Origin of the sequence: Streptosporangium sp. NPDC004379 (assembly GCF_042873875.1) — a bacterium.
Classification (GTDB): Bacteria; Actinomycetota; Actinomycetes; order Streptosporangiales; family Streptosporangiaceae; genus Streptosporangium.
Genome location: NZ_JBIAMC010000013.1, coordinates 111,276 through 168,946 on the forward strand (window position 1 = coordinate 111,276; position 57,671 = coordinate 168,946).

Annotated in this window: 46 protein-coding genes (2 of these 46 cut by a window edge); 22 read left to right on the plus strand and 24 right to left on the minus strand. The window is 72.5% G+C overall.

Features of this window, described 5'->3' with window-relative positions; translation table 11 throughout:
* Positions 1-888 carry the 5' portion of an MFS transporter gene (locus tag ACFYSC_RS26240; RefSeq protein WP_389966769.1) on the minus strand. The gene continues 372 nt to the left of window position 1, outside the view, so the window shows 888 of its 1,260 coding nt (coding positions 1-888); it begins with the start codon at positions 886-888; its stop codon lies off the left edge, out of view.
* Between the two features lie 13 nt (positions 889-901).
* The gene (locus ACFYSC_RS26245) at positions 902-1,519 is read right to left on the minus strand and encodes a DsbA family protein (RefSeq protein WP_389966772.1); all 618 of its coding nucleotides are present in this window, start codon (positions 1,517-1,519) and stop codon (positions 902-904) included.
* 235 nt (positions 1,520-1,754) lie between these two features.
* On the opposite strand from ACFYSC_RS26245, the gene ACFYSC_RS26250 reads away from it, so the two are divergent.
* On the plus strand, positions 1,755-3,317 hold the full coding sequence (locus ACFYSC_RS26250; RefSeq protein WP_389966775.1) for a PLP-dependent aminotransferase family protein: 1,563 nt from the start codon (positions 1,755-1,757) through the stop codon (positions 3,315-3,317).
* Positions 3,318-3,421: 104 nt separating this feature from the next.
* Here ACFYSC_RS26250 and ACFYSC_RS26255 read toward each other — a convergent pair whose 3' ends face one another.
* The 3 genes from ACFYSC_RS26255 to ACFYSC_RS26265 form a co-directional block, all read right to left on the minus strand.
* The gene (locus tag ACFYSC_RS26255) at positions 3,422-4,699 is read right to left on the minus strand and encodes an aminotransferase class I/II-fold pyridoxal phosphate-dependent enzyme (protein ID WP_389966778.1); all 1,278 of its coding nucleotides are present in this window, start codon (positions 4,697-4,699) and stop codon (positions 3,422-3,424) included.
* 145 nt (positions 4,700-4,844) lie between these two features.
* Positions 4,845-5,594 (minus strand): HNH endonuclease family protein, encoded by a 750-nt coding sequence (locus ACFYSC_RS26260; RefSeq protein ID WP_389966781.1) that lies wholly within the window; start codon positions 5,592-5,594, stop codon positions 4,845-4,847.
* A 258-nt stretch (positions 5,595-5,852) separates the two neighbouring features.
* Positions 5,853-6,821, minus strand: a complete 969-nt coding sequence (locus tag ACFYSC_RS26265) for a magnesium transporter CorA family protein (RefSeq protein ID WP_389966784.1) — start codon at positions 6,819-6,821, stop codon at positions 5,853-5,855.
* Between the two features lie 323 nt (positions 6,822-7,144).
* Here ACFYSC_RS26265 and ACFYSC_RS26270 point away from each other — a divergent pair, with 323 nt between their 5' ends.
* Positions 7,145-7,732: a hypothetical protein gene (locus tag ACFYSC_RS26270; RefSeq protein WP_389966787.1), complete on the plus strand. Its 588-nt coding sequence runs from the start codon at positions 7,145-7,147 to the stop codon at positions 7,730-7,732.
* Between the two features lie 118 nt (positions 7,733-7,850).
* Here the strand turns inward: ACFYSC_RS26270 and ACFYSC_RS26275 are convergent, their stop codons facing one another.
* A complete protein-coding gene (locus tag ACFYSC_RS26275; RefSeq protein ID WP_389966790.1) occupies positions 7,851-9,230 on the minus strand; it encodes a benzoate/H(+) symporter BenE family transporter in 1,380 nt (459 codons plus the stop codon).
* Positions 9,231-9,303: 73 nt separating this feature from the next.
* On the opposite strand from ACFYSC_RS26275, the gene ACFYSC_RS26280 reads away from it, so the two are divergent.
* The gene (locus tag ACFYSC_RS26280; protein WP_389966793.1) at positions 9,304-9,930 is read left to right on the plus strand and encodes a helix-turn-helix domain-containing protein; all 627 of its coding nucleotides are present in this window, start codon (positions 9,304-9,306) and stop codon (positions 9,928-9,930) included.
* A gap of 48 nt (positions 9,931-9,978) precedes the next feature.
* Here ACFYSC_RS26280 and ACFYSC_RS26285 read toward each other — a convergent pair whose 3' ends face one another.
* Together ACFYSC_RS26285 and ACFYSC_RS26290 are read right to left on the minus strand one after the other, a co-directional pair.
* Positions 9,979-10,722, minus strand: a complete 744-nt coding sequence (locus ACFYSC_RS26285) for an MBL fold metallo-hydrolase (protein WP_389966796.1) — start codon at positions 10,720-10,722, stop codon at positions 9,979-9,981.
* Between the two features lie 111 nt (positions 10,723-10,833).
* On the minus strand, positions 10,834-11,130 hold the full coding sequence (locus ACFYSC_RS26290; RefSeq protein WP_389966799.1) for a DUF1778 domain-containing protein: 297 nt from the start codon (positions 11,128-11,130) through the stop codon (positions 10,834-10,836).
* Positions 11,131-11,442: 312 nt separating this feature from the next.
* On the opposite strand from ACFYSC_RS26290, the gene ACFYSC_RS26295 reads away from it, so the two are divergent.
* Both ACFYSC_RS26295 and ACFYSC_RS26300 read left to right on the plus strand, forming a co-directional pair.
* Positions 11,443-12,291, plus strand: coding sequence for a putative RNA methyltransferase (locus tag ACFYSC_RS26295; RefSeq protein ID WP_389966802.1), 849 nt, complete (start codon positions 11,443-11,445; stop codon positions 12,289-12,291).
* Positions 12,292-12,464: 173 nt separating this feature from the next.
* Complete coding sequence (locus ACFYSC_RS26300; protein WP_389966805.1) at positions 12,465-14,231, plus strand: S9 family peptidase; 1,767 nt, start codon at positions 12,465-12,467, stop codon at positions 14,229-14,231.
* Positions 14,232-14,280: 49 nt separating this feature from the next.
* Here the strand turns inward: ACFYSC_RS26300 and ACFYSC_RS26305 are convergent, their stop codons facing one another.
* A complete protein-coding gene (locus ACFYSC_RS26305; RefSeq protein ID WP_362946510.1) occupies positions 14,281-15,822 on the minus strand; it encodes a SpoIIE family protein phosphatase in 1,542 nt (513 codons plus the stop codon).
* 121 nt (positions 15,823-15,943) lie between these two features.
* Here ACFYSC_RS26305 and ACFYSC_RS26310 point away from each other — a divergent pair, with 121 nt between their 5' ends.
* Complete coding sequence (locus tag ACFYSC_RS26310; protein WP_389966809.1) at positions 15,944-20,140, plus strand: HAMP domain-containing protein; 4,197 nt, start codon at positions 15,944-15,946, stop codon at positions 20,138-20,140.
* A gap of 3 nt (positions 20,141-20,143) precedes the next feature.
* Positions 20,144-20,776 (plus strand): two-component system response regulator, encoded by a 633-nt coding sequence (locus ACFYSC_RS26315; RefSeq protein WP_389966812.1) that lies wholly within the window; start codon positions 20,144-20,146, stop codon positions 20,774-20,776.
* A gap of 571 nt (positions 20,777-21,347) precedes the next feature.
* On the opposite strand, the gene ACFYSC_RS26320 is transcribed toward ACFYSC_RS26315, so the two are convergent.
* From ACFYSC_RS26320 to ACFYSC_RS26330, 3 genes are all read right to left on the minus strand, one after another.
* Positions 21,348-22,124: a MerR family transcriptional regulator gene (locus tag ACFYSC_RS26320; RefSeq protein WP_389966816.1), complete on the minus strand. Its 777-nt coding sequence runs from the start codon at positions 22,122-22,124 to the stop codon at positions 21,348-21,350.
* Between the two features lie 692 nt (positions 22,125-22,816).
* Positions 22,817-24,526, minus strand: coding sequence for an NYN domain-containing protein (locus ACFYSC_RS26325; RefSeq protein ID WP_389966819.1), 1,710 nt, complete (start codon positions 24,524-24,526; stop codon positions 22,817-22,819).
* A gap of 259 nt (positions 24,527-24,785) precedes the next feature.
* Entirely contained in the window at positions 24,786-25,835 is a 1,050-nt protein-coding gene (locus tag ACFYSC_RS26330; RefSeq protein WP_389966822.1) for a sigma factor, read from the minus strand.
* Between the two features lie 232 nt (positions 25,836-26,067).
* Here ACFYSC_RS26330 and pyrE point away from each other — a divergent pair, with 232 nt between their 5' ends.
* Positions 26,068-26,610, plus strand: a complete 543-nt coding sequence (gene pyrE / locus ACFYSC_RS26335) for an orotate phosphoribosyltransferase (RefSeq protein WP_362939894.1) — start codon at positions 26,068-26,070, stop codon at positions 26,608-26,610.
* Between the two features lie 46 nt (positions 26,611-26,656).
* Here pyrE and ACFYSC_RS26340 read toward each other — a convergent pair whose 3' ends face one another.
* Positions 26,657-27,502 carry a VTT domain-containing protein gene (locus ACFYSC_RS26340; protein ID WP_389966826.1) on the minus strand — a complete coding sequence of 282 codons (846 nt, stop codon included), beginning with the start codon at positions 27,500-27,502 and terminating at the stop codon, positions 26,657-26,659.
* 169 nt (positions 27,503-27,671) lie between these two features.
* Between ACFYSC_RS26340 and fbaA the strand changes: the two genes are divergently transcribed.
* From fbaA to ACFYSC_RS26360, 4 genes are all read left to right on the plus strand, one after another.
* Positions 27,672-28,694, plus strand: a complete 1,023-nt coding sequence (gene fbaA / locus ACFYSC_RS26345; RefSeq protein WP_389966829.1) for a class II fructose-bisphosphate aldolase — start codon at positions 27,672-27,674, stop codon at positions 28,692-28,694.
* 185 nt (positions 28,695-28,879) lie between these two features.
* Positions 28,880-29,299: a DUF3151 domain-containing protein gene (locus ACFYSC_RS26350; protein ID WP_389966832.1), complete on the plus strand. Its 420-nt coding sequence runs from the start codon at positions 28,880-28,882 to the stop codon at positions 29,297-29,299.
* A gap of 127 nt (positions 29,300-29,426) precedes the next feature.
* On the plus strand, positions 29,427-30,710 hold the full coding sequence (locus ACFYSC_RS26355) for an adenylosuccinate synthase (protein ID WP_389966835.1): 1,284 nt from the start codon (positions 29,427-29,429) through the stop codon (positions 30,708-30,710).
* 98 nt (positions 30,711-30,808) lie between these two features.
* Positions 30,809-31,747, plus strand: a complete 939-nt coding sequence (locus ACFYSC_RS26360) for a glycerophosphodiester phosphodiesterase family protein (protein WP_389966840.1) — start codon at positions 30,809-30,811, stop codon at positions 31,745-31,747.
* Positions 31,748-31,899: 152 nt separating this feature from the next.
* Here ACFYSC_RS26360 and ACFYSC_RS26365 read toward each other — a convergent pair whose 3' ends face one another.
* Complete coding sequence (locus ACFYSC_RS26365) at positions 31,900-32,868, minus strand: NAD(P)-dependent alcohol dehydrogenase (RefSeq protein WP_389966843.1); 969 nt, start codon at positions 32,866-32,868, stop codon at positions 31,900-31,902.
* Positions 32,869-32,927: 59 nt separating this feature from the next.
* Between ACFYSC_RS26365 and ACFYSC_RS26370 the strand changes: the two genes are divergently transcribed.
* Entirely contained in the window at positions 32,928-33,584 is a 657-nt protein-coding gene (locus ACFYSC_RS26370; protein WP_389966846.1) for a TetR/AcrR family transcriptional regulator, read from the plus strand.
* On the opposite strand, the gene ACFYSC_RS26375 is transcribed toward ACFYSC_RS26370, so the two are convergent.
* From ACFYSC_RS26375 to corA, 4 genes are all read right to left on the minus strand, one after another.
* Complete coding sequence (locus ACFYSC_RS26375) at positions 33,581-34,336, minus strand: hypothetical protein (protein WP_389966849.1); 756 nt, start codon at positions 34,334-34,336, stop codon at positions 33,581-33,583. The two genes, ACFYSC_RS26370 and ACFYSC_RS26375, sit on opposite strands and share 4 nt — an antisense overlap.
* Before the next feature lie 98 nt (positions 34,337-34,434).
* Positions 34,435-35,127, minus strand: coding sequence for a response regulator (locus ACFYSC_RS26380; protein WP_389966853.1), 693 nt, complete (start codon positions 35,125-35,127; stop codon positions 34,435-34,437).
* Positions 35,124-36,251: a sensor histidine kinase gene (locus tag ACFYSC_RS26385; protein ID WP_389966856.1), complete on the minus strand. Its 1,128-nt coding sequence runs from the start codon at positions 36,249-36,251 to the stop codon at positions 35,124-35,126. Before ACFYSC_RS26385 ends, ACFYSC_RS26380 begins: the two co-directional genes overlap by 4 nt.
* A 66-nt stretch (positions 36,252-36,317) precedes the next feature.
* On the minus strand, positions 36,318-37,439 hold the full coding sequence (gene corA, locus ACFYSC_RS26390; RefSeq protein ID WP_389966859.1) for a magnesium/cobalt transporter CorA: 1,122 nt from the start codon (positions 37,437-37,439) through the stop codon (positions 36,318-36,320).
* Between the two features lie 364 nt (positions 37,440-37,803).
* Between corA and purD the strand changes: the two genes are divergently transcribed.
* From purD to ACFYSC_RS26415, 5 genes are all read left to right on the plus strand, one after another.
* Positions 37,804-39,036, plus strand: coding sequence for a phosphoribosylamine--glycine ligase (gene purD / locus ACFYSC_RS26395; RefSeq protein ID WP_389966861.1), 1,233 nt, complete (start codon positions 37,804-37,806; stop codon positions 39,034-39,036).
* Between the two features lie 198 nt (positions 39,037-39,234).
* Complete coding sequence (locus ACFYSC_RS26400; protein WP_389966864.1) at positions 39,235-40,272, plus strand: hypothetical protein; 1,038 nt, start codon at positions 39,235-39,237, stop codon at positions 40,270-40,272.
* A gap of 207 nt (positions 40,273-40,479) precedes the next feature.
* Positions 40,480-41,748: a UDP-N-acetylglucosamine 1-carboxyvinyltransferase gene (gene murA / locus ACFYSC_RS26405; RefSeq protein WP_362939853.1), complete on the plus strand. Its 1,269-nt coding sequence runs from the start codon at positions 40,480-40,482 to the stop codon at positions 41,746-41,748.
* A 225-nt stretch (positions 41,749-41,973) separates the two neighbouring features.
* Positions 41,974-43,263 carry a GTP cyclohydrolase IIa gene (locus tag ACFYSC_RS26410; RefSeq protein WP_389966868.1) on the plus strand — a complete coding sequence of 430 codons (1,290 nt, stop codon included), beginning with the start codon at positions 41,974-41,976 and terminating at the stop codon, positions 43,261-43,263.
* 533 nt (positions 43,264-43,796) lie between these two features.
* Positions 43,797-44,738 (plus strand): EamA family transporter, encoded by a 942-nt coding sequence (locus tag ACFYSC_RS26415; RefSeq protein ID WP_389966871.1) that lies wholly within the window; start codon positions 43,797-43,799, stop codon positions 44,736-44,738.
* 80 nt (positions 44,739-44,818) lie between these two features.
* Here ACFYSC_RS26415 and hisC read toward each other — a convergent pair whose 3' ends face one another.
* Positions 44,819-45,880, minus strand: coding sequence for a histidinol-phosphate transaminase (gene hisC / locus ACFYSC_RS26420; RefSeq protein WP_389966874.1), 1,062 nt, complete (start codon positions 45,878-45,880; stop codon positions 44,819-44,821).
* 102 nt (positions 45,881-45,982) lie between these two features.
* Between hisC and ACFYSC_RS26425 the strand changes: the two genes are divergently transcribed.
* The gene (locus ACFYSC_RS26425) at positions 45,983-46,609 is read left to right on the plus strand and encodes a Uma2 family endonuclease (protein ID WP_389966877.1); all 627 of its coding nucleotides are present in this window, start codon (positions 45,983-45,985) and stop codon (positions 46,607-46,609) included.
* A 44-nt stretch (positions 46,610-46,653) separates the two neighbouring features.
* Here ACFYSC_RS26425 and ACFYSC_RS26430 read toward each other — a convergent pair whose 3' ends face one another.
* From ACFYSC_RS26430 to ACFYSC_RS26450, 5 genes are all read right to left on the minus strand, one after another.
* Positions 46,654-47,319, minus strand: coding sequence for an NUDIX domain-containing protein (locus ACFYSC_RS26430; protein WP_362939838.1), 666 nt, complete (start codon positions 47,317-47,319; stop codon positions 46,654-46,656).
* Positions 47,320-47,338: 19 nt separating this feature from the next.
* Positions 47,339-49,189, minus strand: coding sequence for a DUF4434 domain-containing protein (locus ACFYSC_RS26435; RefSeq protein WP_389966881.1), 1,851 nt, complete (start codon positions 49,187-49,189; stop codon positions 47,339-47,341).
* A gap of 69 nt (positions 49,190-49,258) precedes the next feature.
* Positions 49,259-50,347, minus strand: a complete 1,089-nt coding sequence (locus tag ACFYSC_RS26440; protein WP_362939832.1) for a glycosyltransferase — start codon at positions 50,345-50,347, stop codon at positions 49,259-49,261.
* A gap of 18 nt (positions 50,348-50,365) precedes the next feature.
* Complete coding sequence (locus ACFYSC_RS26445) at positions 50,366-51,583, minus strand: nucleotide sugar dehydrogenase (protein ID WP_389967141.1); 1,218 nt, start codon at positions 51,581-51,583, stop codon at positions 50,366-50,368.
* A gap of 240 nt (positions 51,584-51,823) precedes the next feature.
* Positions 51,824-53,497 (minus strand): glycosyltransferase family 4 protein, encoded by a 1,674-nt coding sequence (locus ACFYSC_RS26450; RefSeq protein WP_389966884.1) that lies wholly within the window; start codon positions 53,495-53,497, stop codon positions 51,824-51,826.
* Positions 53,498-53,553: 56 nt separating this feature from the next.
* Here ACFYSC_RS26450 and wecB point away from each other — a divergent pair, with 56 nt between their 5' ends.
* The 3 genes from wecB to ACFYSC_RS26465 form a co-directional block, all read left to right on the plus strand.
* Positions 53,554-54,723 (plus strand): non-hydrolyzing UDP-N-acetylglucosamine 2-epimerase, encoded by a 1,170-nt coding sequence (gene wecB, locus ACFYSC_RS26455; RefSeq protein ID WP_362939826.1) that lies wholly within the window; start codon positions 53,554-53,556, stop codon positions 54,721-54,723.
* Between the two features lie 166 nt (positions 54,724-54,889).
* Positions 54,890-56,947 (plus strand): glycosyltransferase, encoded by a 2,058-nt coding sequence (locus ACFYSC_RS26460; RefSeq protein ID WP_389966889.1) that lies wholly within the window; start codon positions 54,890-54,892, stop codon positions 56,945-56,947.
* 206 nt (positions 56,948-57,153) lie between these two features.
* Positions 57,154-57,671: the 5' portion of a type IV toxin-antitoxin system AbiEi family antitoxin domain-containing protein gene (locus tag ACFYSC_RS26465; protein WP_389966892.1), read on the plus strand. 97 nt of this gene lie beyond the right edge of the window; 518 of the gene's 615 nt are visible here — the first part of the coding sequence; the start codon lies at positions 57,154-57,156; its stop codon lies off the right edge, out of view.

Here is a 57,671-nt window from a genome sequence, read left to right on the forward strand (position 1 = left end):
CAGCGCGAACACCGCGCACGAGGCGAGCATCGTCGCGCCGGCCCGCCGTACCGAGCGGGCGGCGGAGGCGAGGCCGGTCACCCGGCGGGCCGTCCGCACCTGGAACAGCACCACGCCCGTCGTGTTCAGCACCAGCAGCGCCGAGACCGTCCAGCCCGGCGCCCGGGTGTGCTGGGCGATCCACAGCGGGACGACCAGGCTGAGCATCGGCATGTACAGCAGCATGACCGTGTTCAGCAGGGTCACCAGGGCGTACGGCCGGTCACGCAGTACGGCCAGCGCGGGCTCTCCGGGCGGGGCGGGCGGCGCGGGCGGCACGGCGGGGAGGCGGAGCAGCACCAGCGCCGCCACCAGGAAGCTCGCCGCGTCCATCGCGAACACCGCCAGGTACGCCTCGCGCGTCCCCGCGTACAGGGCCAGCCCGCCCAGCGCCGCGCCGACCGCCAGCCCGGCGTTCACCGTGGCCTGGAGGTACGCGCGGACCCTCGTCCGCTCCCCGGGTCCCACCAGCGCGGCGAGCAGGGCCTGCCGGGCGGCGGCGAGGCCGCACTGGCAGCACCCGTACAGGCAGGCCGCCACCACGAAGGCGCCGAACGAGCCGGCGAGGAGGAACCCGGCGACCGCCGCGCCGGTCGCCACGGCCAGCAGTACGGCGACCCCCCGGGGCCCCCGGCGGTCGGCCAGGTGCCCGAGCGGGACCCCCGCGGCGAACCCGGCGGCCCAGCCGAGGGTCAGGCCGAACCCGACCTGCTCGGGGGAGAGCCCGGCGACGCGGGTGAAGTACAGCGCCGAGCACACGTAGTACGCGCCGTCGCCGAAGGAGTTGGCGAGCTGCGCCAGCGCCAGGACGCGCGGCGTCCCGGGAGGCGGGATGATCCGGCCGGCCATGTCCGCCTCCCGCTCAGCGGGTGACCGGCGGGCGCGTGCGGCTCCGCTTCAGCTCGAAGAACCCGTCGGCGGAGGTGACGAGCAGGACGCCGTCCCAGAGGCGCCCCGCGTCCTCACCGCGCGGGATCGGGCTCACCACCGGCCCGAAGAAGGCGTTGACCGTGCCGTCCGGGCCGTGCACGTGGATCGCGGGGGTGCCGAAGTCCTCGCCGACCGGCCCGAGGGCTGCGCGGTTGGCGGCCTCCAGCTCCCCGTCCAGGTCGTCCGTGCCGGCGGCGTCGGCGAGTTCGGCGGGCAGGCCGGCCTCGGCCAGCGCGGCGAGGTAGAGGTCGCGGCCGGGCGGCGTCCTGTCGTGGTGGAGGCGGGTGCCGAGCGCGGTGTAGAGGTCACGGGTGGCGGCGGCGCCGTACTTCCGCTCGGCCGCGAGCGCCACCCGCGCCGGGCCCCACGCCTGGGCGAGCCACCCGACGTACCACTCCTCCAGCCCCTCGCGACCCTCGTTCAGCACCGCCAGGCTCATCACGCGGAAGCGGACCTCCACCTCGCGGACCCGCTCGACCTCCAGCAGCCACCGGGAGGCGATCCAGGCCCAGGGGCACTTCGGGTCGAACCACATGTCGACCGTCGTCATCTCGTCTTCCTCCTCATCGGGCACGCGCACAGGGCACGCGCATCGGGCACGCGGGGAGCCCGGCGGACGCCGGACCGGCGGCAGGGGACATCGGGGGGCGTCAGGGGGACACGTGCGGCCCGGTCGCGGTGCCGATCACGTTCGGCACCCACGTTACGGAGCCGATTGGCTCATCGTAAGATCCAATATCCGGCGAACCGGCCATGCCAATCCGAGGAGATCGAGGAGGGGGCGGATGGACGTCCATGTGAGCCTGACCGGCCGCGGCGACCTGTCCGCGCGCATCTACCGGCAGCTCCGCGAGGCCGTCCTGGACGGCCGGCTCCGGCCGGGCGAGCGGCTGCCGCCCACGCGCGAGCTGGCCCGGCGGCTGGAGGTCTCCCGCAACACGGTGTCGATCGCCTACGACCGGCTGACCGCGGAGGGCTTCCTCGTCGGCCGGGTCGGCGCGGGCACCTTCGTGTGCGACGAACCGCCCGGCCGGACGCTCCCGAGGAGCGCGCCGGCGGGCGGCGACGTACTCCCCCGGGCCTTCTGGCGCTTCGCCGCGCCGGAACCGCGGACCGGGACGGCGGCCCTTCCGGAACCGGAAGCCAGGACGGCGGCCCTCCGGGAACCGCGGACCGGGGCGACGGCCCTCCGAGAGCCGGAAACCGGGGCGGCGGCCCTCCGGGATCCGGGGACCGGCGCGGCCGTCCCGCCGCCCTACGACTTCCGGGTGGGCGTCCCCGACCCGGAGCTGTTCCCGCTGGAGACCTGGCGCCGCCTCCTGGCCCGCGAGCTCCGCGCCGCCCTCGTCCGGCCCGCCGGGTACGCCGACCCGGCCGGGCATCCCGGGCTGCGCGAGGCGATCGCCCGGTACGCGGGGGTGTCCCGTTCGGTGCGGGCCGGTGCCGCCGACGTGCTGGTCACCGCCGGCGCGCAGCAGGCGCTGGACCTCGTCGGGCGGGTGCTGATCGAACCCGGCGACCTGGTCGCGGTCGAGGAGCCGGGCTACCCGCCGGCGCGGACGCTGCTGCGGTCACTGGGCGCCCGCGTCACCGGCGTGCCGGTCGACGCCGAGGGGCTGGTCGTCTCCGCCCTCCCCGACGCCGCCCGCCTGGTCTACGTGACGCCCTCCCACCAGTTCCCGCTCGGCACGCCGATGTCCCTGAACCGCCGCGCCGCGCTTCTGGAGTGGGCCGTACGGCGGGGCGCGGTGGTCGTCGAGGACGACTACGACAGCGAGTTCCGGTTCGAGGACCGCCCGCTGGAGCCGCTGCAGAGCCTCGACCGGGACGGCCACGTCGTCTACGTCGGGTCCTTCTCCAAGACGCTGCTGCCCGCGCTGCGCCTCGGCTTCCTGGTGGCCCCGGCCTCGCTGCTGCCCGCGCTGCGCGCCGCCCGGCTGCTCACCGACCGGCACGGCGAGCCGTCCGCGCAGGCGGCGCTGGCGAGGTTCCTCGACGAGGGACTGATGGGACGGCACATCCGCCGGGCGACGCGCGAGTACGCTGCCCGCCGGGAGCGGATCGCCGCCGCGCTCCGGCGGGACTTCGCCGGACTGCTCGACCCGGTGCCCTCCGCGGCGGGCCTGCACCTGTGCGCCCGGGTCTCCTCCGGCGTCCGGCTGGACCCGGGCGAGGTGGTCTCGCGCGCCCGGACGGCCGGGGTCGCGGTGGAGGCGCTGGCCGCCTACTGCGCCGAGCCGCCCGCCCAGGCGGGGCTGGTGATCGGCTACGGGGCGATCACGCCGGAACGGATCGCGCCCGGGATGCGGCGGCTCGCGGAGATCGTCCGGGCCGCCGCCCGGGGCTGACGACGGGCGGGTCCCCGGGTCGCGCGGGAGGTCACCGCACCACCCGGGAGACCTCCCGGAGTCCGATCCTCCGCCTGGCCCCGTGGAACCCCTGACCCGGATCCCTATCCGGCCCGCTCCAGCAGCTTCTCGGTGGCGACCAGCCGCACGCAGACGGTCAGCCCGGTGATCGCGAGCTCCAGTTCCGCCGGGTCAGGGTAGGTCGGCGCGATCCGGATCGTGCTGTCGTGGGGGTCGTCCCCGTACGGGTGGGTGGCGCCCGCGGGGGTCAGCGCGATGCCCGCCTCGCCCGCCCGGCGCACGACCTCGCGCGCGCAGCCCGGAAGGACGTCGAGCGTGACGAAGTAGCCGCCCGCCGGGGTGGTCCAGGAGGCCAGGCCGGTGCCGCCGAGCTCCTTGGCGAGGACCGTCTCCACCAGGTCGAACTTCGGCCGGAGCAGCTCGGCGTGGCGGCGCATGTGCGCGAGGACGCCGTCGGTCTCGCCGAAGAACTCCACGTGGCGGAGGTGGTTCAGCTTGTCGGGGCCGATGGTGCGCTTGGCGGTGTTCTTCAGCATCCAGGCGACGTTCGCCTCGGACGAGCCGAAGAAGGCGACGCCACCGCCGCTGAAGGTGACCTTCGAGGTGGAGCCGAAGACGAAGGCGCGGTCGGGGTGACCGTGCTCGGCGCAGAGCGCCAGGACGTCGGCGATCTCCACCGGCGTGTCCGTGAGGTGGTGGACGGCGTAGGCGTTGTCCCAGAAGATCCGGAAGTCGGGTGCCGCCGCGGACATCGCCGCCAGGCGCCGCACCGTCTCGTCGGAGTAGGAGACGCCACTGGGGTTGCTGTACTTCGGTATGCACCAGATGCCCTTGATCTGGGCGTCCTCGCTCACCAGGCGTTCCACGACGTCCATGTCGGGGCCGTCTGCGGTCATCGGAACGGAGATCATCTCGATGCCGAAGCGCTCGCACAGGGCGAAGTGGCGGTCGTAACCGGGAACCGGGCACAGGAAGGCGATCCGCGGCTCGTCGACCCAGCGGCGGTCGGCGCCGGGAATCCGGTCGAGCAGGGCGTGCACGATGGAGTCGTGCATCAGCGCGAGGCTGGAGTTGCCGGCCGCGACGAGCTGACCGGCCGGGACCTGCAGCGGTCCGCTGAAGATCTCCCGGAGCTCGGGGAGCCCCTGGAGGCCGCCGTAGTTGCGGCAGTCGGCCCCGTCGGCGGCGGTGTGGCCGCCGGGCAGGGTGAGCATCCGGTCGGCGAGGTCGAGCTGGCGTGCCGACGGCTTGCCCCTCGTGAGATCGAGGGAGAGCGCGCGCGCCTTGAGCGCCTCGTAGTCGCGCAGGGCGCTGTCGTGCCGGGCGGCGAGCTCGCCGGGGTCCGAAGCGGGAATCGTCACGGGGTTCCTCCGCCTGACGGTCGCGGGTGGGGCTTCGCACGAAAGGATAGGAGATCGCCACGGCCGGATCGCGGCATTGACCGCTGATCCGGGAATCCCGCAGCGTCCCGGGAGGCCGTACGGCGTCCCCGGGCGTCCCCGGGGCTCAGCGGCACTGGGCCAGCATGACCTTCTTGTCGCTCCGTCTGACCGGGAGACCGTACTTCAGCGCGACCTGCGCGAAGCGGACGACGTAGGCGCAGCGGATCCGGCGCGACGGCGGCAGCCAGGTGGCCGGTCCCGCGCCGCCCTTGGCCTGGTTGGCGGCGCCGTGCACCGGCATGAGGTTGAGCGGGTCGTTGGCGATGCGGATCCGCTTGGACAGCGGCCACCGGGAGGCGCCCATCCGCCACTCGTAGGACAGCGGTATCACGTGGTCGACCTGGACCGCGCCGGCCCGCTCCCTGCGCCACCGGATCGTCCTGCCGGTGTACGGGTCGCGCAGCCGCATCGCCACGACGACGCAGCGCGACCCCTTCCGGCGCGTGACGCCGTCGCCGTCGCGGGCGAGGACGTCGTCGCGGGTCCGGCAGCCGTTGCGCGCGTACGGCACGCCCCTGGCCCGGTCGCTCCAGTTCTCGCCGAACCTCGTCCGGCTGTACCCCTTCACCGGCCCCACCCGGCCGACCCGCACCCTGGCGATCAGCCTGCGAGCCACCGCCCGGTCCCGCGTGGACAGGACCGGCGCCAGCCCCGGCCGCACGCCCCGGGGGTTGTCGAGCGGGACGGCCCTCGCCCGGGTGCCGCTCCGCGCCGACGCCGCGGTGTCGCTGTCCGCCCGGGTGCCGGACTGCCCTGTCAGCGAGAACATCACGGCCGCGCCGAGCACGGCGGCGACCACCCCCCGTGCGCCCAATCGTGCCTCCGGAACGAGTGACAGGCCCAGAAGCTCTGGGGCTACCCGCGCATGTACGGATCACACGAACCGTTTCATCACTTCTGGCGCACCCGGAGGTGAGTCGTCCGGAACACCTGGTCAACCGCGGATGTCCCGTGGGCCGGGAGTGCCCGGTGAGCGGGATGAGCCGCGGGGCGGCGCGGCCGGAACCCGTTCCCCGAGTCCCGGCACGGCGCGGAACCCGCGGGACGGAACCCACGGGACCCGCGCGGAACGTCAGAGCCAGCCCTTCTTCTTGAAGACCACGTACAGGGCGGCCGAGGCCACGAGGATGGCCGCGGTGGAGGTCCAGAAGCCGCCCGGATGGCCGTAGCCGGGATACGGCACGTTCTGGCCGTAGTAACCGGTGATCATCGTGGGCACCGCGACGATGGCCGCCCAGCTCGTGATCTTCTTCATGATGTCGTTGAGCCGGAACCCCTGCTGGTTCATGTGGGCCTCGCGCACGTTGCCCACCAGCTCGCGCAGCGAGTCCGTCCACTCGGCGACGCGCAGCGAGTGGTCGTGGACGTCCTGGTAGTAGGGGGTCAGCACGGGGTCGAGGGTCTCCACGTTCCGGCGCAGCAGGCTGCCCACGACCTCCCGCGTCGGGACCGCCATCCGCCGGAACCGCACCAGCTCCCTGCGCATCTCGTAGGTCTGGCGCTGGATGTGCGCGCGGTCGCCGGGCTGCTCGTCGAAGAGCTCGTCCTCCAGGTCCTCGACCCGGTCGTCCAGCTCCTGGAGGACCTGGAAGTAGCCGTCCACGACGTGGTCGAGCAGGCCGTGCAGCAGGTACTGCACGCCGTACTTGGCCATCGCGCCGTTGGCGTCCCAGCGCCTGACGACGTCGGCGATGTCGAACTCCGCGCTCTCCCTGACGGTGACCAGGGCGTTCTTCGTGACGAAGACCGACAGTTCGATGAGGCCGAGCCGCCCGCCCGCGGACTTCGCCCCGTAGACCGTGAGGAACAGGTGGCTGTCGTAGATGTCCAGCTTGGGACGCTGGTGGCTGTGCAGGGCGTCCTCGACGGCCAGCTCGTGCAGGCCGAGCTCCTCGCTGATCTTCGCCAGGTCGGCGGGGGTGGGGGAACAGAGGTCGAACCACACCACGGCGGACGGATCAGAGACGTGGTCGGAGACCTCGTCCACGGGGAAGCCCTCCGCTTCCAGGACGCCGTCGCGGTACAGGCGGGTACGGTTCATGGCCGTCAACGGTAGCCCGCGCCCCGGCGAGGCGGCATCGCCCCCCGGGCACGGCTCCGGCACCCCGGGCACGGCTCCGGCACCCCGGCGACCGGTTCGTCCGCTCCGGCTCCGCGCGTCCCTGCGCCACCGCCCCGGCGGATCCCGGCCCCCGGCGTCGTTCCCTTCCTGACGACTCCCGTCCGCGCTCCCGCCCAGGTGAGCCCGTGAAACCCCGGCCGCGCCGCCGTTCCCGCGGCTTCCGGTGTCCGGGCCGCGCGCATAATCCCATCTCTCCGGGGCAGAGGCGGGGGCACCACAGACGCAGCCCGAAGTGAGGTCAAATGATAGTTCTGGGACTCCTCATGATCGTACTCGCGGGCGCTGCCGTGATCGCGGTCTCCTGGGACGAGACCGCCACGGCGACCACCCCCGCGTCGTTCACGGTCTTCGACCAGACGATCCAGCTCTCCCAGCTGGAGTTCTTCTTCGCCGGCGCCATCACCGGCGCCGTGTTCCTGCTCGGCCTTTCGATGATCTTCAGCGGGATGCGTCGCGCCTCCGAGAAGCGCCGCCGTTTCCGCGAGACCAAGCTGGAGACGCGTGAGCGCGTCGCCCGCCTGGAGGCCGAGAAGCGGGAGCTGGAGCGCAAGCTGGAAGAGACCCCCGACACCGTGACCACCGCTCACGTGCCCGAGCGCCGGACCCCGGTGTCCGACCGCGACGGCGACGGCGTCGCCGACCGCGCCCCGGTGTCCGGCCTGGACCGCCACGGTGTCGCCGGCCGCGCCCCGGCGCTCGACCGGGACCGCGACGGCATCGACGACCGGAACGAGACGACCGCTCCGCACCCCCGGGTCGACGTGCCCCAGCAGTCCAGCGCCGACCGCCTGGTGGCCGGCCGCCACGGACGCCACGAGACCACCCGGTGACCACGCTCCAGCCTGGTTCACCACGACTTCCTCGCCGGTACGGCCCGCGGGCCGTACCGGCGAGGAGGCGTCCCGGCAGGGGCGCAGGCGGCCCGCTCGCCCGGCGATAGCTCGGCTGTCACCGCTGGGCGAGCCGGGCCTCCTCCCTGGACGCACCGGCCTCCTTCCCGGGGAGCCCAGATCCCCCGGGAGCGCCGGCGCCCTCGGCTCCCTCCCCGGAAGCGCCGATGCCCTCGGCGCCCCCTCCGGCGCCACCTGCGCCCTCGGCGTTCCCCCTGGCACCACCTGCGCCCTCACCGCTCTCACCGGGGTCTCCGTCCTCCTGGACGTTCTCCCCCGGCACGGCCCGGTCCTTCCTCCGGCGGTGCAGGAGCGTCATCGCCCCGCCCGCGACCAGCCCCCAGAAGGCCGCCCCCACCCCGAACAGCGTGAACCCCGAGGCGGTGACCACGAACGTCGCCACCGCCGCCTCCCGGCGCGCCGGGTCCGCCACGGCCGCGGTGACCGCCGAGGCCAGCGCGCCGAGCAGCGCCAGGCCCGCGACGGCCTCGATCAGCACCGGAGGCGAGAGCAGCACCAGCGCCGTGGCCAGACCGGAGCCGAGACCGAGGACGATCATCGATCCCCCGGCGGTGACCGAGGCGATCCACCGGCGTCCGGGATCGGGGCCGGCGTCGGGACCGGCGGCGAGCGCGGCGGTGATGGCCGCCAGGTTCACCGCGTGGCCGCCCAGGGGCGCCCCGGCCGCGGTCGCCAGGCCGGTGCCGACGAGGATGCCGCCCAGCCGCGGGCGGTAGCCGTACCCGGCGAGCACGGCCATGCCCGGCACGTTCTGCGAGGCCATGGTGACCAGGAACAGCGGGAGCGCGATGCTCACCATGGCCTGCGCGCCGAAGGACGGCACGGTCGGCACGACCACCGGGCGCACGTCCACCGCGCCGAGGCCGGGGCCGGTGAGCGCGATCGCCGCGACCGCGACCAGCAGTGCCCCCGGGACCGCCCACGTGCGGGCGAACCTGCTCAGCAACGCCCAGGTCAGCACGACCGGTACGGCCATCGCCGGGATCTCCGCGAGCGCGCGGACCGGTGCGACGCACAGGCCGAGCAGCACTCCGGCGAGCATGGCACTGGCGATGGGGGCGGGGATGGCCGCGATCCAGCGCCCCAGCACGGGGAAGAGCCCGGCGGCCACGACCAGCAGCCCGCACACCGCGAACGCGCCGACCGCGGCGGGGAAGCCGCCCTGCGCCGCACCGGTCGCGACCAGCAGCGCCGCGCCCGGAGTGGACCACGCGATGGTGATCGGCATCCGATGCCGCAGGCCCAGCCAGATCGCCACCACGCCGTTGGCCAGGCAGAGCGCGAGCAGCCCCGACGCCGCCTGCCGCTCGTCGGCGCCCACCGCCCGCAGACCGGCCAGGACGACGGTGAAGGAGCTGGCGAAGCCGACGACCCCGGTGACGAGACCGGCCAGCACCGGTTGCAGAAGACGTGTCATCCTGTGCTCCTCTCCGGGGGTCGCGTACGCTCGTTCCGTAAACGGAACGGCGGCGTGTTGCACGATAGCCCTCATGAAGCCCGGCACACCAGTCCCCCGCCCGGCGCTCGACACGGGCGCCCAAGCCGTCGGACCACGGATCCGCAGGCTGCGCGAGGAGCGCGGCGTCTCCCTGTCCGAGCTGGCCCGGCGCGCCGGCGTGGGCAAGGCGACGCTCTCCGGACTGGAGAACGGCACCCGCAATCCGACCCTGGAGACGCTCTGGGCCGTCACCGCCGAGCTGGGCGTGCCGCTGGCGCTGGCCCTGGGCGCGGACGAGGCCCGGCATGGTCGGCACGGCACCGGGGAGACGGGGACCGCCGGCGCGGCGGGGGCGGTCGTCCACGGCGCCGCCGTACAGGCCGCGTTGCTGGAGGTCTTCCAGGACGAGGCGGTCACCTACGAGCTCTACCGGCTGACGGTCCGGGCGGGGACCGTCCAGACCTCCCCCGCCCACCACGCGGGCGTCACCGAGCACGTCACCGTGTTCGGCGGGACCCTCCGCGCGGGCCCGGCCGACGCGCCCCTGACCGCCGGGCCGGGCGAGCACGTGAGCTGGACGTCCGACGTCCCGCACACCTACGCGGCGGCCGGCGACGAGGACGTCCGCGCGAGCCTGCTCATCCGCTACCCGCGCCGTCCGCCGGCCCCCGGGCGGTGACCCCCGTACGGCCGCCGCCGGACGGGGCTCGTCAGCGGACGGGGCTCGTCAGCGGACGGGGGTGAAGGGCTCGGCGAAGTGGGCGGTGGCGATCAGCCCGTTCTCCGCCCTGACCCGCTCCAGCAGCTCGGTCCGCGTCGCCGCGGCCAGATCGGGGTCGGCGTCGTAGAGGTAGGGCACCTTCGGGTCGGCGAGCTGCACCGGGTGCAGCACCACGTCACCGGTCAGCGTCAGCTCCCCCACCCGGACGACCTGGTGGCCCGGGGTGTGCCCCGGCGCATGGAGCAGCCGGATGCCGGGCAGCACCTCGGTGTCCCCGTCCACCACCCGCACCCGCTCGCCCAGCGGCCGGACCACGTGGTCGAGGACCGCCTCGGCGGCGGTGTCGATCTCCGCCCGCTGCAGGAGGTGGTCGGCGTTGGAGAAGACGGGCACGCCGCCGATCACCGCTCCGCTCGCGTGGTCGCTGTGCAGGTGCGTGATCACCACCGCGTCCACCTCCTCGGGGGCCACCCCCACCCGCGCCAGCTCCGCGCCGAGCGCTCCGGGCGCCGGCGCCCAACTCGCCGCGGGGGAGTCCTCGGGTCCGACCCCGGTGTCCACCAGCACGGTACGGCCGGCCGCGTCGCGCAGCAGGTAGCAGTGGAAGTGCAGGATCCACTCGGCGTCCTCCTGGACGCCGCCGGGGAACAGCTCCGGCAGCGGACGCCGGACATTGCCGCCCATGGGCCCCACGGCGTCGCACAGCGGGAACACCTCGACCCCCGCGACGGTCCTCGGCTCGTGCCGCATCCGGCCCTCCTGCTCACCCGTTCCACCGGATTCCCAGTGATACCGGACATCCACCCCGCCCACCAGCCCCGACGGGGGTTCAGAGCCGCCGGCCCAGGAACCCGTCGCAGATCATCGATCGGAGGCGCAGGACGGGGACGGGACCACATCGAGAACCGTGGGGGCGTCGAGAAGTTCGCGAAGCCTCGGAAGATCCCTCGCAGGCCGGTCCGACAACGCGTCGAAGGCCGCCCACTGCTCCTCGCTCAGCCTGAAGACGGTCCGGTCGGCCAGAGCATGCTCCGCCGCGACGGTCGCCGCGTCCAGGACGAACTCCGGGACGGATCTTCCCTCGGCCGCACTCGCCGCCTCGAACAGCCGCTTCCGCCCGGCGCCGGTCGGGAGACCGATGCCTTCCTCCTTCGCCATGGCAGCAGGGTACGCATGTCGCACACGCATGAGGCGCGGATTCCGGATCAGCCCTCGCCGGACTCCGGCGGGGCCGCCGAGGCCATGCGGCGATGGTCTCGGCTCTGGCGGGGTCGACGTGGCAGCGGGAGGGCATGCGTCTGGCGTCGAGGAGGCAGACCCGCACGTCCACCCGGGTGATCTCACCGTCCGGCAACGGCCGAAGGGGGCGCCCGCCCGTCAGGTGGTGCTCGGGCGTCCGGCTGTTTCCCGGACGGGGGTGTCCTGCGACTACGCTGCGCCGGTAAGGCCGTCCTCGTCGATTGGTTTCCGGTGAGCCTCACAGACGTCGTCGAACACCTCATCTGCCCGGTCTGCGGGGACGGGCTCGGCCTCGGCGACCGGGTGCTCCGCTGCCCGCGCGGGCACGCCTTCGACGTCGCCCGGCAGGGGTACGTCAGCCTGCTGACCGGCTCCCAGGCGCCCGGCACGGCCGACAGCGCCGCCATGGTGGCGGCCAGGGACTCCTTCCTCGGCGCCGGGCACTTCGCGCCGCTGGTGGAGGCCGTCGCCGCGGCCTGCCGTACCGGCAGGGAGGCGGCGGACGTGCGGGTGGTGGCGGACGCGGGCGCGGGGACGGGCCACTACCTCGCCGGGGCGCTCGACCGGCTGCCCGGGGCGGTAGGCATCGCGCTGGACGTCTCCAAGAACGCGATCAGGCGGGCGGCGCGGGCGCATCCCCGGCTGGGGGCGGTGGTGGCCGACGTGTGGCGGCCGCTGCCCGTCCGCGACGGCGCGGCGGACGTGATCCTCAACGTGTTCGCGCCCCGCAACGGGCCGGAGTTCGCCCGGGTGCTCGGGCCCGGCGGGACGCTGGTCGTGGTCACCCCCACGCCGCGGCACCTGCGGCCGCTGGTGGGACGGCTGGGCCTGCTGTCTGTGGACGAGGACAAGGAGCGGCGGGTGGCCGCGAGCCTGGGCGACCGGTTCACCGAGGCGGAGCGGAGCGTCCACGAGTTCGAGATGGCGCTCGGCCGCGCGGCGGTGGAGGCCGTCGTGGGCATGGGGCCGAGCGCCTGGCACACCGATCCGGAGAATATGCACCATGAAATTGCAAAACTTCCGGAAACGAACTATGTGACGGCTTCTTTTCGCATGTCTATCTTTCAGCGGAGCCCGTGAGCAAGGGCCCGGCTTGACAGCGGCCTATGGGGCGCATGTTACTCAAGTGACATATAGTCCGAAATTGCCACACATTAGCCGCGCGAAACACGGGGCGAACCGACATACTGGACGGCAATCCGGCGATCCCCACGCCTGGATCACAGCCATGCCGTGACGGAGGGAAGCGCCGTATGCAGGCCGAGGAACGCTGGCGGACCAGGTTCCGGGCGCCGCGCGCGACGCTGCCCGTGTGGGCGCCCCAGGCCCCCGCGCGGGCGGTCTACCGCAGCAACGCCTCGGGCACCTGGGAGGTCTACGCCTGGGACCGTTCGACGGGCTCCGTCCGCCAGGCGACCTCCCGCCCCAAGGGCACCTCGCACGGCGTGATCGACCCCTCCGGCCGGTGGATCTGGTGGTTCGCCGACACCGACGGCGACGAATGGGGCCGGTGGATGCGCCAGCCCTTCGGCGGCGGCCCCGACGAGCCGGTCGATCTCCCGCCCGGCGCCCCGGCCGGCCTCGCCCTGTCCGCGACGGGCGAGGCGGCGGTCGGCATGGCCCGGCCCGGCGAGGGCTTCACGATCCACCTCGTCCGGCCCGGCCACCCCGCGCGAGTGATCTACGAGCACGCCGAGGCCGCCTCCGTCGCCGCCATGTCGCTGGACGGCTCGCTGATCGCGATCAGCCACAGCGAGCACGGCGACTCCCGCCACCCGGCGCTGCGCGTGCTGCGCCCGAACGGCGAGACCGTCGGCGAACTGCACGACGGCCCCGGCCGGGGCGTCCTCGGCCTGCGCTTCGCCCCGCTCCACGGCGACCGCAGACTGCTCGCCCTGCACGAGCGCAGGGGACGCCGCGAGCCGCTGGTCTGGGACCCCGAGAGCGACGAGCAGCGTGAGATCTGGCTGCGCGACCCCGGTGAGATCACCGCCGAATGGTACGGCGACGCCCGCTCCCTGCTCATCGTCCGCGCCAACCGCGGCCGCACCTACCTGCACCGCTACGACCTGGCGGGCGGCCGCCTCTTCCCCGTCGAGACCAGGCTCGGCGTGATCGACGCCGCCGTCCCGCGGCCCGACGGCTCGGTGGAGTACTCCTGGTCCAGCGGAGCCCACCCGCCGGTGATCCGCTCCAGCAACGGCAACGTGGTGATCAGCCACGGCGGGCCGACCCCGCCCCCGTCCGTCCCGGTCCAGGATCTCGACGTCCTGGGTCCCGGCGGGCGCGTCCACGCCCTGGTGTCCCGCCCCGAGCACGGCTCGGGGCCGCTTCCGGCGGTCTTCCTGCTGCACGGCGGGCCGGGCAAGCACGACGACGACTCGTTCCTGCCGCAGGTGGCCGCGTGGGTCGACCTCGGCCTCGCGGTCGTCCGGGTCAACTACCGGGGCTCCACCGGGTACGGCTCCGCCTGGCGGGACGCCCTGGTCGGCGACGTCGGCCACATCGAGCTGTCCGACGTCGCGACCGTCCGGGACGCGCTGGTGGCGCAGGGGGCCGTCGACCCCGGACGTCTGGTGCTGGCCGGCGCCTCCTGGGGCGGATATCTCACGCTGCTCGGCCTCGGCACCCAGCCCGGGATGTGGGCGGCGGGCGTCGCGGCGGTGCCGCTCACCGACCACACGGCCGCCTACGCGTCCGAGCCGGAGGCGCTGCGGGCCTACCACCGCGCGCTGTTCGGCGGCCCGCCCGGCGAACACCCCGAGCGCTACGCCGCCAGCTCCCCGATCACCTACGCCGACCGGGTCGAGGCGCCGTTGCTGATCCTGGCCGGGGAGAACGACCCGCGCTGCCCCATCGGCCAGGTCGAGAGCTACGTCGCCCGGCTGGCCGGGCGCGGCCACGAACACGAGGTCTACCGGTACGACGCGGGCCACGGCTCGCTGGTCGTCGCCGAGCGGATCACGCAGATGGCGATCCAGCTCGAGTTCATCCGGAAACACGTCAAGCTGGACGACTGACGCGCCGCTCCGCCGTACCGGCGGGCGCACCCGGCCGCGGGATCGGTGCTCAGCGGGCGCGCAGGACCACGATCGCCATGTCGTCGGCGCTCGGGTCGGGCGCGAAGTCCTGTACGGCGCGGCGGATCCGCTCGGCGACCGCCCGCGCCGACAACCCCACGCACTCGGCGAACAGCTTGGCCAGCCCGCCGTCGTCGTCGAGCAGCCTGCCGTCACGGCGACGCTCGGTGACCCCGTCGGTCACCGCAAGCAGGACGTCACCCGGGTCGAGGTGGACCGTCTCGGCCTTGAACTCCGCCTCGGGGAAGACGCCCAGCAGCGTCTGGGAGGTCACCACCGTCTCCACCAGACCGCTCGGCCGCAGCCGCAGCGCCTCCGGGTGACCGGCCGAGACCAGCGACGCGTCGAATCCGGACGCGGCGGGCACGAGCTCCCCGTGCAGCAGGGTCAGGAAGCGCGCCCGGTCGCCCTCGTCCAGGATCGCCTGGTTGAGCCGGTCGAGGACGGCGGCTATGCCGTACCCCTCGCGGGCGAGCAGGCGCAGGGTGTGCCGGGCCAGGCCGGTGACCGCGGCGGCCTCGGGACCGGTGCCGCAGACGTCGCCGACCGCGAAACGCCAGGCGCCGTCACGGGCCGCGAACAGGTCGTAGAAGTCGCCGCCGACCTCGTTGGTCTCGCCGGCGGGCTCGTAGACCACCGCGGGGTCGAGGCCGGGGATCTCACCGGGCTCGCCCGGCGGGAGCAGGCTGCGCTGGAGCGCGCGGTTGGCCGCCGCCTGCGTGGCGTAGAGGCGGGCGTTGTCCAGCGCCAGGGCCGCACGGCGGCCGATGTCCTCGGCGTACTGGAAGGCGTCCTCGGCGAAGCGGTCGGGCCGGCCCAGGCACATCACGCCCAGGGCGCGCCCCCGGGCCAGGAGCGGGATCACCAGCATCTGGGAGTCGCCGACCTGGAGGACGCCGCCGGACTGCGGGATCTGCACCGTGTCCAGCTCGTCGCGCAGCGCGTCGATGCGCCGTTCGTCGGCGTGCCACACGTACGCCGGGCGCTGCGGGCCGCCGCCCTCGTCGGCCCAGGTGTAGACGGCGCACCAGCTGGCCAGCCGGGGCACCACGATCTGCGAGATGATCGCCGGCACCATGTCCGGGTCGAGGGTGCCGGCCAGCAGGTCGCTGGCGTTGGCCAGGAAGCCCATCCACAGCGGGCCCCTGCCCGACTCCGCGATCTCCCACTCACCGGTCGCCGGGCCGCCCGCCTCGGGCAGCCGCAGCCGCGCCCAGTGGATACGGGCCTGACCTGCGAAGGTGACTCCCCACTCCTCCACAGGTACGGTGGGAGGAGCAGGGGTCTTCTCAGGAACACCCCGCTGGCGGACCTCGATCTGGACGCTGTCTCCCAGGTGGCTCCAGACGACCTCGAACGGCTCGTCGACCACCTGCGAGGAGAGTTCTCCCGCCAGATGTTCGGCCGACGCCGTCACGGACACGGCCGCCCAGGCGGTCATCACCTCCGTGGTGAACCGTCTGGCGGCGAGGACGGCCGTGTCTGCTGGGGCGAAAGCCGCAGCCAGGACGGCTCGGGGAGCGTTAGTCATTGCCTCGTGCCTATCACACTTGACGGCGGCATGGGGTAATTCGAAGGCAGGACTCCGGGTTGCGCACCGTGACAGACTGGGATGACTCACGGACGCGCCCCCCGGGAGTCAAGGAGGTCTCATGACCACGGCCGACACCGTGTCCCACGCCGAGGAGCGGCGATACAGCGAATCGGACCTCAGGCCGATCCTGCAGACACTCATCACCTGGCGCGACGGCGACTTCCGCCGCCGCGTCCCGCACGCTCCCCCCGGGATCCTGAGTGAGATCCGCCTCCTGCTGAACGAGGTCGCCGACCGCCGTGAGCACCTGGCCAACGAGCTGCACCGCGTCCGCCGCGAGGTGGTGCGGGAGGGCCGGTTCGGCGAGCGCCTCACCCCCGGCCCCGGCGTCGGTTCCTGGGCGGAGAGCGTCGACTCGGTGAACCTGCTGATCGACGCCCTCGTGGGGCCGGTCACCGGCGCGGCCGACGTGATCGACGCGGTCGCCAAGGGCGATCTGTCCCGCCGGATCGACCTCAGCCGGGGCACCCGGGGCGAGGTGCGCCGCCTCGGCAAGGCCATCAACGGCATGGTCGACCAGCTCTCCCTGTTCACCTCCGAGGTGACGCGCGTCGCCCGCGAGGTCGGCACCGAGGGCCGCCTGGGCGGACGGGCCAACGTGCGGGGCATGTCGGGGAGCTGGCGCGACCTCACCGAGGCCGTGAACACGATGTCCAGCCGCGTCTCCGCGCAGGTCCGCGACATCGCGCTGGTCACCACCGCGGTCGCCAAGGGCGACCTGAGCCGTACGGTCACCGTCGACGCGGTCGGCGAGATGTTCGAGCTGAAGAACACCGTCAACACCATGGTCGACCAGCTCTCGGCCTTCGCCGAGGAGGTCACCCGCGTCGCCCGCGAGGTCGGCACCGAAGGCCAGCTCGGCGGCCAGGCCCGGGTGCGCGGCGTGTCGGGCGTGTGGAAGGACCTCACCGACAACGTCAACGTCATGGCGAGCAACCTCACCACGCAGGTGCGCGCCATCGCCGACGTGTCCACCGCGGTGGCGCGGGGCGACCTGTCGAAGAAGATCACCGCGGACGCGCAGGGTGAGATCCTTCAGCTCAAGGACACCCTGAACACCATGGTCGACCAGCTGTCGATGTTCGCCGACGAGGTCACCCGCGTCGCCCGCGAGGTCGGCACCGAAGGCCAGCTCGGCGGCCAGGCCCGGGTGCGCGGCGTGTCGGGCGTGTGGAAGGACCTCACCGACAACGTCAACTCCATGGCCAACAACCTGACCTACCAGGTGCGCAACATCGCCGAGGTCACCACCGCCGTCGCCAACGGGGACCTGACGCGCAAGATCGACGTGGACGCGCAGGGTGAGATCCTCGCCCTGAAGACCACCATCAACACCATGGTCGACCAGCTGTCCTCCTTCGCCTCCGAGGTCAGCCGCGTCGCCCGCGAGGTCGGCTCCGAGGGACAGCTCGGCGGCCAGGCGCAGGTGCACGGCGTGTCGGGAGTCTGGAAGGACCTCACCGACAACGTCAACGTCATGGCCAACAACCTCACCACCCAGGTGCGGCAGATCGCGGCCGTCTCCACCGCGGTGGCCCAGGGCAACCTGTCGAAGAAGATCACCGCGGACGCCGCGGGTGAGATCCTTCAGCTCAAGGACACCCTGAACACCATGGTCGACCAGCTGTCGATGTTCGCCGACGAGGTCACCCGCGTCGCCCGCGAGGTCGGCACCGAAGGCCAGCTCGGCGGCCAGGCCCGCGTCCGCGGCGTGTCGGGCGTCTGGCAGGACCTCACCGACAACGTCAACTCCATGGCCAACAACCTGACCTACCAGGTGCGCAACATCGCCGAGGTCACCACCGCCGTCGCCAGCGGCAACCTCACCCGGAAGATCGACGTGAACGCCCAGGGTGAGATCCTCGCCCTGAAGACCACCATCAACACCATGGTCGACCAGCTGTCCTCCTTCGCCTCCGAGGTCAGCCGCGTCGCCCGCGAGGTCGGCTCCGAGGGCAAGCTCGGCGGTCAGGCCCGCGTCGAGGGCGCCGAGGGCATCTGGAAGCGGCTCACCGCGAACGTCAACGAGCTGGCCGGCCGCCTGACCACCCAGGTCCGCGCGATCGCCGAGGTCACCACCGCCGTCGCCCGCGGCGACCTGACCCGCTCCATCACCGTCGACGCCGAGGGCGAGATCGGCGAGCTGAAGGACAACATCAACACGATGGTGTCGGTGCTGCGCGACACCACCACCGCCAACCAGGAACAGGACTGGCTCAAGTCCAACCTGGCCCGCATCTCCCGCCTCATGCAGGGCCACCGCGACCTGATGGAGGTCGCCAGGCTCATCATGGGCGAGCTGACCCCGCTGGTCTCCGCCCGCTACGGCGCCTTCTACCTCGCCGACGCCTCCGGCGACCTCCATCTGATCGCCGGGTACGGCACGCGCCCCGGCTCCGGCGCCCGGGAGCACTTCCCGGTCGGCCAGGGCATCGTGGGGCAGGCCGCCCAGGAGGGCAGGCGGATCGTCCTGGACGACGTGCCCGCGAAGTACCTCACCGTGGACACCGGCCTCAGCTCCTCCTCCCCCGCCCAGATCGTCGTGCTGCCCATCCTGTTCGAGACGCAGGTCCTCGGCGTGCTGGAGCTGGCCTCGTTCCGCCAGTTCGGCGAGGTCCACCATGACTTCATGACCCAGCTCGTCGAGACCATCGGCGTCACGATGAACACGATCATGGCGAACTCCCGCACCGAGGACCTGCTGACCGAGTCGCAGCGCCTCACCACCGAGCTGCAGGAGCGCTCCGACGAACTCCAGAGGCAGCAGGAGGAGCTGCGCCGCTCCAACGCCGAACTGGAGGAGAAGGCCGCGCTGCTGGCCAAGCAGAACCGCGCCATCGAGATCCAGAACTTCCAGATCGAGCAGGCCCGCCGGACGCTGGAGGAGCGCGCCGAGCAGCTCGCGGTCTCCTCGCGCTACAAGTCCGAGTTCCTCGCCAACATGTCGCACGAGCTGCGCACCCCGCTGAACAGCCTGCTGGTGCTGGCCAAGCTGCTCACCGAGAACACCGAGGGCAACCTCACCGTCCAGCAGGTCGAGTTCGCCCGGACCATCCACGGCGCGGGCTCGGCCCTGCTCCAGCTCATCAACGACATCCTCGACCTGTCCAAGGTCGAGGCCGGGCGGATGGACATCCACCCCCAGCAGATCTCCCTGCCCAAGCTCGTCGACTACTTCGAGGCCACCTTCGCCCCCGTGGCGCATGACAAGGGCCTGTCGTTCGCGGTCGAGGCCGACCCTTCGGTCCCGCAGGAGATCCGTACCGACGAGCAGCGCCTCCAGCAGGTGCTGCGCAACCTGCTGTCCAACGCGATGAAGTTCACCCCCAACGGTGAGGTGCGGCTGCGCGTGAGCCACGCGCAGCCCGGCGTGACCTTCGTGGACGACACCCTGCGCGGCGCCGCCGGCATCCTCGCCTTCGAGGTCGTGGACACCGGCATCGGCATCGCCGCCGACAAGCAGGAGGTCATCTTCGAGGCGTTCCGCCAGGCCGACGGCACCACCAGCCGCAAGTACGGCGGGACGGGCCTGGGCCTGTCCATCTGCCGGGAGATCGCCCGCCTGCTCGGCGGTGAGATCCACGTGATCAGCGAGGTCGGGAAGGGAAGCACCTTCACCCTCTACCTCCCGCCGGTCTACAGCGGCCCGCTGTCGTCGCGCGACGGCGGAGCCGCCGTGCCGTCCGTCTCCGCCCCGCCCCACGACGAGACGCCCGTCCTCGTGCCGGACGAGACGCCGGTGGAGCCGCCGATCCAGCTGCCCGAGCTGGAGGCGATGCTGCCGGGGAGCCTGCCGGCCCCGAACCCCTGGCAGAGCGAGACGAAGCCCTGGAAGGGCGACGACCCGCTCACCGGCGCCAAAATCCTGATCGTGGACGACGACATCCGCAACGTCTTCGCGCTGACCAGCGTGCTCGAACGGTACGGTTCCACGGTCATCTACGCCGAGAACGGGCGTGAGGGCATCGAACAGCTCGAACGCAACGAGGACGTGGCGCTCGTGCTGATGGACATCATGATGCCCGAGATGGACGGTTGGGCCACCACATCCGCGATACGCCAGATGCCGCAGTTCGCCGATCTGCCGATTATCGCGCTAACCGCTAAGGTCATGCACGGCGATCGGGAGAAGAGCATCGCGTCCGGCGCCTCCGACTACGTGCCGAAGCCCGTGGACGTCGACCGCCTGCTGGAACGCCTGCGCGGCTGGCTGAGCCGCGGCAAGGCGGCCGACGACTCCCACGAAGGGGCCTGATCGATGTCCGACCGAGCGAAGATCCTCCTGGTTGACGACCGGGAAGAGAACCTGATCGCGCTCGAGGCCATCCTCAGCTCACTCGACCTCGTCCCCGTGCGGGCGAGGTCGGGCGAGGAGGCGCTGAAGGCTCTGCTCAACACGGAGTTCGCGCTCATCCTCCTGGACGTCCGCATGCCCGGCATGGACGGGTTCGAGACCGCCGCCCACATCAAGCGGCGCGAACGCACCCGCAACATCCCGATCATCTTCCTGACCGTCGTCGACAGCGCCCCCGACTACGCCTTCCGCAGCTACTCCGCCGGCGCCGTCGACTACCTCACCAAGCCGTTCGACCCGTGGGTGCTGCGGGCGAAGGTCGCGGTGTTCGTCGAGCTCTACAACATGAACCGCCGCCTGACCGAGCAGGCGTCCATGCTCCGCGACCGGCTCGCCGGCGAACTGCCCCCGGGCGACGCCTCCGACCAGGGGGCCGTGCTCCCGGAGCTGTCGAGGCGCCTGGCCGCGGTGGAGGACGAGTTCATCCGGGTCGGCGAGCTGGCCCGCAAAACCGGCGACCCCAGCCTCACCGGCGCCCTGGCCGACCTCTCCCACCGCCTCGACCACCTCCGCGCCGGCCTCGACGCCCTCTCCTGAACACGTCCCGGCTCTGAGGCTTTTCCCGCTCGGGATGTTTCCCTGTGGCTTGGGCGGGTCGGTGGTTGCCGGGTCGGGCGATGGCGCGTGCTCTCAGGTTGGGGCGTTTCCTGCCCGGTGGCATTTCTGTGGGTTTGGGCGGGGCGCTGCTTGCCGTGTTGGTCGGTGGCGCGTGCTTTTAGGTTGGGGCGTTTCCTGCCCGGTGGCATTTCTGTGGGTTTGGGCGGGGCGCTGCTTGCCGTGTTGGTCGGTGGTGCGCGCTGCGGTGGGTGGGTGTTCCGGCCGGCGTTGTGGCTGGGCTCTGGTGCCGACCGGCCTTCGGCCTTGGTGTCGGGCGCGGTGGTTTCTGGCGTTTTGAAGCCGGCCGGAACACCCACCCACCTCCGCGCCATGCCTGCCCCGGCCGTACGGATGACCCGCCGTAGCGTCTCCCTTTCCGCGGGCCGACGGTTCCCGCCGATGCTGAAGCGACCTGTTGCTCCCCGCTCGGAGCGGGTCACCGTAGCCTTGCGGCCACACTGACGGGGGAGAGCGCAGGGCCGGGCGCCGTAGCCCCTCCCTTACGGACCGCTCAGTGAGCGGTGGTCCGCGCGCGTTCCAGGTATGCCAGGAGTTCGACCATCTTCTCGGTCGGCCAGGGCAGGCGGGCGCTGAGCTGGTCGCTGCGCTCCTGCCACATCCGCCGGGCCGCCGCCCTGGTCTGTTCTCCCCTGGCCTCTTCGGCGTGGAAGGGGGTGGCCAGTTCGTCCCAGCGCCGGACGAGTTCCTGTACCTGCGGGTCGTCGACAGGGGTGCCGTCCTGCACATGCCCCAGGAGTCGCCCGACCAGCTCGACGAAGCGGGCCTTGGCCTCCTCGACGGCCTCGGCACCCAGCTCGCCGCGGCGGCGGGCGAGTTCCTCGCGTTGCTCCCGTGTGAAGTAGGCGTCCAGCATCGAGATCATCTCCAGGGTCGTCATGAACTGGTCCGGATCGGGCATCGACGCCTCGTCGAGCTGTCGCAGCAGCCCGTGGATCTGTTCGATCAGCTGTCGGATCCGTTCCGCCTGGAACGTCAGCTGCCGCAGCTGGGTCATCAGGAGAGTCCGCATCGCCGCCGGATCTTCCGACGAAGGCGTGAGCACCTCCTTGATCTCATCCAGCGACATGCCCAGCGCCCGCAGCGTCCGCACCCGATACAGCCGCCGTAGGTCAGCCGCGGTGTACCGGCGATGACCCGACGCTGTGCGTTCGCCGGATCGCAGTACGCCGATCTCGTCATAGTGCCGCAGCGTGCGCACCGTGACACCACTGGCCTGAGCCAGTTCACCGATGCTCCACCGGCGTGCGGTGGCGTCTTCCCCGATCACGTCAGTAACGCTAAGACCTCACGCGACGAGAGGTTCAAGCCCCACCTTCCTCCCTCGGATTGCTCTTTCGGCCCCCGCTCTCTTGTCTCCGGAGCGAGATGGCTTCTCCGAGGCGGGGCCGTGGGAGGCCCGTGTTCCTGCCCCGGAGGTGAACCATGGGAGACCAGCGCTTCTGCTCCCCGGACCGGAGCCGTGGATGACCGGGAAGAGCGAATGAGCAGGAAGTGAGCAGGAAGGCGGGGGCGGGGGCCGTGGGCGGTCCGTAAGGGAGGGGCTACGGCGCCCGGCCCTGCGCTCTCCCCCGTCAGTGTGGCCGCAAGGCTACGGTGACCCGCTCCGAGCGGGGAGCAACAGGTCGCTTCAGCATCGGCGGGAACCGTCGGCCCGCGGAAAGGGAGACGCTACGGCGGGTCATCCGTACGGCCGGGGCAGGCATGGCGCGGAGGTGGGTGGGTGTTCCGGCCGGCTTCAAAACGCCAGAAACCACCGCGCCCGACACCAAGGCCGAAGGCCGGTCGGCACCAGAGCCCAGCCACAACGCCGGCCGGAACACCCACCCACCGCAGCGCGCACCACCGACCAACACGGCAAGCAGCGCCCCGCCCGAATACACGGGAAACGCCCCGAAGCGGGAAAGCCCCCGCCTGACCGGCCGTACGGGGCGGGTCTCGGGACACGGCCCGCCGTGGCCGTCAGCGGCGGGCGCGTTCGAGGGCGTCCCAGAAGCCGCGGCGGAGGGCGTGACGGACCTCGTCGTGGAGGAGGAAGTCGATCGGCAGAGAGGAACCCTGGAGGAGACGGGCCTCGAGGTCGGAGGGCATCCGGGGTTTGCGGGCCAGCACGGCCTCCAGCCACAGGGCGGGAGCGTCCTTGGCGACGGACTCGCCGAAGTCGTAGCCCTCCTTGTGCGCGGCCTTGACCGCGTCGGCGAGCGTGGTGGCGACGCCTGGAGGCGTGCCCTGGAGCGGCACCGGTGCCGCATGGGGGCCGGTGTAGGAGGACTGGTAGCCGGACATGCCCCCGGCCCCGTTCGACGTGTACGGCGAGGCGGAGGGCAGCGGGCCGGTCGGCCCGTTGGGGGTCGAGGGCGCCGGAGACGAGGGCGGTGAGATCGGGGCGGGAAGCTGCGGCGTCGTGGCGGGCGGGAGGGACGAGGACGGGTCCTGGGTGTAGCCGGAGTAGGAGGACGGCGCGGGCTGGGAGGTCTGGGCGTGGCTGGCCCGGCTCCTCCTCTGCGGCAGAGGGGCGGGGGCCGGAGCGCCACCCGTGCCGGTGTTCAGGCCGTCGCCCGTGGCGCCGCCACCCTGGCCGCCACCTGATGCGGTGCCGATGCCCTGGCCGCCCGTCGCACCGTTGCCCGGCGCACCACCGCTCAGACCGCCGCCCGCCGTGACGCCGCCCTGCGCACCGCTGTTCGGGCCGCTGCCCGGACCGCCGCCCGCCGTACCGGAACCCGGGCCGGTGCCGAGACCGCCCGCGGTGCCGGGGTTCATGCCGCTGCTCGGGGTGGGGTCGTCCAGGCTGCCCAAGCCGCCGCCCGGCGTACCGGAGCCCGGCCCGCCCGTGCCCCCCGGACCGGCCGTACCGCCGCTGCCGCCCAGGCCGTTCGAACCGCCCACCGGCGCACCGGAGCCCAGGCCACCGCCCGTGCCGTTTCCGGCGAGGTCGCCGCCCAGACCCCCGCCCAGGCCGCCCGCACCGCTCATGGAGCCGTTCCGGCCGGCCGCGCCACCGCCCAGGCCGGCGCTCATGCCTGCTTCGAGGCCACCCGCGCCGCCGCTCGGCGATCCGCCGGTCAGGGGTGGGATGACCTGGCCGTTTCCGGCGGCGTGATGTCCGTTGCCGCGGGCGGGCGAGTCGGCCGCGGCGCCGCTCAGGGTGACGTAGGGCCGTAGATGACCGCCGCCGATCTCGATGAGGTCGTCGCACTCCTGGCGGAGCGAGCGGGACACCGCCCAGCTCCCGTCGGCGCCGATGTGCACGACAGTGACGCGGACGCCGAGGTCCTGGGCGTCGCAGACGACCTGGGCGAGGTCCTCGTCGCCGCTGACCACGACGGCGTCGCAGACCGCGTTGTTGCGGGCGAGCGTCATCAGGTCGCGGTGGACCTGCGCGTCGACACCCTCCCGGCGGCCGGGGCGGATGCGCGACAGCCTCAGTTTGAGGCCGGGGATGTCGGCCAGCGTGTCGTGCTCGGGCGTGCGGCGGCCCTCGACGGTCGCCTCGTACCAGTAGCAGCGCAGCACAGGAAGCCCGGTCCGCTCCCGGCACAGGGTGTTGAGGAGCTTCAGCAGGCCCGGGTAGTCCCAGGTGACGGCCTCGCGATGGCGGGTCCCATGCGCGGCCATAGCGCCGTCGGCCAGCAGATAGCCAGCGTCCACGAACAGCGCGCAGCGATCCACGCGACACCGCCCTTCCTACGTGGCCCGCCTTCGGCCCGAGAAAGCCAGAAAGCACCTCTGAGGGATCAGGCAGGCGGCCCTTCCTCAGGGTAATCAAGCAACTGATCGTCTGAGGCTGAATCCCGGCGATTCGACCCGCGCCTGACCATACGCCAGTGTGTCCACGCAGACCGTACCAGTTTGTCCTGTTATTGAGGTCTTCCGTAACCGGCGGATTCACCCGGCCGGTTCCACCGGTGTCCGGGTCCTCCGGGGCGGATCACGGCCGGGAAGGACCGCTCCCCGCTCCCGGCGTCCGGGCGGGCGGGCCCGTAGCGCACCGGTCCGCCGGGGACGCCGGAGACGCCGGAGACGGCGCGCCAGGCGACGGGAACGGCTCGCCGGGCGGCGGAGAACCGGACGGCGAGACCGGCGGGCCGCCGGCGGACGCCACCGTGAGCGCGGCGGCCAGGGTCGCCGTGGCGGTCAGCGCGACGACCGCCGCGACGGCCGCGAGGGGACGCCACCATGAGCCGGGCACCCGCCACCGGCGGAGCCGCCCGCGCACGCCCCTCGCCCGTTCCAGCCCGGCGAGGTAGGCGGGGAACGCCGGGCCCGCGACGAGGGGGCCGACGGCCCGGCGCAGCGCCCGGCCGACGTCGACCAGCTCCAGGAAGACGGCGTGGCAGCCGGCGCAGCCGTCCATGTGCGCCTCCAGGGCCGTCGCGGCGCGCCGTTCGAGGTCCCCCCGCAGGTGAGCGGGCATCTTCCGGAGGGCGGGACGGCAGCCGATCCGCAGGTCCCCGCCCAGGCGGGTCCGGATGTACGCCTGGCGCAGCCCCTCCCGCGCGGTGCGGGCGAGCGCCGCCGCGCCGTCGGGGGCCAGGCCCAGCAGGGGCGCGACCTCGGCCGGTCCGGCCCGCTCGGCTCCCGTGTGCCACAGGACGAGCCGCCAGCGTTCCGGCAGCGAGAAGAAGACGCGCGCCATCGGCGCGCGTTCCGGACCGGTCGGGGCCGGGTCCGCCGGAGGCGTCCCCCGGCCGGGCCCGCGCCTCCCCCGTCCGCGGTCGCGGACCGTGCGGCGGAGCGCGGCGAGCAGCCAGGGCCGGAACGCCTCCCGTGGGCCGCCGCCGTCCCTGACCAGCAGCAGGAGCGCGGTGAAGGTCTCCGCGACGGCGGTCTCGGCCTCGACGGGGTCGCGGACGAGGCGGCGCGCGAGTATCCGGGCGGCCGGGGCGTGCCGTTCGTACAGCGCGCCGTAGGCCGCGGCGTTCCCCCTCCGCGTCGCGGCCAGCAGGTCGGCGTCTCCTTGAAGCCCTACCGCACCCATCGCGAACTCCTCGTTACTCTGCGTAGCAGTATCGGTGATTCCGCATCCGGGGTGATGGCTAAACCAGGATCACGCCTTTGCCTGGGTCACGGCCCGGGTGAAGCGGCCTCCCGGGAGCCGGGGAGAGCGGGTACGGCGCGACCCGCGAGGCGGGAACGGCGGCGCGGGCGGGGACGGAGCGGTGAGCGGGGCGGAGGCGGCGTGCCGGGGAGGCCGCCCTAACCTTGTTGCCATGAGCGATCGTGAGAGCCTGCTGGCCGAGATCAAGAGCAAGGGCGTCGTACAGGGCAAGGTGGTGCTGTCCTCCGGCAAGGAGGCGGACTTCTACGTGGACATGCGGAAGGTGACCCTCGACGGGCAGGCGGCGCCGCTGGTGGGCCGGGTCATGCTGGACCTGACCGAGGACCTCGACTACGACGCGGTGGGCGGCCTCACCCTGGGAGCCGACCCGGTCGCGACGGCCATGCTGCACGCGGCGGCGGCCCGGGGCCGCAGGCTCGACGCGTTCGTGGTGCGCAAGGCGCAGAAGGTCCACGGGTTGCAGCGCAGGATCGAGGGCCCGGACGTCGCGGGGCGGCGGGTGCTGGCGGTGGAGGATACCTCGACGACGGGCGGGTCCGCGCTGACCGCGGTGGAGGCGCTGCGCGAGGCCGGCGCCGAGGTGGTGGCCGTGGCCGTGGTCGTGGACCGGGGCGCGGCGGCGACGGGGGCGGTGGCCGAGGCGGGCCTGCCGTACCGGAGCGCCTACGGCCTGGAGGACCTCGGCCTGGCCTGAGATCGATCCGGCCCGGGGCGGCGCGGGGCCCGGCGGTGACGCGGGGTCACCATTGGTCGTCGCCCCACGGGGAGGACGCGTCGCGGTGGTGCCTGCCCCGGGGGCGGGCCACGCCGGCCTCGCCCTGCGAGCCCGGGGCGCCCGGAACGCCCGGGGCGCCGGGGACTCCTGGGACACCGTGAGGTCCGGAGGCGACCGGCCCGCCGGGAACGTCGGAGATGCCGGGGACGCCGGGGGCGTCGGTGACGCCGCCCCTGCGGCCCTTCACGATCTCAATGATGATCGGGATGACCGAGAGCAGGATGACGACCATCGCGCCCGGCAGGATGTACTTGTCGATGTCGGGCACGGCCGAGCCGACCAACCGGCCGAAGAGCAGCATGCCGTCGGTCCAGACGACGCCGCCGATGCAGTTCCACAGGAAGAACCGCCTGCGGTCCATGCCGAGCATGCCGGCGACCGGGTTGAGGAACGTCCGGACGATGGGGATGAACCGGGCGAGCACCACCGCCTTGGCCGGGCCGAACTTCTGGAAGTAGTGCTCGGCCTTGTCGACGTACTCCTTCTTGAAGAGCCTGGAGTCGGGGCGGTCGAACATCCTGCGGCCGTAGGTGGCGCCGAGGTGGTGCCCGAGCTGGGCGCCGGCGATGGCGCACAGGGGCGCCAGGATCAGCAGCAGCGGGAACGACAGCGGCGCGAGCCCCGGGATGGCGGAGGCGGCCTCGGCCGTGCTGAAGATGCCCGCGGCGACCAGCAGCGAGTCTCCGGGCAGGAAGAAGCCGAGCAGCAGCCCGGTCTCGGCGAAGATGATGCCGAGCACGCCGGCCGTGGCGAACGGGCCCAGCAGGCCGAGCCACCACTTGGGGTCGAGGAGGTTGTGCAGGAGGTCCATCAGCGTGAAGCCTACCCCGCCGGGGATTATCGGCGAGGTCGTCTGGGCATGCGAAGGGGCGGTGGCGGAACTATCGGGCCGGACCCTGACCCTGGATACTGGCCAAGGGCGCGGTCCGCGCCGGACCCCGCGCCAGCCGCCTTAAGCCGTCTCGTAGGGAGATGACACCATGCCCATCGCGACCCCAGAGGTATACGCCGAGATGCTGGACCGGGCGAAGGCGAACGAGTTCGCCTACCCGGCCATCAATGTGACGTCGTCCCAGACCCTGAACGCAGCGCTCCGCGGCTTCGCCGAGGCGGAGAGCGACGGGATCGTCCAGGTGTCCACCGGTGGCGCCGAGTTCCTGTCGGGTGCGACCGTGAAGGACATGGTGACGGGCGCCAGGGCGTTCGCGGAGTACGCCCGCGTCGTGGCGGAGAAGTACCCGGTGACGGTCGCGCTGCACACCGACCACTGTCCCAAGAACAAGCTGGACACGTTCGTCCGGCCGTTGCTGGACATCTCCCTGGAGCGGGTGTCGCGGGGCGAGGACCCGCTGTTCCAGTCGCACATGTGGGACGGCTCGGCCGTGCCGCTGGACGAGAACCTCCAGATCGCGCAGGAGCTCCTGGAGAAGGCGGCCCGCGCGAAGATCGTGCTGGAGGCGGAGATCGGCGTCGTCGGCGGCGAGGAGGACGGCGTCGTCGGCGAGATGAACGAGAAGCTCTACACGACGGTCGGGGACGCCATGGCCACGGCCGAGGCGATGGGCCTGGGCGAGCGTGGCCGCTACATGCTCGCCGCGACCTTCGGCAACGTGCACGGCGTCTACAAGCCGGGTCACGTCAAGCTCCGGCCGAGCGTGCTGAAGGACATCCAGGAGGCCGTGGGCGCCAAGTACGGCCAGGAGAAGCCGTTCAGCCTCGTCTTCCACGGCGGCTCCGGCTCCGCCCTGGAGGAGATCCAGGAGGCGATCTCCTACGGCGTGGTCAAGATGAACATCGACACCGACACCCAGTACGCCTACACCCGGCCCATCGCCGACCACATGTTCCGCAACTATGAGGGCGTGCTGAAGGTGGACGGCGACGTCGGCGACAAGAAGACCTACGACCCCCGCTCGTACGGCAAGGCCGCCGAGGCCGGCATGGCGGCCCGCGTGGTCGAGGCCTGCCGGCACCTGAGGTCCGCGGGCACGAAGATCTCCTGATCCGCGGCGCCGGGGCGGTTCCCCGGCGACGCGCGACGTGATGGCGCCGGAAGCGACTCCCGGACGGCGCCCGGCGGCCGGGGAGCCGCTCCGGACGCCCGGCGCGGCGCCTCCGCGACTCCCCGCTCGCGGACAACCGGGGGTCGTTCTCCGCCAGGACCGACGGAAGAGGTAGGACTGTCCCCATGGAAACGCACGAGAACCTTCTCGCCGGCCCGCCGCCGACCCGGCTGCCGGACCTGCCCGAAGCCAGGGAGGCGCTGGAATCCGGCGTCCAGGCATCCGACGTCGCCGCGCGCTTCCCCGCCTACCCGGCGGCCTGGGCCACGCTCGCGGACGAGTACTTCACGAGCGGCCACGCGGTGACGTCGTACGCGTTCGCGCGCACCGGCTACCACCGCGGCCTCGACCAGCTGCGCCGCGCGGGGTGGAAGGGCCACGGGCCCGTCCCCTGGGAGCACGAGCCCAACCGCGGCTTCCTGCGCTGCCTGCACGCGCTGTGCCGGGCGGCCACGGCCATCGGGGAGAAGGACGAGGCCGAGCGCTGCATGCAGTTCCTGAAGGACGCGAGCCCCGAGGCGGCCGAGGTTCTCGGCTCCCGCTGACACCGGTGGATCTCCCGCCGGGAGGGCGGGAGATCCCCATACCGGATCCGTTCGGGTATTCTCACCACGCAAGAGCCCCAGTCGCGATTGCGTCCGGGGTTTTCGTTTTTGTGGTGGGAGAAAAGCGATGCCGGCAGTCGTTCTCGTGGGTGCCCAGTGGGGCGATGAGGGCAAGGGTAAGGCGACCGACCTCCTCGGCGACCGGGTGGACTACGTCGTCAGATACCAGGGCGGGAACAACGCCGGTCACACGGTGGTCATCGGCGACCAGAAGTACGCCCTGCACCTGTTGCCCACCGGTGTGCTCTCGCCGAACGTGGTGCCGGTCATCGGCAACGGCGTGGTCATCGACCCGGGCGTGCTGCTGAGCGAGATCGACGGTCTCAGCGAGCGGGGCGTCTCCTCGGAGCGGCTGCTGATCTCCGCGGACGCGCATTTGATCATGCCGCACCACAAGGCCATCGACAAGGTGTCCGAGCGCTTCCTCGGCAAGGCCAAGATCGGCACCACCGGCCGGGGCATCGGCCCGGCCTACGGCGACAAGGTCTACCGGATGGGCGTGCGGGTCCAGGACCTCCTCGACCCGGGCATCCTGCGGAAGAAGATCGAGGTCGCCCTGCAGGAGAAGAACCAGATTCTCACCAAGCTCTACAACCGCCGGGCGATCGAGGCCGACAAGGTCCTGGAGGAGTACCTCGGCTACGCCGAGCGTCTCAGCCCGCACATCGCCGACACCTCGCTGATCCTGAACAGGGCGCTGGACGAGGGGAAGACCGTGCTGCTGGAGGGCGGTCAGGGCACGCTGCTCGACATCGACCACGGCACGTACCCGTTCGTCACCTCCTCCTCCCCGACGAGCGGCGGCGCCTGCGCCGGCTCGGGTATCCCGCCGACCCGGCTCACCCGCGTGATCGCCATCCTGAAGGCGTACACCACCCGCGTCGGCTCCGGCCCGTTCCCCACGGAGCTGACCGACGAGATGGGCGAGTGGCTGCGCACCACCGGCGGCGAGTACGGCGTCACCACCGGCCGCAACCGCCGCTGCGGCTGGTTCGACGCGGTGATCGCCCGTTACGCCAGCCGCGTCAACGGTGTCACCGACTTCTTCCTCACCAAGCTCGACGTGCTGTCGGGCCTGGAGCGGATCCCGGTCTGCGTGGCCTACGAGGTGGACGGTGTCCGCCACGACGAGATCCCGATGACCCAGACCGACTTCCACCACGCCAAGCCGGTGTACGAGGAGTTCCCGGGCTGGCAGGAGGACATCTCCGGGGCCACGTCGTTCGACGAGCTGCCGCCCAACGCCCAGGCGTACGTCAGGGCGCTGGAGGAGATGAGCGGCGCCCGGATCTCCGCGATCGGCGTCGGGCCGGGCCGTACCCAGACGCTCCAGCTCCACTCGCTGATCTGATCTCCTTGACCTGAGGTTCACCCCCGCGACACGTGCCCGTTGTACGGCGGGCGCGTGTCGTACGGGCGTTCGGCACGGGAGATCGGTAAGGTCCCCCCGTGCATGTCGAGATTCACGGCCACAGGGGGGCTCGCGGGCTCCGTCCGGAGAACACGCTCCCCGGTCTGGCTCACGCCCTGGAGCTGGGAGTCGACGCGCTGGAGTTCGACGTCGTGATGACGGCCGACCGGTGCCTGGTGCTCAGTCACGACCTGACCGTCTCCCCGGTTACCAGCGCCGACCGCGGGCCGGCCTTCCCCGGCGACCCGCTCTTCCCCTACGTCGGCAGGCCCGTCGGCGCACTGACGCTGGCGCAGCTGCGCACCCTCGACTGCGGGGTCCGGCGCCCCCGCGCCGGGACCGACCGGTTCGCCGCGACGCAGGTGCCGGTGCCCGACACCCGGATGCCGACGCTCGGCGCCGTGCTGGGCCTGGTGGACGCCTACGGCGCGGACGGCGTGCGGGTGCACGTGGAGCTGAAGTCCGACCCGTCCAGGCCCGACCTCACCGCCGATCCCGCGGAGTTCACCGAGGCGGTGGCGGCCGAGCTGGCCCGCCACCGCAGGCTCGACGGGGCGGCGATCCTCAGCTTCGACTGGCGGATCCTGGACGTGGCCCGTTCGCTCGTCCCCGACGTCCCCCGGTACGCGCTGATCGAGCAGGCCACGATGGACGCCGTCTGGCTCGCGGGCCTGAGCCTCGACGACTTCGGCGGCGACGTGCCGGCCGCCGCGGCGGCGGCCGGGGGCACCGTGCTGTCGCCCGCGCACGTCCTGGTCGACGTGGAGCTGGCGAGGCAGGCGGAGAAGTACGAGTTGCCGGTGGTGCCCTGGACGGTCAACGACCCGGGCCGGGCCGCCGAGCTGCTCGACCTCGGGGTGGCCGGGATCGTGACCGACTACCCCGACCGGATGCGCGCGCTGTGGGCGGAGCGGGGCCTGCCGGTCCCTCCGCCCGTCGCCCTCCGGCCCCCCACTCGGGTCCCGGTCCCCGCCTAGGTTCTGTACGGAGTCGAGATCAGAGGGATCGCCTGCGGTATGGCCGGTGGCCCTGGTGGGCCGAACTCCGTACAGGCTCCAGCCGTCCTCGTTCCCGATGGCGGCGCCGCGGTGGACGTTCGGCGTGTCCGGCGACGCGCGCCGTAGCGTTCTCAGGCGATCCGTACGACGACCTTGCCGCGTACGCCGCCCTGCTCCAGTGTCCGGTGTGCCTGGGCGATGTCTTCGAAGGGGAAGACCGTGTCCACGACCGGGCGGATGGCACCGCTGTCCACGTACCGGGCGAGGTCGGTGAAGAGCCGGGTGGTGGGGTTGCCGCTGAAGAAGCGCACCCGCCGCCGCCCGTGAACGGCCGAGGCGGCGATGTACGCCAGGGACGCCGCGATCCTGCGCGGGTCGAAGGCGATCGCCACCATTCGGCCGGACGGCGTCAGCAGGCGGCGGAAGGCGGCGTGCTCGGTGCCGGCGGTGTCCAGGATCACGTCGAACCCGCCCAGGTCCGCCGGGGCGACGGCGGCGTAGTCGTACGCCTCGTGCGCGCCGAGGTCACGGACGAGGTCGAGGCTGCGCGCCCCGGCGAGGGCGGTGACGTGGGCGCCGAGCGCCCGGCCGAGCTGTACCGCGATGACGCCCACGCCGCCGCTGCCACCCCGGACGAGCAGGCGTTCGCCCGGCCTGAGCGCGGCCAGGTCGCGCAGCGCCGTGATGGCCGTCGTGCCCACCGGGAGCGCCGCAGCCGTCACCAGGTCGAGTCCCGCCGGAGCCGGGGACAGACGGCGGGGGCGGATCGCCACGTACTCGGCGGCGCTCCCGAACGTGCGCCCCAGCATGCCCCACACCCGGTCGCCCGCCTTCGGGCCGGTCACCCCGGGGCCGAGGGCGACGATCTCGCCGGTGAGGTCGACCCCGACCCGTTTCGGGAAGCCCCGCTGCATCAGCCCGGTCACCAGGCGCAGCCGGCCCGTCCGGCCGTGCACCTCGCCGCCGTTCACGCTGACGGCGTGTACCCGCACCAGCACCTGTCCGGGGGCGGGGACCGGCTTCGGCACCGTGCCCACGTACAGCTCCTCCGGCGGTCCGTACCGGTCGAACAGGGCCGCACGCATCTGATTCGTCTCCATACGGGAGACGCTAGCTCGCTAACCGGACGAGCCCGTCCACTTACGCTAATGTGAGAAATATGGCTGATCATCCCTCTCAGTTGGCGTCGGCCAAGGAACTGCGGGCGGACGCGCGGCACAACCGGGTGCGCATCCTCGACGCGGCGCGGGAGACGTTCGCCGCACGCGGTCTGGACGCGCCGATGGCGGCCATCGCCCGGCGCGCCGGGGTCGGGGTGGCCACCCTCTACCGGCGGTTCCCGTCCCGCGAGTCCCTGATCACGGAGGTGTTCAAGGACGAGCTGGCGGCGTGCGCGTCGGTCGTGGACGACGCCCTGGCCGACCCGGATCCGTGGCGGGGGTTTCGCGGGGCGATCGAGAAGGTGTGCGCGATGCAGGTCGCCGACCGGGGGTTCACCGACGCCTTCCTCACCGTGTTCCCGGACTCGATCGACTACGAGCGCACGCGGTTGCGGGCCGAGCGGGGCTTCGCCGAGATGGTACGGCGGGCCAAGGCCACGGGCCGGCTGCGGGCCGACTTCGACGTCGCGGACCTGGTGCTGCTGTTCAGGGCCAACTGCGGCCTCCTCGCCGGTGCGGGAGAGGGGGTGGAGGCGGCGTCGCGGCGGTTGGTGGCGTACCTGCTGCAGTCCTTCGGCACCGGGCACGCCGAACCGCTGCCGCCACCACCGCCGCTCACGCTCGGCCACATGATCCGGACTCTGAGCAGCTCCTAGGACACCGGCTCCCCGTCCCGGACCGGGGCCGGGGAGAGGCCGGCGGAGGCCGTGCCGCGGGACCGCCGCCACATCGAGACGCCGACGAACAGGCTCCACAGCTGCACGACGATGGACACCAGCAGGCCGTAGACCAGGAATCCGGGAAACAGGTCCTCGCGCATGAGCAGCGCCACGGAGGAGACCACCGTCGTCGCGCCGATCACCAGACCGGCGCGGCCGAGCCAGACCGGGTGGCCCTCCAGCGTCAGGGCGCGGCCGTACAGCATGGGGGCCAGCCCCCACAGCAGGATGATCGCGATCAGGGACGGGCCGCGCAGCATCTGGAACGCGGTGTGGGCGGCCAGGTCCAGGTTCGCCTGCCCGGCGGGCGCCGCCCCTGCCCACATCCCCGCCAGGCTCTGCCCGGTGACGCCGTCGATGGAGTGCTCGGTGCCGTAGATCGCCGCGCCTGCCAGCACGCCGGCCGCGCCCATCCTGCCCAGTACCCTGCCGAGCGGGTGCGTGAGCGTGCTCGCGAGGGTGACGAATCCCGCGGTCCAGGTCAGCACGCCGAGGATCGCGCCGATGTGGACCCCGGCGTAGAACGGGTGGGCGCTGATGAACCCCAGCGCGGCGTGCGCGTCGGCCGCCGGGAGGTCTCCGTGGTTGAGGCGGAAGCCGGCGACGGCGACGCTGCCGGCGACGGCGCACGCGCCGCCCAGCCGCAGGGCCGTACGGCGGGCGGTGGACGGTGTCTCTTCCTGACGCATGGATCTTCTCCCGTGGGGGGTGGAGGAGGGACACCCGCAATGGTCGTCACCCGGCGGGCGGCACGCGTCCGCCCCGCGAAGACACCCTCCGGCCGCGCCTACCGCGGCGGTGTACCACGAGGGGAGTACGCCGCGGGCGTGACCAGACCGCTCTCGTAGGCGAACACCACCAGCTGCGCCCTGTCCCGGGCGCCCACCTTGACCATCGCCCGCGACACGTGGGTCTTGGCGGTCAGCGGGCTCACCACGAGCAGCGTCGCGATCTCGTCGTTGCTCGACCCGGCCGCGACGAGCCGGACGACCTCGCGTTCCCTGGCGGTCAGCACGGCCAGCTCCGGCGACTCCCGCCGCGGCCCGGCGGGTCTCGCGCCGACGGAACGGGCGATCACCGCCCGGGTGACGCTGGGCGACAGCAGCGCGTCGCCCCGCGACACGACGCGCACCGCCTGGAGCAGCTCTTCGGGTTCGATGTCCTTCACCAGGAACCCGCTCGCCCCGGACCGCAGCGCCGCGAAGACGTTCTCCTCCTCGGCGAAGGTGGTGAGCACGACCACCCGCACCCCCGACAGGCGCTCGTCGTCGGTGATCCGGCGGGTGGCCGTCACCCCGTCCACGCCGGGCATCCGGATGTCCATCAGCACCACGTCCGGAAGCAGCTCACGGGCCAGCGCGACCGCCCGGCCGCCGTCGCCGGCCTCGCCGACCACCTCGACGTCGGCGGCGCTGTCCAGGAGGGACCGGAACCCGGCCCGCACCAGTGCCTGGTCGTCGGCGAGCAGCACCCGGATCACGCCGCCTCCAGCGGCAGGCGCGCCCTCACCCGGAAACCCCCGCCGGGCCTGGCCCCGGCCTCGAACCCGCCGCCCAGCCCTTCGGCGCGCTCACGCATCCCCGCCAGCCCGTGACCGCCGCTCCTCGCTTCGGGGCCGGCGCCGACGCCGTCGTCGTCGACCTCGATGACGAGCCATTCCGGCTCGGAGAGCAGGCGGACCCGCGCCCGCGCCGCCAGCCCGGCGTGGCGCAGCACGTTCGTCAGCGACTCCTGGAGGATCCGGTACGCCGCGTGGTCGACCGGTGCGGCCGGTCGCCGGTCCCCCATGCCGCCGTCGAAGGTGAGCTCCAGGCCGGCGGCCCGCACCGCGGCCAGCAGGTCGGGCAACCGGTCGAGGCCGGCGTCCCGATCGGCGGCCGCGGGCTCACCGTCGGCCCGCAGCATGTCCAGGGTGGCCCGCATCTCGGCGAGCGCCGCCTTCCCGGTCTGCCGGATCGCCGTCAGCGCCTCCCGGGCGCGGTCCGGTTCGCGGTCGACCAGGTGCAGCGCGACGCCCGACTGGACGGTGATGGTGGTGATCGCGTGTGCCACCGTGTCGTGCAGTTCCCGGGCGATGCGCAGCCGTTCCTGGATGACCCGCCGCTCGCCGTCGCGTTCCCGCTCCTCCTCGGCCATCCGCAGTCTCCGGCGCGCCTCCTCGGCGTGCGCCCGCCGGCTGCGCACCAGCGCGCCCAGCAGCATGGCCACCGCCGTCACCGCGGTCTGCGGCAGGAACGCCGAGACCACGTCGAGCGGCGGCATCCCCCGGCGCAGCGCGGTGATGTGCCCGAGGACCAGGAACACCACCGGCACCGGCAGTGCCCGCCACGGGCGTCCCGCCCGCACCGCGTCGTACAGCGGTACGGCGAGCACCAGCGCCGGGGGGAAACCCGGATAACCCAGCGCGTAGAACAGCATCAGCGCCGCCGAGACGAGGTACAGCGCGCCGACCGGGAACCGCCGCCGCAGCAGCACGGGGGCCGCCATCGCCACGCCGAGCGCGTACGCCAGCGGATCACGCGAGATCGAGTCCGTTTCGCGACCGGTCACGATCGCGATCTCCGCCGCCGCCAGCACCGCGCCGGCCAGACCGACGTCGGTCAACCATCGCCGTAGCACGCGCTCACCGTACACACCGGGACGCCCCCGCCTCCACAGGTCCGGCGGGCGCTACATCCAGCCGTTGCGGCGGAAGCCCCGGTAGAGCAGCGAGCAGGCGACGACCATCACGGCGAGCACCAGCGGGTAGCCGAAGACGGAGTTGATCTCCGGCATGTGGGTGAAGTTCATGCCGTAGATGCCGGCGATCATCGTCGGGACCGCCATGATCGCCACCCACGCGGAGATCTTCCGCATGTCCTCGTTGGCGAGGGCGTTCGAGCGGGCCAGGGCCGCCTGGAGGATCGAGTTGCACAGTTCGTTGGACGACTCGACCTGCTCGCAGACGCGGGCCAGGTGGTCGACGACGTCGCGGAAGTACTCCCGCATCTCCGAGGGGATCATGCGGCGCTGGGCCAGTGACGACATGGGCGACTGGAGCGGGGTGACGGACCGCTTCATCTCGATCATCTCGCGCTTGAGGTTGTAGATGCGGCCGATGTCGCGGGCGCTGACGTCGGCGAAGACCATGGCCTCGACGTCCTCCAGCTCGGCCTGCATCAGGTCCGCCACGGTGAGGTACTTGTCCACGACGTGGTCGGCGATCGCGTGCAGCACGCCGGTCGGGCCGCGGTCGAGGAGCCGGGGGTCGCCCTCCAGGCGCTCGCGGACCACCGACAGCGGGCAGAGCCCGCCGTGCCGTACGGTCACCACGAAGTCGGGCCCGACGAACATCATGATCTCGCCGGTCTCGATGATCTCGCTGGTGGCGGTGAGCACGTCGTGGTCGAGGTAGGCGACGGTCTTCAGGACCATGAACAGCGAGTCGCCGTACCGCTCGACCTTGGGGCGCTGGTGGGCCTTGACGGCGTCCTCGACGGCGAGCGGGTGCAGGGCGAAGACCTCCGCCAGCCACTCGACCTCGGGGGCGTCGGGCTCGTGCAGTCCCACCCAGACGAACGCGTTGCCGTTCTCCGCGGACGCGTTGTGCCGGCGGACGATCTCCAGGGCGTCGGGGATGCCCAGCGCGTGGATCTTCTCGCCGTCGATGTAGGCGGCGTACTCGACCAGCGAGTCGCTGGGCGGGACGCACCGGCCGACGGTCCTGACGCGGGAGGAGGCTCCGGCGGAGGCGTGCGGCACCCGTACGACGCGGGCGTGCTTGATCCGGGGAAAGAGAAGCGAGGAGCGCATGGCAGGCCTTCCCGCCCGGCCCGGGCCGTTCGCGCGCGACGCGATGTCACCTCGGTTCCAGGAGACTCGCTTCCGAGAGACCCTCTTCCAGGAGGGTTCAGGGCTCGGTTCTAAGAGAGAGGCGCGCGGTGCCCGCCGGGCAATGATGCGGAGTGGTCGAGGGTGCGCACCGAAGCCGTGCGCGTGCACGTACTGCTGGGATCGCCAGAGGACATCCCCAACCACCTCCAATCACCCTGAGAGAGGCAAAGCCGCCCAAACCTAGCACAGAAGTCGGATGCCCTCCAGGATACTCCCGGCCGCGACGGCCGTCCGCCGAACCGGGAGGACCGCCGCCCCGCGGGGGACCGATAGGCTCTCGCACGTGCGCGTTCTTGTGATTGGTTCCGGCGGGCGCGAGCACGCCCTGTGCCGGGCGCTGGCGGCGGATCCCGAGGTAACCGAGGTCCACTGCGCTCCCGGAAACGCGGGCATCGCGCGGGTGGCGACCCTCCACGCGGTGGCCCCGGCCGACCCGGAGCGGGTCGCCGGGCTGGCCGTGGAGCTGGAGGCCGACCTGGTGGTGGTGGGCCCGGAGGCGCCGCTGGTCGCCGGGGTGGCCGACGCGGTCCGGGCTGCGGGTGTCCCCTGCTTCGGCCCGTCGGCCCAGGCGGCCAGGATCGAGGGGTCCAAGGCGTTCGCCAAGGAGGTCATGGCCGCGGCGGGCGTGCCCACCGCACGCTCGCGCACCTGCGTCACGCCGGAGGAGACCGCCGCGGCGCTCGACGAGTTCGGCGCGCCGTACGTGGTCAAGGACGACGGGCTCGCGGCGGGCAAGGGCGTGGTCGTCACCGGCGACCGCGACGAGGCGCTGCGGCACGCCGCCGCCTGCGGACGGGTCGTCGTCGAGGAGTTCCTCGACGGCCCCGAGGTGTCGCTGTTCGCCCTGTGCGACGGCTCCACGGCCGTGCCGCTCCAGCCCGCCCAGGACCACAAGCGCGCCTACGACGGCGACGAGGGGCCCAACACCGGCGGCATGGGCGCCTACACGCCGCTGCCGTGGGCGCCCGCGGACCTCGCGGAGCGGGTGATGGCCGAGACCGTCGTCCCGACGGTCGCCGAGCTGGCCCGGCGCGGCACGCCGTACACCGGGGTGCTGTTCGTGGGCCTCGCCCTCACCGCCGGCGGGCCGAAGGTCATCGAGTTCAACGCGCGGTTCGGCGACCCGGAGACCCAGGTGGTGCTCGACCGGCTCGCCACGCCGCTGGGCCGGCTGCTGCTGGCCTGCGCGAACGGCACGCTGGACGGCTTCGGGCCGCTGTCGTGGCGCGGGGGCGCCGCGGTGACCGTGGTCGTCGCGGCGGAGAACTACCCCGGCGACCCGGTGAGGGGCGACGTGATCGAGGGGCTCGCCGACGTCGGCGGGGACGCCTACGTGCTGCACTCCGGGACGGCCGCCGACGGCGACCGCGTCGTCTCCAGCGGCGGGCGGGTGCTCAGCGTGGTCGGCACCGGTCCCGACGTGGCGGCGGCGCGCGCGGCGGCCTACGAGGCGGTCGGCCGCGTCCGGATGCGCGGCTCGCACCACCGCACCGACATCGCGTCGCGCGCCCTCTGATCCGCGGGCGCGGCGCCCCGGGCCCGTCCCGCGGCTCCGCTCCCCGTACGGCCGGCACGGACGTCCGCGGGACACGCCGGAGGTGCCGCGACGGGGCCGCGGGGGCGCGGGAGACGTAGCGTGGAGGAGGCATGCCCCGATGAGCAGGGGGCAGGTGCCGCCCGTCCCGCCGTGTCCCTTCCGCCCCCCGGAGGAACGATGACGCTCGACTCCCCGGTGTCGCTCGAACGGATCGGCGACACCGGCGTGCTGCGATGGCCGGGCACCTGGCGGGTGTACGTCGCCACGCGCAGCGAGGAGATCAGGGCCGACGCCGAGCGCGCCCTGACCCTGCGCGACGAGGCGGGCCAGCTCGTCTCGGTCGGCGAGGGCATCGGCACCCACCTGGCCCGCGCGGAGACCTACGCCCGCAGCAGGCACGGGCTGCGGCGCTGGCTGACCGGCCAGGCCATCGAGGGCGCCTGGTCCAACATCAACAGCGCGACCGTCATGCTGTACGGCGTGCTGCCCACGGTGGAGCTGTGCGGCAGGTGCCCGGAGGTGGTGGCGATCGGCCGGGCCTACCTCCCCGCCGACGACCCCCGCCTCGTGCACCTGCAGGCCAGGCTCGCCGCCGGCGACCTGGGCGAGGACGACAGGCCGCTGATGCAGTCGGTGCTGCGCGCCGCCTACACCGCGCAGGCCATGGAGACCGGGCGGGTCCGCAGCTTCCGCAACCTGCTGCTCGCCGGGGTGGTGATGCTCTCCCTGCTCGTGCTGGGACTGGTGGCCGTCGGCGCGATCTGGCCCGACGTCGTCCCGATGTGCGGGAACCAGGCGGTGATCCAGGCGCAGGGGCTGATGCCCGCGCAGATCTGCCCGACCGGCGGGCGCAGTCCGGGCCACGGCGACGTCCCCCTCGTCGCCCTGGTCGGGATGCTGGGCGCGGCGCTGGCCACCGCGGCCTCGCTGTCCACCCGGTCGGAGCAGTCCACCCGTTACTCGCTGGCCGTGGTGCAGAACCTCCTCAAGGCGCCGGCCGGGGTCGCCACCGCCGTGCTCGGCCTGCTGATCCTGAACTCCGGCTTCGTCCCCGGTTTCGCCGGGCTCGGCTCACAGCCGGCGATCCTGGTGTGGGCCATGGCGTTCGGGTACGGCCAGCAGATCGTCACCCGTTTCGTCGACCAGCGCGCCGACACCCTGCTGTCCGCCGCCTCCCCGCTGACCCCCGCGGCGCGGGGGACACGGGCCGGATGAATAAAATCGTTCCCCCCGGGACCGCCCGGCGGACGCGTGACCGCCACCCCGGTCCGCGCCTTCCGACTGTTCGGCCGTTCGAGGGGTAGTTCCCGCACGAAGCGGCCTGTTCAGGGACATCCAGCGGCTACTGTTGGCCGGTAGCCGCCCCGGCTGTCGCGCTTCGCCGTAGACGTACAACCGCCCCACTTGCAAGGAGCATTACGAATGGTCCGTTACCGCGTGCGCGGTGGCAATCCCCTCCGTGGAACCGCCTTCATCCAGGGTGCCAAGAACGCCGTCCTCCCCATGATCGGCGCCGCGCTCCTGGCGGCCAAGGGCCGGACCGTTCTGCGCAACGTGCCGATCATCGAGGACGTCCGCCGCGCGGTCGAACTGGCCGAGGCGATCGGCGCCAAGGTCGAGCTCCACGAGGCGGAGCGGACGCTCGTCATCGACGCCTCCACGCTGAAGAGCCCGGTGCTGCCCGCGGAGATCGCCCGCCGCTTCCGCGGCTCGGTGCTGTTCGTGCCCGCGCTGCTGCACCGCCTCGGCGAGGCGATCATCGAGGGCGTCGGCGGGTGCAACCTCGGCAGCCGCAACCTCGACTTCCACTACCTGGGCTACAAGCGCCTCGGCGCGGTGGTGGACGAGGGCGACGCCGTCATCCACGTCAAGGCCGCCGGCTTCACCGGCGCCACCCTCTACCTCGACACCCCCTCGCACACCGGCACCGAGAACCTCATCATGGCGGGCGTCCTCGGGCGCGGCACCACCGTGATCGAGAACGCGGCGCTGGAGCCCGAGGTCCTCGACGTGATCGACATGCTGACCCGGATGGGCGCGAAGATCAGCGGCGGCGGGACCGGCTTCATCACCGTCGAGGGCGTGGAGGAGCTGCAGGCCGTCGAGCACACCGTGATGCCCGACCGTCTCGACGCGGGCGTGTTCGCCATGGCGGCGGCCATCACGGGCGGCGAGGTCAACCTGGTCGGCGCCGACCTCGACCACCTCGGCGTGGTCCGCTACAAGCTGGAGCAGATGGGGGTGGAGTTCGCCGACCACGGCGCCGTCCTCCACGTGCGCCGGGACCGCCCGCTGCGCCCGATCAACGTCATCACCGACACCTATCCCGGCTTCGCCACCGACCTCCAGTCGCCGATCATGACGGTCGCCTGTCTCGCCGACGGCGCCAGCTACATTCACGAGCGCATTTTCGACGGCCGGTTCGCGCTCGCCTCCGAACTGAACAAGATGGGCGCCGACATCGAGGTCAAGGAGAACAGCGCGGTCGTCCGCGGCGCCACTCCGCTGACCGGAACGTCGGTGACGGCACACGACCTCCGTTCGGGAATCGCCCTCGTGCTCGCCGGTCTGGCCGCCGAAGGAGAGACCGTCATCGAATCGGGATATCTCATCGACCGCGGCCACTCATATCTCGCCGACCGTATGCAGGCCCTGGGCGGCGATGTGACCCGGGAGATTTCTCCCGCGTAATCGCCGGGTTCGCACCTCCCCTGAAGCCAGGATGACCTGTGTAAACGGCGGAAGTAAGGGGTTTAGCCCCGAACTTGCCTCCAGAATTGACATCAAATCAGGCGTGACATTACGGCCTTCACAAGCGATCGTTCCAAAAGAGAGCCGAAACAAACGGATGGCATGATGGGACGAACATTGGTCGAGCGGGCTGAAGAAGCTCCACGAGTGTCACGCCCGGGTGCCATGACACCGGACCTAACTATCGGTGTCGTGGGACCCCATGACCTCGTCGAGCGAGTGATGTTGATGGGACACGCGGCGGCCCCGCTGCCCTGTCGCCTGGTAGCCGCTGCGTACCGGGACGAGCAGGAGGCCTCCGACAAGGTCAATCGCCTGGGGGCGGGGGTGGACGCCTGCCTGTTCGCCAGCCCCGTCCCCTACGACCTGGCCCGGCGTTCGGGGGTGCTGACGATGCCCGCGACGTACGTGCAGCTCGGCGGCGCCGCCCTGATCGCCGCGCTGGCGAGGGCGGCGCTGGACGAGCGGATCGACCCGCGGCGGGTCAGTGTGGACGTGTTGGGCCGCGCCGACGTCGAGGAGGCCTACGCCGACCTGGGCCTGCCCGCCGGCGAGGTGCACAGCCGTGACGAGCCCGGGGCCACCGGGACGATCACGGCCTTCCACGAGCGCCTCGTCCGCCAGGGCCTCAGCAGCGGCGCGCTGACGTGCCTGCCCGCGGTGGCCGACCGCCTGCAGGCGGTCGGGGTGCCGGCGATAAGGATCCGCCCGACCTCCGCGGCGATCCGTACGGCGCTGCACACCGCGACCCTGCTGGGCGCCCACCACCGGCTGGAGGAGTCGCAGCTCACCGTGATCCTGGTGGAGGTGCCCACGCTGCGTGAGCCGGTCCGCCGGGCCGCGCCGCGCCACTGGCGGGACGAGCTGCGGCTGTCGCTGCACCGGTTGCTGGTGCAGGAGGCCAACCGGATCAACGCCGCGGTGACCCCGGTCGACGACCACAGCTACATGGTGACCGCGACACGGGGTTCGGTGGCCACGGCCACCGAGGGGTTCCGGGTCCTGCCGTTCGCGGCGCGGGTCCGGGAGGAGCTGGGTCTGGCGGTGGAGGTGGGGGTCGGCATGGGCCGTACCGCCCACGACGCCGAGTCCCATGCCCGCGCGGCCATGGCGCGCACGCAGGCGGGCAAGCAGGCGCAGGGCTTCGCGGTGGACCGCGAGGGCCGGGCGCTGGTCCCGGCGCCGAGGATGCCTCCCCAGGGCGGCGGGCAGCTCAAGCCGAAGGGCGTGGAGGTGCTGGCCAGGCTGGCGGCCAAGCTGGAGGGCGGGGACACGGTGGTGGACGCCGAGAGCGCGGGCAAGATGCTCGGCGTCACCCCGAGGACGGCACGGCGGTTGCTGCGCACGCTGGTGGACGAGGGACTCGCGTGGCCGCTTCCGCCGAACCGCACCCCCCAGCCGGGCCGGCCCCGCCAGCTGTACCGGCTGATCGTGGAGAAGCTCGGCGGCCACTGAGGCGGCCACTGAGGTGGCCACCGGCACGGCCACCGATCGACCGCCGTGCGGTTCGCCGAGCGGCCACCGAGGCGTCCGCCGACCGGCCGCTGCCCGGTCAGCGAGCGATCACCGAGGCGACCGTGGAACGGCCGCCGTGCGGTCACCGAGCCCCTCGCGGCCTTCCGCGGCCGGGTGGCCCCGCCCTCGTACGGCGGGGCCCCCGGGCTCCGCGGTTCACCCCCCAGGCCGGCGGCTCCCTTCCGCGCCCGGCGGCTTCCCGGGCTCCGGTGGTCCTGCCCGGCGCTCCCGTCCGGCGGCCCTGCCCGGCGCTCCCGCCCGGTTTCCGGGCTTCCCCGGATCCGGCGCTCCCGCCCCCTGCTCCCGTCCGGTGGTCCCGGAGCCGGTGGCTCCCTTCCCGGCTTCCCCGGATCCGGCGGTTCACTCCCGACCCGATGGCTCACCCCCCGCCCGGCTCGGTGTCCGAAACATATGACATGAATGTCTGAAATATGCGATGTGACGATCGGCCACAGAGGCTATTGTCATGAGTCATGAGCCGTGACACTGCTGTCAGCCCCCGGCCGCTCCTCGTGTGGGGAGCGCTGGCGATCGTGTACGTCGTGTGGGGCTCCACCTACCTGGGGATCAGGTTCGCGATCGAGACGATCCCACCGCTCAGCAGCGGCGCGATGCGCTTCCTGCTCGCCTCCCCGATCCTGGCCCTCGCGGTGCTCGCCCTGCGGGGACGGCGGGCCTTCCGGATGACCGCCAAGGAGGCCGGTGGGGCCGCGCTGGTGGGGCTGCTGCTGCTGAACGGCGGCAACGGCATGGTCGCCGTCGCCGAGCAGCACATCTCCAGCGGGCTGGCCGCGCTGCTGGTCGCCTCGGTGCCGCTGTGGCTGGTCGTCCTGCGGCTCGTCGCCAGGGACCGGCCGCGGGCGCTGACGCTCGCCGGGGTGCTGCTGGGGTTCGCCGGGGTGGCCGGGCTGTCGCTGACCGGCGGGGGCGGCCACAGCGACGGCACGGGGATCGCCGTCATCCTGCTGGCGTCGCTGTCGTGGTCGATCGGCTCGTTCCTGTCGGCCAGGATCCCGATGCCCGCCGACCCCTTCGCCGCGAGCGCGGTCGAGATGGCCGCGGGCGGCACCGGGCTGGTGCTGACCGCCCTCGCCGTCGGCGAGCGCGTGGACTTCGGGGCCGTCTCCGGGACGTCCTGGGCGGGGCTGGCCTACCTGGTCGCGATGGGCTCCCTGGTGGGCTTCACGGCCTACGTCTGGCTGCTGGGCAACGCCCCGATCTCACTGGTCTCCACCTACGCCTACGTCAACCCGGCGGTGGCGGTCGCCCTGGGCGCGATCATCGTGGGAGAGGTGGTCACCGTCCCGATGCTCGTGGCGGGCCTGGTGATCGTCCTGGGCGTGGCCCTGGTGGTCTCCACCGAGCGCCGCGGCCGGACGCCGGCGGCCGTCGAGGAGGAACCGGCGGCCGTGTAGGTGAACCCGGCGGCACGCCGGGGCGGGGCCGTACCCGCGGACCCGTCGCGGGCCCGGCGGCGCGGGCCCGCGGCGGGCCGTCAGGCGCTCCGGAACGCCTCGGCGGCGGCGAGGAAGGTGTCGTTGGCGTCGGGGGAGCCGATGGAGATCCGCGCCCCCTCCCCGGCGAACGGGCGCACCGCCACGCCCTCGGCCGCGCAGGCCTCGGCGAAGGCCGTGGTGCGCTCGCCCAGGCGGAGCCAGACGAAGTTGGCCTCGGTGACGGGCACCTCCCAGCCCTGGCCGATCAGGCTCTCGCGGACCCGGGTGCGCTCCTTGACCACGGCGTCCACCCGCTCCAGCAGCTCGTCCTCGGCCGCGAGCGAGGCGACCGCGGCGGCCTGCGCGAGATGGCTGACCGCGAAGGGCACCATCGTCTTGCGCACGGCGGAGGCCACCGGCTCGTCGGCGATGAGGTAGCCCACCCGGAGCCCGGCCAGGCCGTACGCCTTGGAGAACGTGCGCAGCACGGCGACGTTGGGCCGGGAGCGGTAGTAGGAGAGGCCGTCTGGCACGTCGGCGTCCCTGACGTACTCGCGGTACGCCTCGTCGAGGATGACCAGCACGTCCTCGGGGACGCGTTCCAGGAACGCCTCCAGCTCGGCCGAGTGGACGACCGTGCCGGTGGGGTTGTTGGGGTTGCAGACGAGCACCATGCGGGTCCGCGGGGTGATCGCCTCGGCCAGGGCGTCCAGGTCGTGCGTCTCACCCGCCAGCGGGACCCGCACCGAGGTCGTCCCGGCGAGGTCGGCCAGCAGCGGGTACGCCTCGAACGACCGCCAGGCGTAGACCACCTCGGCGCCCGGCTCGCCCACGGTCTCGAAGAGCTGCTGGGCCACCGCCACCGAGCCGCCGCCGAGCGCGACGTGCTCCGGCGGCACGCCGTACCGCTCGGCCAGGGCGCCGGTCAGGCCGGCGGCGGCCGGGTCGGGGTAGCGGTGGATCTCCGTGGCCGCCTTGGCGATGGCCTCGACCACCGAGGGCAGCGGCTCGTAGGGGGATTCGTTCGAGGACAGCTTGTAGGACCGGCCGTCGGGTGACACGACGGCCTTGCCCGCCTTGTAGGCGGGCATGGTGTCCAGGATGGCGCGGAAACGAGGCATGCTCTTACTTTAGGAGGATCGCCCGGACGGGAGAACGGCGGGCGCACGGGGCATGATCCTGGAACACTGGAGGTGAGAGGCTTGCCCGACCGGGAGGACGACATGAGCATCGCACCGCCGCACGTGGCCGAGACCTCCGATGCCGACGTATCCGAAACGGAGCCCCTGCCCTCCTGGGTGATCCCGCCCACGGGGGGCTTCACCGCCGATGACCTGGACCGGCTCAGGGGAATCCCCCCGCACACCGAGCTGATCGATGGCACTCTCGTCTTCGTGAGCCCCCAGACCCGCTTCCACGCCGTCATGATCTTCGCTCTGCAGAAGGAGCTGGATCAGGCGGCTCCCGACCACCTCCGGGTGGAGAGGGAGATGACGTTGAAGCTGGGCGAGCGCCAGCGGCCCGAGCCCGACATCGTGGTGCTCCACGCGCACGCGGCCTCCGACATGATGCGGACCTTCTACGAGGCGTCGGACGTGCTCCTGGCCGTCGAAGTGGTCTCGGCGGAGTCTGCGGAGCGGGACCGCAACAGGAAGCCCCAGCTGTACGCGGAGGCCGGCATCCCCCACTTCTGGCGGGTGGAGTACGAAGACGGCCAGCCCACCGTTCACGTCCACCAGCTCAACCCCGCAACGCGCGCCTACACCCTCACGGGCTCCCATCGTGACCGGCTCAGGCTGAGTCTTCCCTTCGAGATCGACATCGACCTGGCGGCCATCGTCAAACGTTGAGCCCCGTGGTCTTCCGGAGGGGTCACTTCAGGAAGCCGTCGTGGTCAGTCCTTCAGGGAGCGGAGCATCGGGGGGTGCAGCAGCGTCGCCGGGCCGCGGCGGTAGAGCTTGGCGGGGCGGCCGCCGTCGCGGGTGGTCGTGCGGCCGGTCGGCACCAGGAAGCCCTCGGCCCGGGTGACCTTCCGGTGGAAGTTGCGCGGGTCCAGCGGGCGGCCCCAGACGATCTCGTAGACCCGGCGCAGCTCGGCGACGGTGAACTCCGGGGGGCAGAACGCCGCGCCCAGCGGGGTGTACTCCAGCTTGCTGCGGGCGCGCTCGATCCCGTCGACCATGATGCGCCGGTGGTCGAAGGCCATGTCGCACAGCGAGGAGACGGGCTCCCAGCTCATGTGCGCCTCGGTGGAGGCCGGCAGGTCGGGGGCGAGGCCGAGGTAGGCGACGCTCAGCACGCGCTGACGCGGGTCGCGGTCGGGGTAGCCGTAGGTCTGGAGCTGCTCCAGGTGGACCGGGGCGCCGGGCAGACCGGCCCGTTCGGCGAGGATCCGCGCAGCGGCGGCCGGGAGGTCCTCGTCGAGCTGGATGAATCCGCCGGACAGGGCCCAGCGTCCTTCGTAGGGGGGCCTGTCGCGGCGCCAGACGAGCGCGCTCAGCGCCTGGCAGCGCACCGTGAGGACGACCAGATCCACGCTGACGGGAATGCGCGGAACCATGTCAGGCACGTTACACCGGTCAGAGGGCGACGCGGACGTGCAGCGCCTCGGCGGCGGGCCGTCCGTCGGGGGCGGTGACCTCGATCTCGACCCACTGGCCGGGCGGCACCTGGGTCCAGTCGAAGGGGACCCACGCCGTCTCCATCCGGGCGGGCTGGTCCGGCGGGGGCGGGTTGAGGTTCACCCCGGCCACCTCGACGACCTTGGGGGTCTCCTGCCCCTCCCACTTCAGGGTGACCTTCGCGCCCATCGGCAGGTTGTAGCCCCGGATCTCCACGCCGTCCTGGATGTCGCGCGGCCGGCGGACGGCGTCCACCGGGATGGGCCGGTTCCAGTCTCGGGTGATCTCCTCCGACAGCGACGGCGAACCGCAGGTGAAGAAGTCGCTCCACATGTAGGAGACGACCTTGGAGACGTAGCGGCCGACCTGGGTCACCGCCGCGTCGAGCCGCTTCTTGTCGGTACGGCCGCGGCTGCCGGTCCGCGCCTCGCAGGGCTCCCCCTGGGACGGCTCGAACGCCTCCACGTTGGCCCACAGCTGCACGTCGTGGCCCTGCTCGGCCATCCGATCGCGGGCCGCGGACATCTCCCGGTAGTAGTCGCGGGTCGAGCCGTGGTAGGCGGTGCCGTTGTCGGCCTCCCCGACGACCGGGCGCAGCCGCTCGTCCACCTTCTCGTCGCGCTCGTCGGGCCAGAACAGCCCGACCTTGCCGGTGCCGCGGCTGTCCTGCGGCGCGATGATGCCCACCCCGGTCCTGGCGAGCGCCTCGAACCCCCGGGCGACCTCCTTGGGCGTGGCGCTGATCGGCAGCCTCTTGCGGGCGTCGAGGTAGGGGCTGACGAGGATGGGCCTTCCCGGCATCTCCTGCTCGACGATCTCGTGCTGGGAGGCGTAGACCCGCAGCGTCGGGTGGTCCTTCGCCGCCTCCTCGGGGTCGTTGGACCCCGAGTAGCGCATGTCGCGCATCTGCACCTCGAACGGCTGGTAGAAACCGCCCAGCGAGGTCCGGTCGCCGAAGCGGTCACCGTAGTCCTGCAGGATGCGCCGGGTGAGGGTGGTCAGGGTGTTCGTACCCTGCCTGGCGGCCCGGGACTGCTGCGCCGGGTCGCGCGGAGCCAGCGGCAGGGCAGGGAAGACCTTCACCCCGAACCGGTCGCCGAGGTCGAGCAGTTCGGTGAGGCTGTCCTGCTCCGCCGCGGCGATCAGGATCACGTGGTAGCCGCGGCCCTTGGCCCTGATGTTGTCGCAGGTCGGGTCGTCGCTGCCGTCCTCGTTGACGATGAGGCGGTAGAAGACGGTCTTGCCGACGGGGATCTTCCGCTCGAACTCCGGGCAGCGGAACAGGCCGGGGCCGAACGCCTCGTCGGTGCGGTAGACGAACGTCCAGCTCACCCGGTTGCCGGGGTTGGCGGCCTTGAGGTCGCGCTCGGCCGCGGCCTCGCAGGACAGCCCGTCCTCCACGCACGGCTCGTAGCGGGGGTCGATCTCCTCGCCGGCCTTGTCGAGGACGCGGCCCTGGTCGTCGACGCGGCGGGCCTGCAGGCCCCAGCCGATCCGGATCACGGTGTCGCCGCCCAGCCGGTGGATGGCGGAGAACTGCCGCCGCCAGGTGCAGTGGTCGGCCGTGGGGATGAGCCAGTAGCCGGTCACCGCGTACGGCGTGGGCACGGCGGTGTCGAACGTTCCACAGGGATCGGTGAACTCCTCGGCCTTCGGGGCGGGGGTCGAGGGGGTCCGCGCGGGGACCGACGACGACGCGATCGGCGTCCCGTCGCCGGTCGCCTTCCCGCCGGTCCGGGGGAGGACCAGGACGACCGCCGCCACCGCCGCGAGGATCGCCACGCCGAGCAGAGCCGTGAACCAGCGCACGATCAGGACACTACCGTTCTCGTGATCAGGTGGACGTAAGCCATTTCGCCGTACAGCCCGTACAAGAGGTCAGCTCTTGACGCCGCCCCACTCCTCCAGCTGGGCCACGAAGCGGCGGGCGGAGTTCGGCCAGTGATGGTTCGCACGGGCCGCCGCATACCCTCGGGCGCCCCGGGCATGCCGTTCGCGGGGATCGTTCCGGAGGAACAGCACGGCCTCGGCGACCGCCCCCGGGTCGTTCCAGGGCACGACCACACCGCTGTTGTAGCGTTCGACCAGCTCCACCGCGCGCGGCGAGGGCGTGGTGATGACGGGAACGCCGTGGGCCATGTACTCCACGATCTTCGTCGGCATGGAGTGGCGGTAGTTGGGCTCGTCGTGCAGGAGCGACAGGCCGGCCAGCGCGCCGTCGAGCCGCTTGAGCGCCTCGTCGTTCGGCATGAAGTCGCGCCACTCCAGCACACCCTCGGCCACCGCCGCGTTCAGCGCCGGGCGGGACTGCGGGTCGGCGTAGCCGATCAGCTCGACCGCCACCCGGTGCGGCCGCAGCAGCCGGGCCGCCTCGATGGCGTCGTGCACCCCGCGCGCCTCCGACAGCCAGCCGAGGTAGACGACGCGGTCGTCGCCCGGCTCGGCCACCGCGTCGGGCACCCAGGTCTCGTTCGGGACGACCAGGTGGGTGCGGCTGAACCGGCCGGCGTAGGCGTGCTCGGCCAGTAGCAGGTGCAGGTGCCGCTCGGCCACGCCCTCGAACATGCGGGCCAGGAACCGTACCGGGGGCCGCAGGAGCGCCGGCAGCCAGGGCTTCAGCGACAGCGTCGCCGGGGTGTCCTCGTGGACGTCCCAGACCACCGGCGGGCGTCCGCGCACGCCCGCGACCGCGACCAGCAGCTCGGGGTCGTGGATCACGACCAGGTCGACCTGGTCGCGCATGCGCTTGAACACCTTGCGGGCGGCGCGCACGGCGGACAGGCGCTTGCGCTCCGCCGCCCGGGGCAGGTCGACGCCGTTCACCCACGACCGGGCCATGACGCCCCGCGCGGTGTACGGCGCGGCGTACGTGACCTCATGACCGGCATCGACGAGCGCCCGGATCTGCCGGTGCAGGATCCGGGCGTCCTCGGGGTGATGCACCACCGTCATGACGAGCACGTGCACTGCGCGCAGCCTCCGCCGTCAGAGTCGCTCGACGCGTTCACCCTCGGCGAGCACGCCTCGGGTGTCGAGCACGAGCCGGCCGTGGTCCTCGATGGTCGTGAGGTCGAAGGCGGCGTGCTGCTGCAGCAGCAGCGTCACGTCGGCCTCGGCGACCGCCCGGTGCAGGTCCTCCTCGCGCGGCACCTCGACGCCGTCCACCCGCCATTCCCTCACGTGGGGGTCGGCGAAGACCAGGTCGGCGCCGAGCTCCAGCAGGGCCCGCGCGACCGGCAGGGCCGGGGTCTCCCGCTCGTCGGCGATGTCGGGCTTGTAGGTGACGCCGAGCAGCAGCACCTTCGCGCCGTTGACGGCCTTCCTGTGCCGGTTGAGCAGCCGCTGCACGCGGGCGACCACGTACGACGGCATCCGCTCGTTGATCTCCTGGGCCAGCTCCACGAACCGGAACGGGTAGCCCAGCTTGCGGACCGTGTACGACAGGTACGACGGGTCCACCGGGATGCAGTGGCCGCCGACGCCCGGACCGGGCAGGAACTTCTGGAAGCCGAACGGCTTGGTGGCCGCGGCCTCGATGGACTCCCAGAGGTTGACCCCCAGCTCGTCGCAGAAGATCGCCATCTCGTTGACGAGGGCGATGTTGACGTGCCGGTAGGTGTTCTCCAGGAGCTTGGCCATCTCGGCCTCGCGGGTGCCGCTGACCGGCACGACCTGCTCGACGAACTGGGAGTAGAACCCGACCGCTCGGTCGCGGCAGGCGGCCGTGTAGCCGCCGACGACCTTGGGGGTGTTGCGCAGGCCGTACTTGGGGTTGCCCGGGTCGATGCGCTCGGGCGAGAAGGCGAGGTGGAAGCCGGTGCCCGCGGCGAGGCCGGAGGCCTCCAGGATCGGGCGGGCGACCTCGTCGGTGGTGCCGGGCCAGGTGGTGGACTCCAGGACGACCAGGGTGCCGGCGGAGAGGTTGCGGGCGACCGTGGCGGTGGCGCCCTCGACCGCGGACAGGTCGGGGCGGTGGTCCTCGTCCAGCGGGGTGGGCACGCAGATGACGATGGTGCGGCTCGCGGCCAGCACCGACTCGTCGAGGGTGGCGCGGAACCCGCCGGCCAGCATGTGGTCGAGGTCGGCGTCGGTGAGGTCGTCGATGTAGGAGCGGCCCGCGTTCAGCGCCTCGACCTTGGCGGGGTCGACCTCGAAGCCGACGACCCGCAGGCCCGCCGCCGCGGCCTCCTTGGCCAGGGGCATGCCGACATACCCGAGACCGATGACGGCCAGGTCGTAGACACCCACGTCATGGGCCTCCTCGGCCACGCCCGCGAGGTCGCCCCGCCCGTCGGCGTGCTCGCTTCGCTCGCTCACGGCGCGACCCTGGAATGCCGGAAACAACACTTCATGGTGGCAAAGGCTATCTCAAGTCGGCACGAGGCACGTCTAATGCGACTGAACGCCTCGTAAACAGCTGGTCATCCAGCTCACGGGGGGCGGTCATCGGTCGGTGAGGGATCGGTAGATCTCGCGGTAGGTCTCCGCGACCCGGCTCCACGTGCGCTTCGCCGCCACCTCGGCCCGTCCCGCCTCGCCCATCGCGGCACGCCGTTCGGGGTCCTCGCGCAGCGCGGCGAGCGCGTCGGCGAGCGCCTCGGGATCGCCCGGCGGGACCAGGAGGCCGGCGCCGTCGGTACCCACCAGCTCCGACAGCGCGGGCAGGTCGCTCAGCACGACCGGTTTGCCCAGCGCCATCGCCTCGACCGGCTTCAGCGGCGTGACCAGCCGGCAGACCCGCAGATCCTCGCGGGGGCAGACGAAGATGTCGATGGCCGCCTGAGCCTGAAGCGCCTCGTCCGGGCCGACCCGGCCGGGCAGGATCGCGATGTCCTGCAACCCCAGTTCCTCGACCTGCTCCAGCAGCTCGGGCCGGGCGGCGCCGTCGCCGACGAGCAGGACCTTGATCGGGGCGCCCCGGTCGCGCAGCAGCGCGGCGGCGCTGATCATCGTGCCGAAGCCCTCGTAGCCCACGATGCTCGACACCGAGCCCATGATGATCTCGCCGGGCTCGATGCCGTAGGAGGCGCGGAAGGCCGGGCCGTCGTAGGAGGCGGTGAGCAGGGAGTCGTCCACCGCGTTGGGCGCGAGGTAGATCCGCTCCCGCGGCACGCCCCGCTCGGCGATCTCGGTGGCCATGGTCTCGGCGAGGGTGACCACGGCGTCGGCCGAGCGCATGATGAACGCCTCGCGCTCGCGCTGCAGCACCTGCCGCTGGCTGCCGACCCGCTTGGGGTCGCGCGAGGCCCAGGTCTCCTCCAGGAAGCCGCGGACCTCGTAGACCAGGGGGGTGCCGGTCCGCTCGCGGGCGGCCAGCGCCACCGAGCCGTTGCGGTGGTCGGTCGCGGCGTGCAGCACCTGCGGGCGCAGCGTCCTGACCAGCTCGGTCACCTCGCCGGCGCCGCGGATCATCCGGCCGTGGCTCTCGAACGGCACCTCGCCGCCGTCGGGCAGCAGCCGGTGGTAGGGGACCCCGTCGATCTCCTCGTACGGCTCGGCGTCGGCGTGGCCCTGCATCATCGGCCAGCCCCAGCTCGTCACGACGTGCGGGTCGAGCCCGGCGGCCTTCTGCGCGGTGACGATGCGGTGGGTCCGCACGGTGTAGCCCGCCTGCGTGTACGGCAGGGCGTTGGTGACGCAGTGCAGCACCCGCCCCGGGACGCGCTCGCCCACGATCACCTTGGGCTTGGGCGGGATCGGGTTCGGCTGGATGGCGGCCAGCTCGCCCGCGTAGTACGTGGCCCTGCGGTTGATGAAGGGGTACTTGACGTACGGCTGCAGCACCGCGACGGCGTCGGTCATCCGGCCGGAGTCGAAGTGCTCCTTGGCGTCGTTCCAGGGGCCCTTGAGCACGCGCATGCCGAGCTTGCGGAACACGAACCTCGCGCGGCGCGCGGCGGGCCAGGCGACCTTGCCCACGACGGGGCGCAGCTTCGGCGGCAGGGTCTCCGCCGCGGCCTGGGCCACCCGGACCGGGTCGGACTTCACCTTGGCCGCGACGACGCGGGACACGATCACGGGGTGCTGGGCGAACCCCTTCAGCAGCCCGCCGAGACCGGCTCGGGCCGTCCTCGCGGATACCTTGGGGGACTCTGGCCTGCTGGCGTCGGATACCACGCCGTGACCGTACCATAGGCAACGTTTGACCTACTCCCGGATGAAAGGCGAGGTCAGTGAGGGACTATGCCCCCACGGAGACGGCTCCGGCCCCCGAGGACCCGCTCGTCCTGCACGTGCTCGGCGCGCGGCCCAACTTCGTCAAGGCCGCCCCGGTCGTGCGGGCGCTCGCGGGTCTGGGTGTGCGCCAGGGCATCGTCCACACCGGCCAGCACTACGACGCCCTGATGTCGGACGTGTTCTTCGCCGACCTCGGCCTGCCCGAGCCGATCGCCAACCTCGGCGTCGGGTCCGGCTCGCACGCCCGCCAGACCGCGGCCCTGCTGACCGGCCTGGAGGAGGTGGTGCTGGCGCACCGCCCGGCGCTGGTCGTCGTCTACGGCGACGTGAACTCCACGCTCGCGGCGATCCTCGTCTGCGCCAAGCTGCACGTCCCGACCGCGCACGTCGAGGCGGGCCTGCGCTCCTTCGACCGGGGGATGCCCGAGGAGGTCAACCGGGTCGTCACCGACGCGCTGTCCGACATCCTCTTCGCCACCTCGCCCGACGCGCTCTCCCACCTGTCGAACGAGGGCGTGGACCCCGCCCGGGTGCATCTCGTCGGCAACCCGATGATCGACAGCCTGTTCTCCGCGCTGGACCGGCTCGACCCGGCCCCGGTCCGCTCCCGCCTCGGGCTGGGCGAGCGGTACGCGGTGGCGACCCTGCACCGCCCGGCCAACGTCGACGACCCGGCCGCGGCCAAGGAGCTGGTCGACGCCGTGCTGGCGGTGAGCGAGCGGCTGCCGGTCGTGGTGCCGCTGCACCCGCGCGGCCGGACCCGCCTGGCCGAGGCCGGCCTGGTGGACGGCGAGCGGCTGTCCATCGTCGACCCGCTGGGGTACGTCGACTTCCTGTCGCTGGTGCGCGGGGCGGCCCTGGTCGTCACCGACTCCGGCGGCGTGCAGGAGGAGACCACCATGCTGGGCGTGCCCTGCCTGACCGTGCGGCCCAACACCGAGCGGCCGGTCACCGTCACGCACGGCACCAACCGCCTGGTCACCCCGGCGCAGCTTCCCGCCGCCGCGGACCGGGCCCTGGCCGCCGGCGCCGCGACGCCGTCGGGCGAGCTGCCGCCCCTCTGGGACGGCAAGGCCGGTCCCCGGATCGCCCGGGTGATCGAGGCGTGGCTCGGCGGGCGGAACCTGTCCCCGGCGGCGCAGAACGAACCGCGCGACGCGCTGTGACGGGTGCGGGTCGTACGGCTTCTCGGCATGCCGTGACGGGCCGTGCGGGCCGTGCCCTACGGTGCCGTGCCGGGCAGGCCGTACGCCGCGAATCTCCACAAAACGCCCGTTTGATCACGGCGTAAGCCGTACGCTGGCACGACCCCGGACGAAGGCGACCGACCCCATGAGTGAGCAGACCCCCGAAGAGCCGAAGTACCAGCGTCTCGGACCGGTCAACTGGCTGCCCGAGGAGCGCAAGGTCATCGAGCGCTACGAAGAGCGCGTCCAGGACCTGGAGCGGCGGCTGGCCATCGCCGAGGCCCGCGCCGAGTACGCCCAGTGGAAGCTGGAGTCGACGAAGGTCCAGCGCCCCTACCGGGTGGCCGAGGCGCTGACCGGGTCCCGCGGGGCCGGGGTGGTGGGTCTGCCGGGCAAACTGCGCGGCGCGATGCGGCCCGGCCGCGCGCCCAAGGCGCCCCGTCCGGTGTCCGAGGTGATCGAGGAGGTCTCCAACCGGGGACCCGTCGTGGACGTGCCGCAGGTGAAGTGGCCGGCCGGACCGGTGAACCGGCCCGACCTCAAGGTCGCGGTCATCCTCGACGACTTCTCCCGCATGGCGTTCAAGTACGAGTGGGACCAGATCGAGTTCGGGCTTCGCGACTGGCCGGAGATCTTCGCCGAGCGGCGGCCGGACATCCTGTTCGCCGAGTCGGCCTGGCACGGCAACCAGGGCCGCTGGCGCTACCAGATGACCGGGACCAACGCCCCCAAGCCGGAGCTGCGCGCGCTGGTCGAGTGGTGCCGCGCCGAGGGAATCCCGACGGTCTTCTGGAACAAGGAGGACCCGCCGAACTTCGACTTCTTCATCGACACGGCCAAGCTGTTCGACTACGTCTTCACCTGCGACGGCGACATGGTGCCGCGCTACCGCAAGGTGCTCGGGCACGACCGGGTCGACGTCCTGCAGTTCGCGGCCCAGCCCCGGGTGCACAACCCGATCCAGGAGAAGCAGGGCCGCATCCACGACGTGGTCTTCGCGGGCATGTACTTCCGCGACAAGCACCCCGAGCGCCGCGAGCAGATGGAGACGGTCCTCGACCCGATCCGCGAGCTGGGCCTGCACATCTTCGCCCGCAACGGCACGGTGGACGAGAAGTACGCCTGGCCGGAGAAGTACGTCCCGCACATCGTGGGCGAGCTGCCCTACGACCGGATGCTCGCCGCGTACAAGATGTACAAGGTCTTCCTCAACGTGAACTCGGTGCTGCACTCGCCGACCATGTGCGCCCGGCGGGTCTTCGAGCTGTCGGCCTGCTCCACCCCGGTGGTCTCCGGCTGGTCCCGGGCCATCGAGGAGACCTTCGGCGACCTCGTCCCCATCGCCCACGACGAGCTGGAGTCCTACAACAACGTCCTGCACCTGGTCAACAGCCCCGAGCTGCGCGCCCGCCGGGGGCACCTGGCCATGCGCGAGGTCTTCGACAAGCACCTGTTCACCCACCGGGTGGACCAGATCCTGGGCTTCCTCGGCCGGCCCGTGCAGCCCCGGACGCGGTCCGTCTCGGTGGTGCTGCCGACCAACCGGGCCTCGCAGCTCGAACACGCCATCTCCTCGGTGGCCCGGCAGATCCACCGCCCGGTCCAGCTCGTCATGGTGCTGCACGGCCTGGACATCGACCCGGTCGTGGTCGCCGACAAGGCCCGCATGGCGGGGGTCTCCGACGTCGTGGTGCTGGCCGCCGACGCGTCGATGTCGCTGGGCGCCTGCATGAACATGGGCATCGCCGCGGCCGAGGGCGAACTGATCGCCAAGATGGACGACGACAACCTGTACGGCGAGCACTACCTGTCGGACCTCGTCCGCGCCTTCGACTACTCCGACGCCGAACTGGTCGGCAAGGGCGCCCACTACGCCTACTTCGAGTCCACCAACACCACGATGCTGCGCATGCCGGGCCTGGAGCACCGCTACGCCTGGCTGGTGCAGGGCGGCACCTTCCTCGGCAAGGCCGAGATGTTCCGCCACTACGGCTTCGAGGACGTCACCCGGGGCGAGGACACCCGGCTGGTGAAGCGGCTGAAGGAGGACCGGGTCAAGATCTACTCCACCGACCGGTTCAACTTCGTCTACTGGCGCAGCGGCGACCCGGCGATGCACACCTGGCAGCCCGACGACCACAAGCTCACCCGCGGCGCCCAGTTCTCCTTCGTCGGCCGCCCCGACGACCACGTGATGATCTGACCCCGGCCGCCCGAGCGCCACGCACCGGCCAGGTATCCCCCGCACCGGCATTCCAGACCCTGTACACGTCCACCAGGCCGTCTGGTGACACGGGGAGGCCGTCCGCGCGGAATCCGGGCAGTGAGGACTGAGTGCGCCTCTGTATCACGGTGAGCCCATGTATCAAATCCTACCCATGGGACCCCTGCATGGGTAGGATTTGATACATGGGGCCTCCGGTGGACTCTCGGCTCGCGGCACGCATGGCCGAGATTCCTCCGACGTTCACGGCGGCGCAGGCCAGAAGCGCGACCATCTCACCACGCGATCTGTCTCTTCTCTCCTCAGCCGGGGATATCGATGAAATCTCGCGAGGCGTCTACCGGCGGGCCGACGCCCCTGAGACCGCACACCTCGACCTGCTCGCCGTCTGCCTGAGAGCTCCACGGGCCGTTGTATGTGGCGAGTCCGCCCTCGCGATCCACGAACTGATCGACGACATCCCGTCGAGCGTCCATATCGCGATCCCCCGAGGCACACATCGCCCATCGATCTCCTACCCCCCGACCACGGTCAGCCAGTACGCGGCCGAGACCTTCCTCCTCTCCGTCGAGGAGTTCGAGGCGGCACCGGGAGAAACGGTGCCCGTGTACGGTGCCGCACGCGCTGTCGTCGATGCGATGCGTCACCGCAGGCGATTCGGTGAATCGCTGGCGCTGGCGGCCCTCGGCCGCTATCTTCGCCG

What these genes read in the sequence shown, in the direction of transcription:
- ACFYSC_RS26330 (WP_389966822.1), bottom strand. Translation starts at nt 25,835, where the DNA reads ATGGGTGCGGTAGGGCTTCAAGGAGACGCCGACCTGCTGGCCGCGACG.
- ACFYSC_RS26410 (WP_389966868.1), top strand. Translation starts at nt 41,974, where the DNA reads ATGACACCGGACCTAACTATCGGTGTCGTGGGACCCCATGACCTCGTC.
- ACFYSC_RS26350 (WP_389966832.1), top strand. Translation starts at nt 28,880, where the DNA reads ATGGAAACGCACGAGAACCTTCTCGCCGGCCCGCCGCCGACCCGGCTG.
- ACFYSC_RS26355 (WP_389966835.1), top strand. Translation starts at nt 29,427, where the DNA reads ATGCCGGCAGTCGTTCTCGTGGGTGCCCAGTGGGGCGATGAGGGCAAG.
- ACFYSC_RS26265 (WP_389966784.1), bottom strand. Translation starts at nt 6,821, where the DNA reads ATGAACCGTACCCGCCTGTACCGCGACGGCGTCCTGGAAGCGGAGGGC.
- ACFYSC_RS26280 (WP_389966793.1), top strand. Translation starts at nt 9,304, where the DNA reads ATGAAGCCCGGCACACCAGTCCCCCGCCCGGCGCTCGACACGGGCGCC.
- ACFYSC_RS26430 (WP_362939838.1), bottom strand. Translation starts at nt 47,319, where the DNA reads ATGGTTCCGCGCATTCCCGTCAGCGTGGATCTGGTCGTCCTCACGGTG.
- pyrE (WP_362939894.1), top strand. Translation starts at nt 26,068, where the DNA reads ATGAGCGATCGTGAGAGCCTGCTGGCCGAGATCAAGAGCAAGGGCGTC.
- ACFYSC_RS26270 (WP_389966787.1), top strand. Translation starts at nt 7,145, where the DNA reads ATGATAGTTCTGGGACTCCTCATGATCGTACTCGCGGGCGCTGCCGTG.
- ACFYSC_RS26275 (WP_389966790.1), bottom strand. Translation starts at nt 9,230, where the DNA reads ATGACACGTCTTCTGCAACCGGTGCTGGCCGGTCTCGTCACCGGGGTC.
- ACFYSC_RS26315 (WP_389966812.1), top strand. Translation starts at nt 20,144, where the DNA reads ATGTCCGACCGAGCGAAGATCCTCCTGGTTGACGACCGGGAAGAGAAC.
- hisC (WP_389966874.1), bottom strand. Translation starts at nt 45,880, where the DNA reads ATGCCTCGTTTCCGCGCCATCCTGGACACCATGCCCGCCTACAAGGCG.
- ACFYSC_RS26425 (WP_389966877.1), top strand. Translation starts at nt 45,983, where the DNA reads ATGAGCATCGCACCGCCGCACGTGGCCGAGACCTCCGATGCCGACGTA.
- ACFYSC_RS26305 (WP_362946510.1), bottom strand. Translation starts at nt 15,822, where the DNA reads ATGACTAACGCTCCCCGAGCCGTCCTGGCTGCGGCTTTCGCCCCAGCA.
- ACFYSC_RS26460 (WP_389966889.1), top strand. Translation starts at nt 54,890, where the DNA reads ATGAGTGAGCAGACCCCCGAAGAGCCGAAGTACCAGCGTCTCGGACCG.
- ACFYSC_RS26300 (WP_389966805.1), top strand. Translation starts at nt 12,465, where the DNA reads ATGCAGGCCGAGGAACGCTGGCGGACCAGGTTCCGGGCGCCGCGCGCG.
- ACFYSC_RS26285 (WP_389966796.1), bottom strand. Translation starts at nt 10,722, where the DNA reads ATGCGGCACGAGCCGAGGACCGTCGCGGGGGTCGAGGTGTTCCCGCTG.
- ACFYSC_RS26290 (WP_389966799.1), bottom strand. Translation starts at nt 11,130, where the DNA reads ATGGCGAAGGAGGAAGGCATCGGTCTCCCGACCGGCGCCGGGCGGAAG.
- murA (WP_362939853.1), top strand. Translation starts at nt 40,480, where the DNA reads ATGGTCCGTTACCGCGTGCGCGGTGGCAATCCCCTCCGTGGAACCGCC.
- fbaA (WP_389966829.1), top strand. Translation starts at nt 27,672, where the DNA reads ATGCCCATCGCGACCCCAGAGGTATACGCCGAGATGCTGGACCGGGCG.
- ACFYSC_RS26415 (WP_389966871.1), top strand. Translation starts at nt 43,797, where the DNA reads ATGAGCCGTGACACTGCTGTCAGCCCCCGGCCGCTCCTCGTGTGGGGA.
- ACFYSC_RS26245 (WP_389966772.1), bottom strand. Translation starts at nt 1,519, where the DNA reads ATGACGACGGTCGACATGTGGTTCGACCCGAAGTGCCCCTGGGCCTGG.
- ACFYSC_RS26250 (WP_389966775.1), top strand. Translation starts at nt 1,755, where the DNA reads ATGGACGTCCATGTGAGCCTGACCGGCCGCGGCGACCTGTCCGCGCGC.
- ACFYSC_RS26400 (WP_389966864.1), top strand. Translation starts at nt 39,235, where the DNA reads ATGACGCTCGACTCCCCGGTGTCGCTCGAACGGATCGGCGACACCGGC.
- ACFYSC_RS26340 (WP_389966826.1), bottom strand. Translation starts at nt 27,502, where the DNA reads ATGGACCTCCTGCACAACCTCCTCGACCCCAAGTGGTGGCTCGGCCTG.
- corA (WP_389966859.1), bottom strand. Translation starts at nt 37,439, where the DNA reads ATGCGCTCCTCGCTTCTCTTTCCCCGGATCAAGCACGCCCGCGTCGTA.
- ACFYSC_RS26310 (WP_389966809.1), top strand. Translation starts at nt 15,944, where the DNA reads ATGACCACGGCCGACACCGTGTCCCACGCCGAGGAGCGGCGATACAGC.
- ACFYSC_RS26445 (WP_389967141.1), bottom strand. Translation starts at nt 51,583, where the DNA reads ATGCCCCTGGCCAAGGAGGCCGCGGCGGCGGGCCTGCGGGTCGTCGGC.
- ACFYSC_RS26370 (WP_389966846.1), top strand. Translation starts at nt 32,928, where the DNA reads ATGGCTGATCATCCCTCTCAGTTGGCGTCGGCCAAGGAACTGCGGGCG.
- ACFYSC_RS26375 (WP_389966849.1), bottom strand. Translation starts at nt 34,336, where the DNA reads ATGCGTCAGGAAGAGACACCGTCCACCGCCCGCCGTACGGCCCTGCGG.
- ACFYSC_RS26365 (WP_389966843.1), bottom strand. Translation starts at nt 32,868, where the DNA reads ATGGAGACGAATCAGATGCGTGCGGCCCTGTTCGACCGGTACGGACCG.